We start from the raw sequence: 55,463 nt of genomic DNA on the forward strand, positions 1-55,463 counted from the left end.
GCATCATCGCCGCGGGCGGCAGCCCGTTCGCGGCCGTCGCGGCGGGCCTGCTCGCCAACGCGCGGCATCTGCCGTTCGGCTTCGCGATCGGCGACGTCCTCGGGAAGCGGTGGTCGTCGAGGATCGTCGGCAGCCATCTGATGATCGACGAATCGGTCGCGTTCGCGCTGGCCCAGCGTGACGAAGAGCGGCGCCGGGCGGCGTACTGGGTGTGCGGGATCGGGCTGTTCGTCTGCTGGAACGTCGGCGTCCTCGCCGGGGCGTACGCCGGGACGGCGATCAGCGACACGGACGCCTTCGGGCTCGACGCGGCCTTCCCGGCGGTCCTGCTCGCGCTGGTGCTGCCGTCGCTGAAGGACCGCGCGACCCGCCTGCCGGTGTTCCTCGGCGTGGCCGTCGCGCTGGCCACGACGCCGTTCCTGCCCGCCGGGCTGCCCGTGCTGCTCGCACTGGTCGGCGTGCTGGCCGGAGTGGCCGCGAAGGAACCCGTCGAACGTGAACCCGAGGGAGTGCACTGATGGACCCGATGGACCTGATCATCGCGGGCGGCGTGCTCGCCGCCGGGACCTTCGCCTTCCGGTTCGCCGGACCGGTGCTGAAGGCGCGGTTCACCGTGTCGCCCAAGGCCGAGAAGCTGATGGCGCGTTCGGCCGTCGTGCTGCTGGCCGCGCTGGTCGCGGTCGCCGCGCTCACCGAGGGACACGAGTTCGCCGGATTCGCCCGGCCCGCCGGTGTCCTCGTCGGCGGCGTGCTCGCCTGGCGCAAGGCGCCGTTCGCGCTGGTCGTCGTGGCGGCCGCCGCGACCGCCGCCCTGCTGCGGCTCGCCGGGGTCCCCTGACCTGGCCGTTCCCCGGGACGCCTAAGCTGTCGGGAAGGTCTTTCGGGAGGTCGGGTGGCGATCGCGACGGGAGCACGGCCGGTGGTCGGCGTGCTCGCACTGCAGGGTGACGTGCGGGAGCACGCCGAGATGGTGGAGCGCGCCGGTGCGCGGGCCCTGCCGGTCCGCCGCGCGAGCGAACTGTCCGAAGTGGACGGTCTGGTGCTGCCGGGCGGCGAGTCGACGACCATGTCGAGGCTGCTCGAGAGCTTCGAACTGCTCGAACCCCTGCAGGAACGCATCGCGGACGGACTGCCCGCGTTCGGCTCGTGCGCGGGCATGATCCTGCTGGCCCGCCAGGCCCTCGACGGGCGACCTGACCAGCGGCAACTCGGCGGACTCGACGTCGTCGTCCGGCGCAACGCGTTCGGGCGGCAGGTGGACTCGTTCGAAGCCGACCTCGACTTCACCGGTATCGAAGGCGGTCCGGTGCACGCTGTGTTCATCCGCGCCCCGTGGGTCGAAAAGGCGGGCGACGGGGTCGAGGTACTCGCCAGTGTCCCCGAAATGCCGGGGTCGGACGACGCGGCCGCTAGGATCGTCGCGGTCCGGCAGGGGGCGGTTCTCGCCACGTCGTTCCACCCCGAACTCACCGGGGACGAGCGCGTGCACAGGCTGTTCGTCGACCTCGTGCGGCAGGCTTAGTAAACCGACACTGTGCTCAGCGGCGGGCACAGGAGTAGATGGAGGAGAGATGAGCGGCCACTCCAAGTGGGCCACCACGAAGCACAAGAAGGCCAACCTGGACGCGAAGCGCGGCAAGCTCTTCGCCCGGTTGATCAAGAACATCGAGGTGGCGGGACGGACCGGCGGTGGCGACCCGGATGGCAACCCGACGCTCTACGACGCCATCCAGAAGGCCAAGAAGAACTCGGTCCCGCAGGACAACATCGAGCGCGCGCGCAAACGCGGCGCCGGTGAAGAAGCGGGTGGCGCCGACTGGCAGACCATCACCTACGAAGGCTACGGCCCGAACGGTGTGGCCGTGCTGATCGAATGCCTCACCGACAACAAGAACCGCGCCGCCATGGAGGTCCGGACCGCGCTCACCCGGAACAACGGCTCGCTCGCCGACCCGGGTTCGGTCTCCTACATGTTCAACCGCAAGGGCGTCGTGATCATGCCCAAGGGTGACGCCGCCGAGGACGACGTCCTCATGGCCGTGCTCGACGCGGGCGCCGAAGAGGTCAACGACCTCGACGAGAACTTCGAGATCGTCTCCGAGGCGACCGACCTCGTCCCGGTCCGGAAAGCCTTGCAGGAGGCCGGTTTCGAGTACGAGTCCGCGGATCTCACGTTCCTGCCGTCGGTCAGCGTCCCGCTGGACGTCGACGGTGCGAAGAAGGTCTTCAAACTCATCGACGCCCTCGAAGATTGCGACGACGTCCAGAACGTATACGCGAACTTCGACGTCTCCGACGAGGTCATGGCCGAGGTCGGCTGATCGTTTTTCCCGCCATGCCGCGGAAAAAACGTCCCGGGACTAGGTGCGGACGCGGACGTGGGGCAGAATGTCGCCCGTGACGACCTTCGAAGCCGACGCCCTCACCGCCGAAGAAACCGAACTCGTCCAGTGGATCGAGTCGCAGGCGCAGGCCAGAGGGAACGCGGTCATCGCGGTCGAAGGCGACGAGAACGACGCGAACTTCTGCTTCACCACGTGCGCGTGGGCGCTGCACGGCGTCGCGGAAGCGGTCGTGATCGGACTGCCCGAGCACATGGGGCCGGTCCTGCTCGACGCCTACGTCGACCGCGCGGCCGCCGGCGAGATCTTCGAGGTCGGCAAGCGGTACGACGATTTCTTCGAGGGCGCGCCGGTGGTCTTCGAGCGGGTCGCGAAGGGGCACTATCCCGAGTACTTCGGGAGCGCGTTCCTGATCTACCCGGACGGGGACTTCCCGGCGCTGCAGCTGATCGTCGCCACGCCGGACGGGCAGTTCCCCTGGCATCCGGACGCGCCGGAGGGGTTCGACCGGTACCAGCCGGTGCTGACCGAATCCGGTGACCCGGAGAGCTGGACGCCGGGCGTCGACGGTCCCTGAGGTTTCTCGCTCACTGGTGCTATGAAAGGCCCGTTACTTGCAAATTTTGCAAGTAACGGGCCTTTCATAGCATTCCCCGGCACGCGGGACAGGCGCATCTAGAGGACTAAACGCGCCAGGGCGCCAGGTCCTCCGCCGCCCCCGGCCACTCCGCGGCCAGAGCCGCCGCGGAACGGAACTCCACACAGTCGTCCGTATAGGGCGGCACCACCACCGTCCCGGCCAGGCTCCACTCGCCGGTGCTCACCGACGCCTGCCAGACCCCGGCGGGCACCGCGACCTGCGGACGCTGACCGGCCGCGACGTCCGGCCCGAGCACCGGCCGTGAGATCCGCCCGTCCGGGAACAGCAACAGCATCCGCATCGGGGCGCCCGCGTGGTGGGCGTAGATCTCCAGCCGGTCCAGCCGGTGCGGAGCCGAGGTCTCCGGCGAAACGAGCAGGTAGTAGATCGCGGAAGCGGTCTCGTCGCGCCAGCTCTGCGCAAAGCGGCCGCCTTCCACGGGAAGCGGCTGGAGACCCAGATGGGCGGCGAAGTCGTCGAAGCTCGGCATGTCCTCATCTTGCCCGGAGGCAGCTCCGGGTAGCCTCGGGACCTCGAACTGATGTTCGCCAGGGAAGCCGGAGCAGCGGAGGAAAAGCGTGCGGGTACTCGGGGTCGACCCCGGTCTGACCAGGTGCGGGCTCGGCGTGGTCGACGGCGGCACGGGCCGCACCGTCCGCGCCGTGGCCGTCGATGTCGTGCGGACCCCGCCCGACGCGGATCTCGCCGTGCGCCTGCTGGGGATCTCCGACGCCGCCGAGCAGTGGATGGATCGCTACAAGCCCGAGGCCGTCGCGGTGGAGCGTGTCTTCGCGCAGCACAACGTGCGCACCGCCATGGGTACCGCGCAGGCGGGCGGTGTCGTCGCGCTCGCCGCGGCCAGACGCGGGCTGCCGGTCGTGTTCCATACGCCGAGTGAGGTCAAGGCGGCCGTCACCGGCTCCGGCCGCGCGGACAAGGCCCAGGTCACCGGTATGGTCATGCGGCTGCTCGGCCTCGAGGTCAAACCGCATCCGGCGGACGCCGCGGACGCGCTCGCGCTCGCCATCTGCCACCTGTGGCGCGAACCGATGCGGGTCCGGCTCGCCGAAGCCGAGGCCAGGGCGGCCGAGATCGCCAAGAACCACAAGGCCAGGCTCGCCGCCGCGGCACAGCGCGCCAAAAAACACGAAGCCAAAACGCAGGGAGCGGCTCGATGATCTCCTCGGTACGCGGAGAAATCCTCTCCATCGGCCTAGACCACGTCGTGATCGAGGTCGGGGGAGTCGGCTTCGCCGTCCAGGCCACACCCGCCACTCTCGCGACGCTTCGCCGCGGCGAGCAGGCGATGCTGCACACCGCGCTCGTGGTCCGCGAGGATTCCTTGACGCTGTTCGGTTTCGCCGACGCCGACGCCCGCGGACTGTTCGGCCTCCTGCAGACGGTCTCCGGGATCGGCCCGCGGCTCGCACTGGCGACGCTGGCCGTCCTCGACCCCGACAAGCTGCGATCCGCGCTGGTCGAAGGCAACATCACCGTGCTCACCCAGGTGCCCGGCATCGGCCGCAAGGGCGCCGAGCGGCTGACGCTCGAACTGCGTGACAAGGTCACCGCGCTCGCGGGCCCGACCGACGGTTCGCCGGTGGTCACCGCGCCCGGCGTGCTGCGGGGCGAGGTCGTCGAGGCGCTCGCGGGTCTCGGCTTCCCGGCCAAGCAGGCCGAACAGGCGGTCGACAAGGTGCTCAGCGAGGGCGAGGGCCACACGACGTCCTCCGTGCTGCGCGCCGCGTTGGCCACCCTCGGACGTAAGCGGTAGCTCGCCACATGGACTATGAGGCCGTGACGGATTTCGAGGCCGACGACGAGACGCTTTCGGCGCTGCCACAGACTGGCGAAGGCGAGGTCGAGACCACTCTTCGCCCACGTAAACTCGACGAGTTCATCGGCCAGCCACGAGTCCGTGAGCAGCTCGAACTCGTCCTGGAGAGTGCACGCCGCAGGGGTGTCCCGCCGGACCATGTCTTGTTCTCCGGCCCGCCCGGACTAGGCAAGACGAGTATGGCGATGATCGTCGCCGCCGAACTCAACGCCGCCATCCGGATCACTTCGGGGCCCGCACTGGAACGCGCGGGCGACCTCGCCGCGATGCTGTCCAACCTGGCGCCCGGCGACGTCCTGTTCATCGACGAGATCCACCGGATCGCCCGGCCCGCCGAGGAAATGCTGTACCTCGCGATGGAGGACTTCCGCGTCGACGTCGTCGTCGGCAAGGGACCCGGAGCCACCAGCATCCCGCTGGAGATCGCGCCGTTCACGCTGGTCGGAGCCACGACGCGGTCCGGCTCGCTGACCGGTCCGCTGCGCGACCGGTTCGGTTTCACCGGCCAGATGGAGTTCTACACCGACAGCGAACTCGACCTCGTCGTGCGCAGGGCCGCCACGATTCTGGAGATCGAGATCGACCGCGACGGTTCCGCGGAGATCGCCCGCCGGTCCCGAGGCACACCCCGGATCGCGAACCGGCTGCTGCGCCGGGTACGCGACTACGCCGAGGTTCGCGCGGACGGGCACGCCACCCGCAAGGTCGTGCGCGCCGCGCTGGAGGTCTACGACGTCGACGAACTGGGCTTCGACCGGCTCGACCGCGCGGTGCTGACGGCGCTGGTCCGGTCCTTCGGCGGCGGCCCGGTCGGCGTGTCCACGCTGGCCGTCGCGGTGGGGGAAGAACCGACCACCGTCGAAGAGGTGTGTGAGCCTTACCTGGTCCGCGCCGGTATGCTCGCCCGCACTCCTCGCGGCCGGGTCGCCACAGCGGCCGCTTGGGAACACCTCGGCCTGCCGGCTCCGGCCGGTGCCACACGTGGTGAGCAGGGCGGCCCGAACCTGTTCGACCAGGAATGACCGGACCGCTCACACGGTCCGGGGCCCGTGGTGGCGACGGGTGGTGGTGGAGTTTCCGCTGGCACCTGGCACACTCGGGTAGAGCACACCCCGCCAAATCGGACAAAACAGCGCACCGCGCGGCGTCCGCTCGAAATGGAGAATCATGAACCAGTTATTGCTGCCGCTGCTCCTGATGCTCGTTGTGGCGATTCCGCTCGTCATGGGCACCCGTAAGCAGAAGAAGGCGGCGGCAGCGCAGCAGGAGCTGCTCTCGAGCCTCGCTCCCGGTGACCGGGTGATGACCACCTCCGGTCTCTACGCGTCTGTCGCCGACGCCTCCGCCGACACCACGATCGACCTCGAGATCGCTCCCGGTGTCGTGACCACCTGGCTGCGCCAGGCCGTCCGCGAGAAGGTCGAGCCGGTCGTCGAGACCGACGACGAGACGATCGACGACGAGGCCGTCGTCGAGGCGCCGGCCATCGAGTCGAAGGACGACGAGCGCGTCGAAGAGAAGTCGGGCGCGCAGATCGCTCCTCCGCTGGAGCACGGCAAGAAGTAGCGCCGGGCTATCCGGTGAACCCGCGACCGCGATCGACGTCGCCACGGCGCTGGTCGGCCTTCCGCGCACAGTCCGCGGACAGGGGCGCCGTGGCACCGCGATAGCGGGGCCTTCGGCCGGGGCGGGTTCGGGCTTTCGGTCACCTCCGGTCGGCGCGCTTCAGCTCCGCCGACAAGGGGCCAAGGCCATCCCCGACACCAGACTTTCGTAGGTGCGGGGGCAACGCCGGGCTCACGCAGCACCGAGTAGTGTCTCGGTGCTGCGTGCGTGTCCGTCGTCATAGTCGTGCCCGTTCACCGGGCATCGTCATCGAGGCAGGTTCGCGGTACCACCGGACTCCCGTCCGGTGAGTGAACAGCCAAGTCCATTGGGGAAAACCCAGTCCGTCCGAGGAGACCGAAGCACAGTGGCCGCACCGGCCGGGCATCTCCGCCCGGGACGCTATCTCGCCTTCTTCGCCCTGATCGTGGTGGCGCTGTACGCCCTGGTGTTCTTCACCGGTAGCGGCAAGCCGACGCCGAAACTCGGCATCGATCTGCAAGGCGGCACGAGGGTCACCCTGTCCGCCCGAAATCCCGACGGCGGCGACCCTCCGCGAGAGTCCCTCGAACAGGCCCGCTCGATCATCGAGCGCCGGGTCAACGGTATCGGCGTCGGTGGCACCGAGGTCGTCCTCGACGGCAGCAACGTCGTCATCACCGTCCCCGGCGAACAGGGCGACCAGGCCAAGACCCTGGGCAAGACCGCGAAGCTGGGCTTCCGGAAGGTCGTGACGTCGCAGCCGGTGACCCCGGTTCCGCAGCCGTCGGCCCCGCCCCAGTCTTCGGCCCCGCCCGCGTCTTCGGGCGCCCCGTCCGCGAGCGCTCCGCCGAGCAGCCCGGCCAACGGTGGCGGTGGTTCCGCCGGCGCGCCGCAGCAGCAGCCCGGCGACGCCGACGAGCAGACCAAGAAGGAGATCGAGGAGGCCCGGAACCTCCGGCAGAACCCCGATCTGCTTTCGACGGACCAGGCGAAGCAGGCCGCGGCCGCCGAGAAGGCCTTCGCGGCGCTCAACTGCGACCCCAAGGTGTCGGACCCGCTGGTCGGCAACGACCTCACCGACAAGCCGCTGGTCGCCTGTGGTGACAAGAACACCGCGAAGTACCTGCTGGAGCCGGAGTTCCTCCCCGGAACGGAGATCTCCGACGCTTCCTCGGGCTACGACACCCAGAACTCCCAGTGGGTCGTCAACCTCAACTTCAAGAGCGACGGTTCCCGGATCTGGGGCGACTTCACCTCGAAGAACACCCAGAAGCAGGCGGCGTTCGTCCTCGACACGCAGGTCGTCTCCGCGCCGACCATCCAGTCCGCGATCCTGGGCGGTCAGACCCAGATCACCGGCCGGTTCAGCCAGGTCGAGGCGAAGGACCTGGCGGACGTGCTGAAGTACGGCTCGCTGCCGCTGTCGTTCGAGTCCTCGGACGCGACGACGGTGTCCGCGACGCTGGGTCTCGCGTCGCTGCAGGCGGGCCTGATCGCGGGCGGTATCGGCCTGCTGATCGTCTTCATCTACTGCTTGTTCTACTACCGCTTGCTCGGTGTGCTGACGATCTTGTCCCTGGTCCTGGCGTTCTCGCTCGTCTACGCGGTGTTGGTGTTGCTGGGGCGGTGGATCGGGTACACCCTCGACCTCGCCGGCGTGGCCGGTTTGATCATCGCGATCGGTATCACCGCGGACTCCTTCGTCATTTACTTCGAACGATTGAAGGACGAGATCCGCGAGGGCAGGACGTTCCGGTCCGCGGTGCCGCGCGGCTGGTCCCGTGCCCAGCGCACGATTCTGGCGTCGGACGCGGTCAGCTTCCTCGCCGCGGCGATCCTGTACTGGCTCGCCGTCGGTGACGTGAAGGGCTTCGCGTTCACGCTCGGCATGTCGACGGTGCTCGACCTCGTCGTGGTCTACCTCGTGACGCACCCGCTGGTCGCGATGGTTTCCCGCTCGAAGTCGAAGTTCCTCTCCAACCCGAAGAACCTCGGCCTCGGTGCCGTCCAGCAGGTGGGCTCGGAGCGCAAGGCGGCCCGTCCGGCCGCCGGCCGCCCGAACGTCAAGGAGGCGTGACCGTGGTCGACGACAACACCACCACCGCGGGCAAGCGCGAAAGCATCTTCCGCCGCCTCTACGTGGGCACGGGCGCGTTCGACGTGGTCGGCAAGCGCAAGCGCTGGTACATCTTCTTCGGCGCGCTGGTGCTGCTCTGCATCGCGTCGATGGGGATCAAGGGGTTCAACTTCGGGATCGACTTCGAAGGCGGCACCCAGATCCAGATGCCGGCCAACGGCAAGAACGGGCAGATCAGCGAGCAGCAGGCGAAGGACGTCTTCGCCGAAGCTCTCGGCCGTCCGGCCGACGAGGCGCAGAAGGTCGGCAGCGGCGTCTCGTCGACCATCCAGCTCCGTTCGGACACCCTGGACGCGGCCGAGGTCTCCAAGATCAAGCAGGCGCTGTTCCAGGACCTCGGCCCGATCGGGACCAACGGTCAGCCGAGTGTCCAGGCGATCAGTGACAGCGCGGTGAGCGCGTCCTGGGGCGGGGAGATCTCGCGGCAGGCGTTGATCGCGCTGGGGGTGTTCCTCCTGGCGGTCACGCTGTTCCTGGCGTTGTACTTCGACACCAGGATGGCCGCCGCGGCCCTGATCTCGCTCCTGCACGACATCGTGGTGACGGCGGGTGTGTACTCGCTGATCGGCTTCGAAGTCACGCCGGCGACGGTGATCGGTCTGTTGACGATCCTCGGGTTCTCGCTCTACGACACGGTGGTGGTGTTCGACAAGGTCCGCGAGAACACGCGCGGCCTGCTCGGGCTCACCCGCCGTACCTTCGGCGAGGCGGCCAACCTGGCGCTGAACCAGACGCTGATGCGGTCGTTCAACACCGCGCTGATCGCGATGCTGCCGATCCTCGGCCTGCTCGTGGTCGGGTACATCCTGCTCGGCTCCGGCACGCTGCAGGACCTCGCGCTGGTGCAGCTCACCGGCACCATCGTCGGCGTGCTGTCGTCGGTCGCGCTGGCCACCCCGCTGCTGGTGGACTTCAAGATGCGCGATCCGAAGTTCCGCCAGCAGGCCGAGCGGGTCGCCGCGCGGCGCGCGAACCAGGCCCGCAAGGCCGCCCTGCGCGAGGACGACGAGTTCGACCCGAACGACGACGATGCGCTGGAGGCCGAACTCCGCAAGGAGAAGGCTTACGCCGCCGCGGCGAGCGTTCCGGCCCGGAACCAGAAGGCCCACAAGGGCCGTCCGTCGGGCAAGCGCAAGAGGTAACCGGTTTCAAGCGCTATGAAAGGCCCGTTACTTGCAAAATTTGCAAGTAACGGGCCTTTCATAGCGTTCGGTGACCCCACACGTACGACATGAGAGCAGGGAAGTACATGGAGCTGGACAAGGCACTCGACCTGATCGCCGACGTGCCGGACTTCCCGGAACCCGGTGTGTTGTTCCGGGACCTGAGTCCGATGTTCGCCGACGCCGCCGGGTTCAAGGCCGTCACCGACGCGCTCGCCGACACCGTCGATCCCGAGGCCGAGCTGCTGGCAGGCGTGGAAGCGCGCGGGTTCCTGCTGGCCGCGGCCGTCGGTTACGCCCGCGGTCTCGGCGTCGCGGTGATCCGCAAGCCCGGCAAGCTGCCCCGCGTCGCGGGCCGGGTCGATTACACGCTGGAGTACGGCACCGCGACGGTCGAACTTCCCGAAGGTGTCGTCGAGCCTGGTCAGCGTGTCGCGATCCTCGACGACGTGCTCGCCACCGGCGGCACGGTCGCGGCGACCTGCAAACTGCTGGAGGACGCGAAGGCGCAGGTCACCGGGGTTTCGGTGATCATGGAACTCGGCGCGCTCGGTGGTCGTTCCGTGCTTGAAGGGCATCGCGTGGAGGCCCTCCGGGTGTGTTGAGCGGGCGCACCCAGTGTGCCGCGAGGGGGAGCGGTTACCCTTGACGTCCGAAGGCCGCACGAAGCTGCAGGAGGTGCGGGTGAGCCAAGAGCTCGATGCCGCGGTGTCCTCGAAGGACGGCACCGAGCAGAACGGTGCGGCGCGACAGGGGGCAGCGCCGACGCCATCCGCGACGCGCCGCGTCCGAGCCCGCCTCGCCCGCCGGATCACCGCACAGCGCGCCGCACCGGTCAAACAGGTCCTCGAACCGCTCGCCGTCATCCACCGTGAGCTGCACCCGAACGCCGATCTCGCCTTGCTGCAGCGCGCCTACGACGTCGCCGAAGAACTCCACCGTGAGCAGCGGCGCAAGTCCGGCGACCCGTACATCACGCATCCGCTCGCCGTCGCGACCATCCTCGCCGAACTCGGCATGGACACCACGACGCTGGTCGCGGCGCTGCTGCACGACACCGTCGAGGACACCGGATACTCGCTGGAGAGCCTCAAGGCCGACTTCGGCGAGAAGGTCGGCGAGCTGGTCGACGGCGTCACCAAACTGGACAAGGTCAAGCTCGGCACGGCCGCCGAGGCCGAGACCATCCGCAAGATGGTCATCGCGATGGCGCGGGACCCGCGCGTGCTGGTGATCAAGCTGTCCGACCGCCTGCACAACATGCGCACGATGCGCTTCCTGCCGCCGGAGAAGCAGGCCCGCAAGGCCCGCGAGACCCTGGAGGTCCTGGCCCCGCTCGCGCACCGGCTCGGCATGGCGACGGTCAAATGGGAGCTGGAGGACCTGGCCTTCGCCATCCTGCAGCCGAAGAAGTACGACGAGATCGTCCGCCTGGTCGCCGATCGCGCGCCCTCGCGGGACACGTACCTGCGGTCCGTGATCACCGAGCTGACCGGCAACCTCGAAGGCTCGCGGATCACCGCCAAGGTCGAGGGCAGGCCGAAGCACTACTACTCGATCCACCAGAAGATGATCGTCCGCGGGCGCGACCTCGACGACATCCACGACCTGGTGGGCGTGCGGATCCTGGTCGAGGACGTCCGCGACTGCTACGCCGCGATGGGTGTCGTGCACGCGTTGTGGCAGCCGGTCCCCGGCCGGTTCAAGGACTACATCGCGCAGCCGCGTTTCGGCGTCTACCAGTCGTTGCACACCACGGTGATCGGCCCGGACGGCAAGCCGCTCGAAGTGCAGATCCGTACCTACGAGATGCACCGCACCGCCGAGTACGGCATCGCCGCGCACTGGCGGTACAAGGAGACCAAGGGCACCCACAGCAGCAACGGGGCCAACTCGGTGGACGTCGACGAGATGGCGTGGATGCGCCAGCTCCTCGACTGGCAGCGTGAGGCCGCCGACCCGGGCGACTTCCTCGAATCACTGCGCTACGAACTCGCTTCGCGCGAGATCTTCGTGTTCACGCCCAAGGGCGACGTGATCACGCTGCCGGTCGAGTCGACGCCGGTCGACTTCGCCTACGCCGTGCACACCGAGGTCGGCCACCGCTGCATCGGCGCCCGCGTCAACGGCAGGCTGGTCGCCCTCGAGCGCAAGCTCGAGAACGGTGAGGTCATCGAGATCTTCACCTCGAAGGCCGAGACGGCCGGGCCGAGCCGCGACTGGCTGCAGTTCGCCGGCTCGCCCAAGGCACGCGCGAAGATCCGGCAGTGGTTCGCCAAGGAACGCCGCGACGAGGCGATCGAAGGCGGCAAGGAGGCCATCACCAAGGAGGTCCGCAAGGTCGGCCTCCCGATCCAGCGGCTGGTCTCCGCCGAGTCGATGGGCGCCGTCGCCACCGAACTGCGGCACCCCGACATCAGCTCGCTGTACGCGGCTGTCGGCGAGGGCCACACCAGCGCGAAGCACGTCGTGCAACGGCTGGTCGCGCTCATCGGCGGTGTCGACGAGGCGGAAGAGGAGCTCGCCGAGCGCGCGACGCCGTCCACGGTCACCCGCCGACGTGGCTCGAACGACGTCGGTGTCGTGGTGAAGGGCGCCAGCGACGTCTGGGCCAAACTCGCCCGCTGCTGCACGCCGGTTCCTGGCGACGAGATCCTCGGTTTCGTCACCCGTGGCGGTGGTGTCAGCGTGCACCGGACCGACTGCACCAACGCCGACGACCTGCGGGCCCAGCCCGAGCGGCTGGTCGAGGTCGAATGGGCACCGTCGGCTTCGTCGGTGTTCCTCGTCGCGATCCAGGTCGAGGCGCTGGATCGGCACCGTCTGCTGTCGGACGTCACCAAGGTGCTCGCGGACGAGAAGGTCAACATCCTGTCCGCGTCGGTGACCACGTCGCGTGACAGGGTCGCGGTCAGCCGGTTCTCCTTCGAAATGGGCGACCCGAAGCACCTCGGCCATGTGCTGAAGGTGGTCCGAGGTGTCGAGGGCGTCTACGACGTCTACCGAGTGACCTCGGCTTCCTAACCGGTTCCGCGGGGGCTTGCCCACATCCGGGTGGTTCCGGGGGAGGCGCGCACTTAGGGTGCGGAACATGACTGACGGGTTCGAATTCACTCGCGACGGCGAGGTCGCGCGGCTGACGTTCACCAGGCCGGAGAAGATGAACGCGATCACCTACGGGATGTGGTCGGCGATCCCGGACGTGGTGGCGCGGGTGGAGGCGGACCCGGCGATCAAGGTACTCGTGCTGACCGGCGCGGGCGCGCATTTCTCGGCGGGCGCCGACATCAGCGAGTTCCGGGACCTGCGGTCCACCGCCGACGCGGCCGAGACCTACGACAAGGCCGTCGATGAGGCCGTGGCGGCGCTGACGGCGTCACGGAAGCCGACGGTGGCGATGATCCAGGGGAACTGCATCGGCGGCGGTTGCCAGATCTCGGTCGCCTGCGACTTCCGCTTCGCCGCGGAGGGTTCTCGCTTCGGGATCACCCCGGCGAAGCTCGGCATCGTCTACCACTTCGACTCGACCCGGCGTTTGGTCTCGCTGGTCGGCCCGGCGCACGCCAAGTACTTCCTGCTCTCGGGCGAACTCGTCGATGCACGGCGGGCCCGGGAGATCGGGCTGCTCAACGATGTCTTCCCGGTTGACGAGCTGGAGTCCTCGACGGCGAAGTTCGTCGAGACGCTCGCTTCGCGATCGCAGGCGTCGGTGCGCGGGATGAACCGGATCATCGAGAAGATCGTGGCCGGTCAAGAAGAATCCGACGCCGAGGTCGACGAGATCCGGCTCGGCGCCCTGCACGGTGAGGACTATGCCGAAGGTGTGGCCGCGTTCCTCGCGCGTCGGCCGCCGAAGTTCACCTACCGCTGAGGTCGAATGCCCCGCATTTAGTCCTCTGAATGCGTCCTTCGGACTTCCGGCATGTCGATGATCACCGGCTTCGGCAGGGGCGCGGTCATCACGGTGACGTTGACGCGCGCGTCCGCGGGGACGGCCGCGATCAGCTGGGTGTCGGCCATGCTCAGGAAGAAGTACGAGTGCCCGTCCGGAGCACCCGGCAGCGGCATCCAGTCGCGGATCGGACCGGTCTCCTCCAGCCGGGGTTCGGCGGGCAGGTCGAGCGTTCCGGTACTGGGCGGGAAGTCGAGCGGATCCGGCTCGGGAGTCGGCGGAGTGCGCCGCAACCATGAGCGCCGCAGCCTGAGCCCGCCGAGCAAGCCCAGCAGTACGCCGCCGATCCCGGTCGCCAGCGACGCCACGAGGCTCCCCGACGTCGCCGACGCGGCCGGGGTGACGGCCTGCGCCGGCCGGGGCGGGGGAGCGGCCGGCGCGGCGGGCAGCGGGCCGTCGATCGCGCCGCGGGCGTCGGAGGGGAGTTGCAGGACCTGCCCCGGCTGGATCGAGGCCGGATTGGTGAACGCGGTGCCGTCCGGCCGGATCCTGCCCGCGTTGAGCCGGAAGATCTCCTGGTAGCGGGCACCCGCGCCGAGGGTCTGCTCCGCGATCCGGAACAGCGTGTTCTCGTCCGGGCTCGCCGAGAACGGGACCACGAAGTACTTCACGACCGCGCCGGACGGCTGTTCCTGCGCGTGGGCGAGACCGCCCATGGAACCGCTGAACAGCACGGCGAGGACTAAACTGGTGCGAACCCGGTGAGCGGCCAAGGGTCCTCCCTTTCCGGACGGCTACTCACTACACGTGCCGACGCGGGGGAAGGTTCGAGCTGGCGACAGGTAAGTCAAACGTGCGGTCCCGGACGACCGGCTAGATTTCGTCCCAGGGGTTGCGCTCGTAGGCCTCGGTCAGGATCCGGCCGGTCTCCGGCGCGAACGGCAGGACGACGTCGTCCACCGACGCCACCGGCCAGCCGACCGACTCCGAGTTGGTCAGGAACATCGCGTCGAACCCCGGCAGATCGGCGGGACGGACCTCGCGGACCTCCTGCGGGATCCCGGTGAGCGTCAAGCCGCGCCGCACCAGCTGCTGGGTGATCCCGTCGAGCACCGGCGCCTGCGGCCAGACCACCGTGCCGCCGTCGAGGAAACCGACGTTCCAGATCGACGCCTCGCTGACCCTGCCCCGCTGGTCGACGAACAACGCGTCGTCGTAGCCGGCCATCATCGCCTCACGCGTGTGGTGGACCAGGCCGAACGTGCCGACGTGCTTGACCTCGGGCAGCACTCGTTCGTAGCGCACGGATCGCAGGCGCAACGGCGTCAGCTCGTGCTCTTTCGGTGGCCCGGTCCGGACGAGGACGTCCGGGGCCGCGGGGGCGCCGGGATCGGACCAGTCCATCGCGCGGGAGAAGATCAGCACCCGCACGGACAGCGCGTCCTCGCCCTGGACGGCCTGCCGGACGTATCGGCGCACCGCGTCGGTGTCGAGTTCGGCGGCGAACATGCGCCGGGTGCTCGTCGCGAGCCGGTGCAAGTGGGCGTCGAGGCCGCGGACCTTGCCGTCGCGGACCTGCATCGCGGTGAAATGACCGTAACCGAACGCGCCCGCCAGATCTTCCGACCTGGCGGGCGCTCCGTTGAGCTCCAGCTTCACGTCAGGGGCTGACCGTGACGCCGGTGAACTTGACCTCGGTGTTGGGCGGGCCGGTGCCGTCGCCGTTGCCGGCCTGGGCGTTGGCGCCCGCCTTGGCGACCTTGTCGAGCACCTTCAGGCCGTCGTCGGTGATGCTGCCGAAGACCGAGTACTCCGCGGGCAGTTCGGCTTCGCCGTAGACCATGAAGAACTGGCTGCCGCCGGAGTTCGGCTGCTGCGTCTTCGCCATCGCGAGGATGCCGCGGCCGTACTTGATCTCGGGGAACGCCTCGTCCGGCATCGTGTAGCCCGGGCCGCCCATGCCGCTGGCCTCGGGGTCACCGCACTGCAGCATCTGCAGGCCGGTGGTGCCGAGCCGGTGGCACTTGGTGTCGTTGAAGTAGCCCTGCTGCGAGAGGCTGATGAAGCTCTGCACGGCACACGGGGCGAGCGCCCGGTCCAGGCTCAGCGGGATGTCGCCCGCGGTGCTCTTCAGCACGACGTTGACGGTCCCGGTCGAAGAGACGCCCTTGCCTTCCGGCTTGTTCACCTTCTTCGAGGCCTGCTTGGTGGCGTCGTCCTTGAAGTCGCAGGCCACCGGGTTCGCCAGCGGCGTCGCCCGCTTGGGCAGCGGCGCGCGTTCCGTGGGGATGGTGACCTCGGGGGTCGGAGGAGCCGAGCTCGGGGAAGCGTCGGAGGCGGCGTCGTCACCACTGTTACTGCTGACGATCCACCAAACCGCGCCCGCCACGATCGCGACGACGCCGACGACCGCCACCGAGCCGACGATCTTGCGTCGCTTGGCCTTTTCGGCCCGATGCACGATCTGTCGCTCGAGCTTGCGCTTCGCGGCTTCGCGGCGCTGCTGGTTGGTCGGCACCCGCCCTCCCGGTTTCCACTCGATGTCACACGTCTGAGGTAGCGGAAGTCTATGGGCACAGCGTGTGAGACCCCCGTACAGGGGCCGCTAGGCTTGCTTGATCGTGATCAGGGCCATCCTGTCACCTGTTCGGCGGAAGATCTGAGGAGGCGTTTCGTGCTGGTTGTCGGTTTTCCGGCAGGCCCCCTCGAAGCCAACTGCTATCTGCTGGCCGCGGACGGCGGCGGGGAGTGCGTGATCGTCGATCCCGGCGAGGACGCCGTCGAGCCGATCGAGGCCGCGCTCGCCGAACACGGCTTGACGCCGGTCGCGATGCTCGCCACCCACGGCCACCCGGACCACGTCGCCTCGGCGGCCGTGATCGGCGCGCGCCACGGGATACCTCTTCATCTGGACGAGGCGGACCGGCCACTCCTGGTCCCGGACGCCGGGGAATGGAAGGACGGGATCGTGCCACTCGTCGATGGCCCGCTCAGGCTGGCCGGGCTGGAGATCTCGGTGTCCCGCACACCGGGGCACACCGCCGGTTCGGTGATCTTCGGGCTGACCTCCGCCGAGGGCGGCCGGATCGTGCTCACCGGGGACAGCCTGTTCGCCGGTTCGATCGGCCGGTCCTCCGGCGACGGCGGCGAACTCGTGCGCTCCCTCGGCGCCAAGGTGATGACGCTGCCCGACGACACCGTCGTCCTGCCGGGACACGGCCCGGCCACCACGATCGGCCGGGAACGCGCGGGCAACCCGTTCCTGGCGGGGACGGGCGTGTGATGGCCGAGCCGACCGGTACGCCGGAAACCCCCGAGCGGCTGCCGCTGTTCCACGACGATCCCAAGCTCCGCCGCAGGCGTGGCTGCTCCGGTATCGCGGGCGTCGTGATCTTCGCGGCCGCGTTCGGCGGGATCGCCGGGCTGATCGGTGGTGAGATCGCCGGGCTCGTCGTCGCCGCGGTGATCGCGCTGCCGCTGCTCTACGTCATGTTCTACAACCTGCGGCGCCGCGTCTGGCTCGAAGGCGAGACGCTCATCGTGCGGACCTGGGGCTTCCGGCGGATCGACCTGACCGCGGCCGAGCGCATCGACCTGGTGATCAGTGACGTGCGCGGCACGCGGACGGTCAGCCTGCTGGTCAACGCGGGCAAACGCCGCAAGGTGGCGAAGGTCGACCTGGCCGTCTACTCGGGCGCGGGTGGCCGGGAACTCGGCATCCTGCAACTGCGCAAGCTGGCCAACGCGCTGCTGAACAACACCGAGGCGAACGGCCTGGTGTTCTCGGAACTGCTGGTGGCACAGCTGAAGTCGGAGGCGCGCGGGGACGCGGCGGCGGAACGGCCGCTGTACCGGCTGGCTTCGGCGGCGCCCGCCGGGAAGTACATCCAGCGGTTCACGATGGAAGCGGTCAGCCGGTTCGTGGCGACACTGGACTAGTTTCCAGTTTCTCCAGCCGCGCCTTGATCTCTTCGAGCTGGTAGACGATCTCCGGCAACTCGCCCGCGGCGAAGGTCGCCAGCCGTTCGGAGTGCTTGAGCGTCGCCCGGACGTCGTCGAGCGCGGCGGCGATCTTCGGGACCGCTTCGACGGCCTCCAGTGTCGAGACGAGGACGCGCCGCGCGACGGCGGTCAGCTGTCTCGGGACGGCGAACACGGCATCGAACATGGCCCCTCCGATCACGCGGCGAACCTCGGGTGCGGCCAATTCGTACCCGACTCCGGCCCGTGATCGCGTGCGGGGCACGCCCTTTGGGAAGCCTGTGACTACAGGGACTCTTGAGGCTCCCGCGAGGCGATCAGCGCGGCCAGCACCGTCGTGACCGGCACCGCCGCGACGATGCCGACGCTCCCGGCCAGCGTCCGCACGATCTCTTGCGCGATGTCTTCCGCGCCGAGGATCGAACCGAGGCCGACACCCGAAAGCGACGTGTAGAGCAACACCGGCAACGCCGCGCCCGCGTACGCCATCACGAGGGTGTTGACCGCCGAACCGACGTGGTCGCGCCCGATCCGCAGGCCCGCGCCGTAGAGCTCACGCCAGCCGAGCGACGGGTTCGCCCGCCGGAGCTCCCACACGGCGCTCGTCTGCGTCACCGTGACGTCGTCCAGCACACCGAGCGCGCCGATCACGACACCGGCCAGCAACAGCCCTCGCGCGTCGATCCCGTGCCCGAGGGAGCCGATCAGCTGCGAGGTGCTGTCGTCCAGCCCGGTCAGCGACGCCGCGGCCGAGAAGATCGCCGAAAGGACGCCGATCAGGACCAGGCTCACCAGGGTGCCCAGTACCGCCACCGAGGTTCTCGCGGACAACCCGTGGGTCAGGTACAGCGCGATGAACATGATCGCGCCCGCGCCCGCGATCGCCACCAGCAGCGGGCTCTCCCCGGCGAGGATCGACGGCAGCACGAACAGCGCGAGGATCAGGAAGCTCAGCCCGAGCGCGATCAGCGCGGCGAGACCCTGCCAGCGGCCCAGCACGATCACCGCGAGCGCGAACAGCCCGGCGAGCAGCAGCAACGGCATCCCGCGCTGGAAGTCGACGATCTGGAACGACGCGGGGTCCGCGACGTCTCCGCCGTTGTAGGACAGCACCACCTTGTCGCCCGCGGCGAACCGCGGCGTGCTCGGCTCGATCGGAAGGGTCAGCTTCAGCGGCTTTCCGACGGCAGGACCGTCGGTCATCGTCAGTGCGCTGGTGAGACACGGTTTCGCGTCCGGCGGCGGCTCGCCGACCTGGACCTGGCCTTCGGCGAGACACGGCCCGGTGATCGTCGTGGAGATCGTGGCGTTCACCGGAGTTCCCTGGGGGAACACGCTTTTGGCCGGATCCTTGCCCCACGGGTAGAGCAGGACCATCCCGGCGACGGTCGCGACGGCGAGCGGGATCAGCAGCCACATCAACAGCTTCCGGACGCGGTGCGACGCGGGCGCCGCCGGTCCGTGGCCGTGCGAATGCCCGTGACCGGCCGGTTTCGGCTCGGGCTTCGGTTCGGGCTTGGGCTCGGCGGCGCGACGTCTGCCCGGCTCTGCCGGACGCGGCCGTTTGATCGGAGGACGCGCGCCTTCCGGCGGGGTCCGGCGCGGCGTACGGGACGTTCCGGGCGAGCGATCGGACGGAGTGTCCGTAACCCGGCGAATCGGGCCGGTGTCGTCGTCGGAGATGTCGCGGCGGTTCACCCGCACATCCTCCACAGCCCCGATCGCCGCCCGCATTCGGCCTAGCCGAAGGACTGCCTCAGATGGACGCGGCGATAGGCGGACGGCGGTGTGTCGAAGTGATCGAGGAAGGCCTGGCGAAGGGTCTCGGTCGAGCCGAAACCGCATCGCCGCGCGATCGAGGTCAGCGGGAGTTCGGTGCCGCACAACAGTTTCGCCGCGTTCTCGGTCCTCGCCGCCCGGACGTACCTGCTGGGCGTGGTGCTCAGGTGCGCGTCGAACAGCCTGGTCAGCTGCCGGGTGCTGATGCCTGCCCGTTCGGCGAGCACGGTGGTGCCGAGATCGCCGGCGAGATGTTCGGCGACGTACGCGGTGATGTCGCGGACCAGCCGGTTCTCCGGCGGCGGACCGGACAGGAACATGCTCACCTGCGCCTGGTTGCCCGGCCGCTGCAGGTAGGTGACCAGCATGCGCGCGGTCTCCCTGGCGAGGCTCGGGCCGTGATCCTCCTCGACGAACGCGAGGGTGAGGTCGATACCGCTGGTGACGCCCGCCGCCGTGTAGACGTTGCCGTCGCGCACGTACAGCGGCACCGGGTCCACGTTCACCTGCGGGTAGTTCGTCGCGAGCCGGTTCGCGAACCGCCAGTGCGTGGTCGCGCGGCGCCCGTTGAGCAGCCCGCACGCGGCGAGCACGGTGGCGCCGGTGCACACCGAGGCGACGCGACGGCTGTGCTGTGCGAGCCTGCGGATGTGGGAGACGATCCTCGGGTCCGCGGCGGCGGTCTCGTGCCCGGTGCCGCCCGCGACGATCAGCGTGTCCAGTTCACCGGTCACCTGGTCGAGCCGATGCTGCGCCTGCAAGGTCAACCCGGACTCGCAACGGATGCCGCGGCCGTCGACGCTGGCGAGCATGATCTCGTACCCGGGTTTCCCGCCGAGTTTGGACGCGACGTCCAGCACGTCCGCCGGACCGGCGATGTCGAGCATCTCGGCATTGCTGTAGCCGACGATCAACACTCGTCTGGGTGAACCCGGCATGATCGAACGCTAGCAGTACCGCCCGGCCGTCGGACGTAGTTCGCAGGAATCCGGACATCCGGCTCACCGCGGCCGCACCCCTGCGACACCGTTGTCCCATGACAGAGGACAAGAAGACCATCGCGTTCGTGGTGTACCCGGGGATGACCCCGCTCGACATGGTCGGGCCGCTGACCGTGCTGGACGGCATGGCGAGCACGGCTCAGGAGTACCGCACGGTCGTGGTCGGCGCGACGAAGGAGCCGATCACCACCGACAACCCGCTGAGGATCGCGGCGAGTCACACCTTCGACGAGGTCCCGTCACCGTACGCGCTGCTCGTGCCCGGCGGCGCCGAACCGACGCTGAAGGCGCTCGCCGACGAGCAGCTGATCGAGTACCTGCGGCAAGCCGGGGCGAACGCGGAACTCGTGACGTCGGTGTGCACGGGATCGCTCCTGCTGGGGCAGGCCGGTCTGCTGAAGGGCCGCCGGGCCACGACGCACTGGATGTTCCGCGAACTGCTGCGCGCGTTCGGGGCGGAGCCCGTCGCCGAGCGCTGGGTCGAGGACGGGAACGTGATCACCGCCGCCGGGGTGTCGGCGGGGATCGACCTCGCGCTGCACCTGGTCGAGCGGCTCGTCGGCGCCGAGATCGCGCGGACGATCCAGTTCGTCATCGAGTACGACCCGAAGCCGCCGCAGGGTCCGCTCGACTGGTCGAAGCGGCCGTACGGGGACCTCAAGCCGCTGCTGGACCACTCGGTGAACGAGGCGCTCGCCGACGAGCCCGCGTTGCGGGATCGGCTGCTCGCTCACACCGGCGGGTAAGGGGGACGGCCATCCGGGTGAGAAGCGGTAACCCTGGGGCGGTGCCGGGTTAGATTCTGCTCATCCGTCCAGGTGAAAGGTGGTTCGTGGAGTTCAAGGTGCTCGGCCCGCTCCGGGCCTCGGTCCCGTTGCCGTCGGCGGCGCAGCCCCGCCGGGTGCTCGCGGTGCTTTTGGCCAGGCCGGACGAGTTCGTCCACCGGGACACCCTCGTGGACGAACTCTGGCCCGAGGGACCGCCGTCGAGCGCCGCCGCGGTCGTGCAGATGGCGGTTTCCAAGCTCCGCAAGGCGTTGTCGCCCGGCTTGCCGGTGGACGACGCCCGGCAGCGGCTGTGGTCCGGCAGGGGCGGCTACCGGCTCGCGGTGTCGGAAGGGGAGCTGGACGCCACCGCTTTCTCCGCGCTGACCGCGGCCGCCGCGACGGCGACCGGCGCCGAGCGCAGGGCACTGCTCGAACGGGCGCTGGGGTTGTGGCGTGGCGGGGCGTTCGCCGACGTCCCGGCGGGACCGCTCGTGGAGGCGCACGTCCTGTGGCTCGAGGACCAGCGGTTTTCGGCACTGGGCAAGCTCGTCGAGCTGGAGCTCGCGGCCGGTGACCACAAGGCGGTCGCCGACCGGCTCGGCCCCGAACTGGCCGCCCGGCCGGGCGACGAACGCCTCGCCGGGTGGCTGGCCGAGGCGCTCCACGGGCTCGGGCGGCGGGACTCCGCGCTGGCCGTCCTCGATCGATGCCGTCACGCGCTGTGGGAACACGCCGGGATCTCACCGGGGGAGGACCTGCTCGAGGTCCACCGCCGCATCTCCGGAACCGGTTGGTCGGCGGGTGGCTCGCCGTGCCGCCTTCCGCCCGCGACGCCGGATTTCACCGGCAGGGCCGGGGAACTGACGGAGGTGGGACGTGCGCTGAGAGGTCCCGCGCCCGTCGTGCTGCACGGCGCGGCGGGAGCGGGCAAGAGCGCGCTGGCCGTCCAGGCCGCTTGGCGGGTACGCAAGCGGTTCCCGGACGGTCAGCTCGTCGCCGACCTGCGTGAACCCGGCGACGTACTCACCGGATTTCTCCGCGCCCTCGGCTTCGCGGAATCGGAACTTCCCGCCGACCGGGACGGGCTGATCTCGTTGTGGCGGAGCCATACCGCGGACAAGCGGCTGCTGGTGATCCTGGACGACTGCCGGTCCGAGGCCGAGGCGCGGCCGTTGCTGCCGAACGGCCCCGGCTGCGCGACGATCGTCACGACGCGGCGACGGCTGGCCGGGCTCGCCGGCGCCAAACCGGTCGAGGTCGGCCCGCTGTCCGCCTCGGATTCGCTGACGCTGCTCGGCGAGATCGCCGGGGAGGACCGGCTGTCCGCCGAAACCGACGCCGTCCGCCGGGTGCTGGCCTGCTGCGACGGGCTCGCGCTGGCTGTCCGGGCGGCCGGTGTGAAGCTGCTGCAACGGCCGAGACTGAGCATCGCGGAGTTCGCGACGCGCCTGGAGAACGAGCGACTGCGGCTCAACGAACTGGCCGCCGGTGACCTCGCCGTCCGCCCGGTTCTCGCCGATGCCCTCGCCGAGCTTTCGCCGCGGCAGCGAAATTCGTTGCGGCTCCTCGGTTTCCCGGGTGCCGCCGACATCGCCGACTGGTTCGCGACGGCCCTGCTGGGCTGTTCGCCCGGCGAGGCGGCCGAACTGCTCGACGAACTGGTGGACGATCACCTGCTCCACGTCGAGCAGGATCGGTCCGGCTTCCTCCGGTACCGGTTGCCCGGACTGGTCCGTCTCGCGCTCCGCGAACCCCCGGCGCCCGGAGCCCTCAAACGCGCGCTGACGGTCACGGCGGCTTTGGCCGAACACGCTTCCGCCGCGCTCGACGCCGAGTACCCGCCCGCTCGCCGCGCGGATGTCCCGGCGGCGGTTTCGGACCGCGTCGCCGCCGATCCGATCGGCTGGCGCGCGACGGAAACCGCCAACCTCGCACTCGCCGTCCGAACCGCGAAAAACCACGGCTGGACCGAGTTGGCCGCGCGGCTGGCCGAGGCCTACAGCGACCTCGTCGGCCCCAGGAACGGTGGTTCGCCCGCGCTTGTCGGGTTCGGCATCGTGCGCGATCGCGTCGATCTCCCGGCGGAGGCGGAGAAACTGCTGAAGCTCGGCCACTCCCATGCCGATTCGGGGGATCTGGCGCGGGCGAGGACGTGTTTCGCGTTGGCGGAGGGCCGATTCCGCTCCTCGGGTGATCAACGGGGGACCGGTGCCGCGCTCGTCGCGCTCGCCGACGTCGACGCGGACTCCGGCCGGACCCGATCGGCGGTCGAAGCGCTGCGGGAGGCGCTGGACCTGTTGCGGGACTGCGGTGACCTCGCCGGGCAGGCGATGGCGTCGGCCCAGTTCGGCTCGCTGTGGGACGACCTCGGCGACTTCCGGCGGGCGACGGAATGCTTCGACGCGAGCCTGCTGCTTTCACTCCACTGCGAGGACGGGCAGCAGCACGACAGATCCGCCAAGCGGTATGCCGACGTCCTGCGACGGCACGGCCGCGTGGACGAGGCCGGCGAACTGCTGACGAGCGCTCTGATCGGCACCCGGAGTTCGCGTGAGCGGCATTGGGAGGCGCACGTCCTTCGCAGCTTCGGCGATCTCCACGCGAGAGCGGGAGACCCGGAGGAGAGCGAACGATGCCTATCGCGGTCACTGGAGCTGTTCGAGCATGTCGGGCACCGGCACGCCGCCGCGTACACGCATCGGAGTTTCGGCGAATCCCTGCGCCTTGCGGGCGAGCACGTCCGGGCCGCGGAGCACCTGGGACTCGCGATGACCACGTTCCGCGAACTCGGTGACCGCCGGGGTGGCGGATACACCTTGCTCAGTTTCGGGCGTCTCCGCGCGGACGAAGGTGTCGCGACCGAAGCGGCCGAGGGGCTCCGCACGGCGGCGGGGCTGTTCCGGGAGCTGGGATTCCCGGTGTGGGAATTGCGTGCGCTCAAGGATCTTTCCGCCGTCGACAGTGACGGACGGCAGCGGGATCGTGCTCGTGAAGCTTTGACGAAGATCGGATTCGGAGCGGGCCGGGGCTAGTCCCGCGCGGGATCGCGGGCGGTGGCGTTTGGCGAACTTATGGGGACGGCGTGTTGACTCCTGCTCGGTTGAGAGACTTCGCGCCGTCCCGGAATCGTGGAACTGGGGGTGACGGCGCGTGCTCGTGGCCGGGTGACGCCTTCCGAGGGCAGGAGGCGTCACCCGGTTCGACTAGGCCGTGTCCTGCAAGTCTTGTTCGCGGTCTTCGCGCCCAGGCGGCCCCTGACGGCACGGGCGGATGCGGCCGAGTACGACCCGGTACGAGGCCGATCCGCCCGCACCGCCAGGAACCACCTGGATCACGAAGCCCATCGAACAGACTTACAGGACACGGCCTAGGCGACGACGTGCAGGATCGCCTCCGCGTCGTCGAGGATCGCTTGGTCGAGCGGATAGTAGCCCTGCCGCGGAACGGGATCGGTCCGGACGCGGGCGGAGGGGATCTCGGAGGCGGGGAGCAGACTCCAAGCCGTGGTGACGTGCTTCTGCAGGAACCCTTCGTAGGTATCGGCCTCGGGCTCCTGAAGCGCGATGGCGTCGCTCCGGCCGAGGCTCGTCGCGACGAAGGTGTAGCGATCGCCGAGCAGCGGCGCCACCAGCGCGCCCGCGGGGAACCAGTGGGTCTCCGTCCCGGCCACCCGCATCGTGCTCGGCTGGCGTCGCAGGTGGAGATTGTGGGCGAAGACCAGCGTCCGGCCGCGATCGGCTTCGGCGGCCCGGATGTCCAGCAGATTTCGTGCCATGATGGCGTCCCTGACGGCGCTCAGGGGTGCGTAGCGTTCTTGCGGCTCAAGAGGTTCGGCGCATTGCCGGTGGTAGCGCAGCAGATCGATGCCCGCCATGAGGTGGATCTCCGCCCTCGCCCACGCTTCCGTGACCGGCTTGCGGGATCGGAGCGCGGCGTGCAAGTCGGCCGCGATCGCGCGGAGCCGGTAGGCGTCGGCCGTGGCACCGACCGAGGAAGCCGCGTCCAGGACCGCCTCCGTCCGGCCCCAACGCTCGTCATCGCCCGCCGGGCCCGCGATGTCCACGTCGAGGCCCAAGAAGTCGCGGGCGTACTCGAGATAGCGCCGAGGGCTGGGCGCGGAGGTGTTCTCGGTCTGGGTGTCGAAGCCGTGGAACGAAAGTCGCTCTTCGGGCGGGTGGTTCTCGTTGTACTCGCGCATCCACGCGATCAGCCGTCGGTTCGCGTCCAGGCCGCCGAAGGTGTGCGTGAAGCCTTCGCTCATCGCGCTGTCGAGGGTGCCGGTGCCGTCCCGGACGAAGTCGTTCGCGACGAGCGCGGCCACACGATCGGTTTCGAGGGCGATCGAGCGGAAGCCGCGATCGACCAGCTGGGCGAACAGCTCGTTGCGGACCTCCGCGAACACCGGGGTCGCGTGCGTCGGCTCGCCCAGGCCGAGCAGGTCGCACGAGGGGGTCACGAAGTCTCGGATGTCTTGACTCATGAGGTTCAAGCGTATCGTTGATACAACGGTTGAAGCTTTGAACGAGGTGGGCTGGGGCAGGGGCACGAAAGCTTCAAAGCGGTGTCAGGGATGGTCTGGGCCTCGTGAGTGGCGGTTCGGGTTCTGGTGGCCCTGTATTTGCCTGCCTACGCGTGACCAGGGCGAAGGTGAAGTGGCAGCGGCGGCGCGGTCGAGCGTGGAGGAATCGAGACGTCGAGCGTCACGGACCGCCGATCGGAGTGGTGCCCCTCGCCCGGCTCCGCAACATTTCCACTTCCGAATAACTCGACCCCATTCCTTTCTTGCGCTATAAACTTAAAGAACCCTTCGCGCGCGAAGCTGCTTCGCTCGCGAAGCAGCACTTCGCAGGAATGCGCGAGCGCAAGTTATCAGCAGTTGAGGTGAATTACCGCGTGGCAATCACTGCGCGGCCGGAGTTCGGCCCTACTTTGGCCCGCATGGTTGAGAAGGATTCGACGGCGCGGACCCGGGAACTGGGCCACCGCATGAAGGCGTTCCGGCAGCGCAGGCACTTCAGCGGAGCCGACGTCAGCCGCCGTAACGGCTGGTTGCAGAGCAAGGTCACGAGGTGGGAACAGGGGCTGCGCGAGCTGTCCGTGGTGGACGCGGCGCTGTATCTCGCGACCTGCGGCGAGGCGGAGCCCGAGCGTGACCTGCTGCTGGAACTGACGCAGCCGGGCAGTGACCTGTACTGGGTGCGACCGTACTTCGACGAACTCGTCGATCCGATGAAATCCCTGGCTATCCAAGAGAATCTCGCGCATACGGTGGTGCGCTACGAGTCGTTGACGCTCCCCGGGCTGCTGCAGACCGAACAGTACGCCCGCACCTCCTACGAACTGATCGGCAACCGCGGCCAGGCCCAGCTGGAGCAGGCCGTGAACGCCCGGATGGAGCGGCAGAAGCTGCTGCGGCGGGACCGTCCGCCCCAGTGCCGGTTCTACGTCCACGAGCGTGCGCTGCGGTCGGTCATCGGCGGGCCGCGGATCATGCACGAGCAACTGCTCCACCTCGTCCTGTCGGCGAACCTGCCCTATTGCTCCATTCGTATCGTCCCTGAAAGCAACGAAGTGAGCAGAACAATCGAGAGCTCCTTCACCATCATGGAATTCACGGAACATCCGGCGGTGGTGTACACGGATTCCTACGCGGCCGGAGTGTTCATCGACGACCGGGTGGCGGTCGAGGCGTACTATTCGCTTGTCGCGCGACTGGAAAGCGATACCCTGACCGCGGAGAGGTCGCGCCAAATGCTCGCCGAGTGGGCGGACCGGTACGACCGGATGGACGAATGACCCGATCGGGGTTTCCCGCCGCCTCTTCGCGGGGTAATCCTTCCTGGTAGCCGAAGAGGAGGAGTTCGTGGTGACGAAGACGCAGGACGGCGCCCCGGTGGCCGAGGCGGAGATCGAGCGGAAGTACGACCTGGCGGCCGACAGGCCCATCCCGCCGCTGGTCCCGGCCGGTCCCGTGACGAACCAGGCCGATCCGAGGATCGACGTCCTCGATGCCACGTACTTCGACACCGCCGACTTCCGGCTCGCGCAGGCGGGCATCACGCTGCGGCGGAGGCTCGGCGGGAGCGACGAGGGCTGGCACCTCAAGCTCCCGGTCAGCGAGGACAGGCGCGAGGAACTCCGCCTCCCGCTGTCGGGCAAGCCGGACAAGGTGCCCGGCGCGCTGGCGAGACTGGTCCGCGCGCGCACTCTCGGCGCCAAACTCGTCCAGGCCGCGCACCTGCGCACCGAGCGGACTTCGTACGCCCTCCTCGACGCGGAAGGCCGTGAGGTCGCGACGCTGACCGACGACGTCGTCACCGGCGAGGCGGGCGGGGAGAAGGCGCACCTCGACCGCTGGCGGGAGATCGAGATCGAACTTTCGCCCGGCACCGATCCCGACGTGCTCGACAGCCTGGACCGGGCCGTCGTGAACGCGGGCGCGAAGCGGTCGAGGTGGCCGTCGAAGCTCCGGCGGCTGACGGACGAGCTCGTTCCGTCGGCCGCGGGCGCGTCCGGTTCGGTACTGGCGGACTACTTCGCGGAGCAGCTGGACGCGCTGCGCCGCAACGACATCGGGGTTCGCCGGGACGTCGAGGACTCGGTGCACCAGATGCGGGTCGCCGCCAGGCGGCTGCGGAGTGCGCTGAAGACGTTCCGGCGTTCGCTCGACGCCGACGTCGCGAACGGGCTGGCCACCGAGCTGCGGTGGCTCGGTGGCGAACTCGGGCCGGCGAGGGACAACGAGGTGATGGCGGAGCGGCTGCACGAGGAGGTCAAGGCGCTTCCGTCCGAGTTGGTACTCGGCAACGTCGGGCAGCTGATGACGCGGCACTTCTCGCGCGAGGCCGAAGAGTCCAAGGCCCGGGCCATCCGGGCGCTCGACAGCAGGCGGTACACAGATCTGTTGCGGGCGCTGGAAAAGCTCGTCGCCAAGCCCAAGAAGATCAAGGACGGTAAGAAAGAGCTGCGCAAGGCGGTCGCACGTTCGGACCGGAAGCTGCGCGACGCGGTCGCGGTCGCGGCGGCCTTGCCGCCCGGTCTGGAGCAGGACGCCGCGTTGCACGAGGTGCGCAAGAAGGCCAAGCGCGCCCGGTACGCCGCGGAGACGGTCCAGCCGGTGACAGGGAAGAAGCTTCGAAAATGGCGAAAGAACGTCAAGGCGGTGCAGACCACTCTCGGTGTCTATCACGACGTCGTGGTCACCCGGGAGGTCTTGCGGCTTCTCGGCCTCCGCGCCTACGCCGAGAGTGAAAACGCTTTCACTTATGGCCTCCTGCATGGTCGTTCGGTCGCCACGGCCGAGGCCGCGCACCGGCGTTTCGCCGGAGAATGGCAAACGGTGCGTAAAGGTTCCCGCCCGAATTGGCTTCGATGAGGTACCGGGGTTGACCTCTCGCCGCCGCTGAGTACCGTCAGTGGGAACTTGGTGGTCTGGAGAGAGGCGCCCCCATGTTGCCTGGCCAGCGCGTACCCGGCGAACCGCAGCCCCTGGCCGTGACCACCACTCGCCGCAAAGACGGCGTCGTCATCCTCACCGCCGTGGGGGAGATCGACGCGGCCACCGTCGGCCGGTTCCGCGTCGAACTCAGCGGTGCTTGCGTCACGGAAAAGCACGTGATCCTCGACCTTTCCGGCGTCGGTTTCCTCAGTTGCGCCGGATTGCACGCGCTGGAAGAGGCCAATGCCGCGTCACGGCGGCTCTCGGTGATCGTGAAGACAGCCTTGGTGTCGCGGATTCTGGACGTCAGCGGGGTCGGAGCCGACCTCGACGTCCGGTGGGACGTCGAGGACGTCCACATCTAGCCGTCGAGTTCGACCTCGTCGGCGGCGACGTCCGGCAGCAGGCCACGCCAGCGCGGATTGCGCAGGCAGCCCCCGTCGGTCCAGCCGCCGAAGACGACCTCGCCGACGATGGTCGGCCGCGACCAATGCGCGTCCCGCGCCTGTTTGTCCGGTACGGAGCGGAACGGGGATGTCTTGCGCTCCAAGCGGAACAGCCGCCGTGACAGCTCCTCCAACTCGTCGCCCGCGAAGCCGACGCCGACGTTTCCGATGTACCGCAAGCCATCCTCGTGCGGGACGCCGAGCAGCAGCGAACTGAACGTGCCCGCCCGGCTGCCGCCACCCGGCCGCCAGCCGCCCAGCACCACCTGCTGGACCCTGGCGCCGGTGATGGAAAGCCATTCCCCGGTACGCCTTCCCGGGTGGTACGCGGAGTCGGCGCGTTTCGCGAGGACGCCGGCGAGCCCGTGTTCGCGGGCCGCCCGTGCGACCGCGCCACCGTCGCCGCGGTAATACCGGGGGACCTGCCAATGCGGTCCGGCGAGACCTAGTCCTTCGAGGAGTTCTCGACGTTCGACATAGGGCGACTCGACGCAGGAGCGGCCGTCCAGATGCAGCAGGTCGTTCACCAGGTAGAACGCCGGAAACCGGGGGACGAGCCGTTTCGCGGAACTCTTCGTGGCCCGCGCGCGGTGGCCGAGCCCGTCCGGACTCGGCTTCCCACCGTCGAAGACGACGATTTCCCCGTCGAGAAAAGCATCGGCGGCACCGAGTTGCTCGCCCAGCCCGCGGAATTCGGGGTACAGCCCGGTGACGTCGTCGCCCGAATCGTCGTAGGCGGTGATCCGGCCGCCGGACACCCGGATCAGGGTGCGGCGCCCCGACCAGTCGAATTCGTAGGCCCATTCCGCGTCTTCGCCGGTCGAGGGAAGGCGCCCCGGTCTGGTCAGCATCGGAGCGAGGAACGGAGGCAGTTCCGTGCGGCCGGGATCGGCCGGATCGAGTCGTTTGAGCAGCCAGCCGCGGTCGTTCCCGTCCTTCTTCACGTTCAGGAACAGATATTTCCCGCGCGCCCGTTTCCCGTGGAAGACGATCTCGACCTTGTGGTCGTTGAAGTGCAGCGTTTCGTACCGGCCGGTGTCCCAGATCGTCATGGTGCCGCCGCCGTATTCACCGGCCGGAATCTCGCCTTCGAAGGTGAGATAGTCCATCGGGTGGTCCTCGGTGTGCACGGCGAGGCGTTCGAGATCCGGTGACATCGGCAGGCCTTTCGGCACCGCCCAGGAGACCAGCACCCCGTCCCGTTCCAGCCGGACGTCCCAGTGCAGGCTGCTCGCGTGGTGTTCCTGGATGACGAAGAGATCGTTCGCCCCCGCCGGGGTTCCGCCGTCCCCATCGCGTTCCGGAATGGGTTCGGGAGTCCGTCCCGGTTTGCGCTTACGGCGGTATTCGCCGAGTTTCTCCGCCATGGTCGGCCAGCGCACCCCTCTCCGGATCCGTTCACGCAAGCCTAGCGCCGTTCACGGTCCGGACGGGTGACGAAGGCCCCTTTTCCTCCGATGAAAACAGGAAAAGGGGCATTCGATTCACCGCGGTTCAGTCGGTCTCGGCCAGCGCCTCCGCGAACTGGGCCGCGTAGAGCCGCGAGTACGCACCACCGGTGAGCAGCAGCGTTTCGTGATCGCCCTGCTCGACGATCGAGCCGTTCTCCATCACGAGGATGACGTCCGCGTCGCGGATGGTGGAAAGCCGGTGCGCGATGACGAAACTCGTCCGCCCCTCGCGCAGCGAATTCATCGCACGCTGGATCAGCACCTCGGTCCGGGTGTCGACCGAACTGGTGGCCTCGTCGAGGATGAGGATCGCGGGTTTCGCCAGGAACGCCCGCGCGACGGTGATCAGCTGTTTCTCACCGGCGCTGACCGTGCCGCCCTCGTCGTCGATCACCGTTTCGTAGCCCTCCGGGAGGGTACGGACGAACCGGTCGACGTGGGTCGCCTTGGCCGCCGCGACGATCTCCTCCTGTGTGGCGCCCGCGGAACCGTAGGCGATGTTCTCCGCGATCGTGCCGCCGAACAGCCACGCGTCCTGCAACACCATGCCGGTCTTGGACCGCAGGTCCTCGCGGTCCATCTCGGCGATGTCGACACCGTCGAGGGTGATCCGGCCGCCGTCGAGTTCGTAGAACCGCATGAGCAGGTTGACCAGGGTGGTCTTCCCCGCGCCGGTCGGGCCGACGATGGCGACGGTGTGCCCCGGCTCGACGGTGAGCGACAGGTCTTCGATGAGCGGGGTGTCCGGGGTGTACCGGAACGAAACGTGCTCGAACTCGACCTGGCCGCGCACCTCGCCCACCCGCGCGGGTTCGGCGGGCTCGGGCTCCTGCTCGTCCGCGTCGAGCAACGCGAAGACCCGCTCCGCGGACGCGATCCCGGACTGCAGCAGGTTCGCCATGCTGGCGATCTGCGTGACCGGCTGGCTGAACTGCCGCGAGTACTGGATGAACGCCTGGACGTCGCCGAGCGACAGCGTCCCGGAAGCCACCCGCAGCGCGCCGATCACGGCCACCAGCACGTAGCTCAGGTTGCCGATGAACATCATCGCGGGCTGGATGGTGCCCGAGATGAACTGCGCCCGGAAGCTCGCGCCGTAGAGCGTGTCGTTGTGCTCGCGGAAGACCTTCTCGGCCTCCTCGCGGCGGCCGAACACCTTGACCAGCGAGTGCCCGGTGTACATCTCCTCGATATGCGCGTTGAGCCGCCCGGTGGTGGACCACTGCTTGATGAACTGCGGCTGCGCCTTCTTGCCGATCTTCGCCGCGACGAGCACCGAAGCGGGCACCGAGAGCAGCGCGACCAGCGCCAGCAGTGGCGAGATGACGAACATCATCGCGAGCACGCCGACCACCATCAGCAGCGAAGACACGATCTGCGCGAGCGTCTGCTGCAGCGATTGCGCGAGGTTGTCGATGTCGTTGGTGGCCCGGCTCAGCACCTCACCGCGCGGCTGGCGGTCGAAGTAGCTCAGCGGGAGCTTGGCGAACTTCTCCTCGATCTTCTCCCGCAGTTCGAACACCGCGCGCTGGACCAGGTTCGTGGTCAGCCTCGCCTGCAGCAGCGCGAAGAACGACGCCACGATGTAGAGCAGCAGCACCCACATCAGGACCTGGCCGACGGCGTCGATGTCGATGCGCTGGCCAGGGACGAAGTCGATCGCCGAGAACATGTCGGCGAGGGTGTTGTCGCCCTTCGCCCGCAGTCCGGCGATGACCTCCGCCTTGCTCACTCCCGCGGGCATGTCCTTCGCGACCACACCGGCGAAGATGAGGTCCGTCGCCATGCCGAGGATCTTCGGGCCGATGACGCTCAGCGCGACGCTGGCGACACCGAACGCCAAGATGCCGTACAACACGGCGCGTTGTGGCTGCAGCAGCCGCAGCAGCCGTTTCAGCGATCCCTTGAAGTCCAGTGCCTTCTCGACGGACGGTCCGCCCATGAAGGCGGCGGGACCGCGGCCGAAGCCGCCACCGCCGGGCCCGGGGCCTCGTGCCGCGCTCGCGCGCTCGCCCGCGGGTTTCGCCGGGGCGCTCGATTCTGTGGTGGATTCGGGCGCGCTCATCAGGCGGCCTCCTGCTCGGTCAGCTGGGACAGCACGATCTCCCGGTAGGTTTCGTTGCTCTCCATGAGTTCGGTATGGGTGCCGTTGCCGACGACGCGGCCCTCGTCGATGACGACGATGCGGTCGGCGTGGCGGATCGTGCTGACCCGCTGCGCGACGATGACCACGGTCGCCTCGGCGGTCTCGGCCACCAGCGCCCGCCGCAGCGCGGCGTCGGTCGCGTAGTCGAGCGCGGAGAAGGAGTCGTCGAACAGGTAGATCTCGGGGCGCCGCACCAGCATCCGCGCGATCGCGAGCCGCTGCCGCTGGCCGCCCGAGACGTTGGTCCCGCCCTGGGCGATGGGGGAGTCCAGTCCCTCGGGCATCCGCTCGACGAAGTCCTTGCCCTGGGCCACTTCCAGCGCGTGCCACAGTTCCTCGTCGGTGGCGTCGGACTTGCCGTACCGGAGGTTGCTCGCGACCGTCCCGGCGAACAGGTACGGCTTCTGCGGCACCAGTCCGACGGCGTCGGACAGCACGGTCGGATCCAGTTCCCGGACGTCCACGCCGTCGACGAGCACCGAGCCGTCGGTGGCGTCCATCAGCCGGGGGATCAGGTTGAGCAGCGTGGTCTTGCCGCTGCCCGTGCTGCCGATGATCGCGGTCGTCTCACCGGGCCTGGCCAGCAGCGAGATCTCCTGCAGCACCGGCTTTTCCGCACCGGGGTAGCGGAACTCCACATCGGACAGTTCCAGCCGCCCGTGCACCTCACCGGGGCTGACCGGGTTCGCCGGCAGGACGACGCTGGTGTGGGTGTCGAGCACCTCGGTGATGCGCTCGGCGCTGACTTCGGCGCGCGGCACCATCATGAACATGAAGGTGGCCATCATGACCGCCATCAGGATCTGCATGAGGTAGGACAGGAACGCGGTCAGCGCGCCGATCTGCATGCTGCCGTCGTCGATGCGCAACCCGCCGAACCACAGCACGGCGACGCTGGAGGCGTTCATCACGAGCATGACGATGGGGAACATCAGCGCCATGAGCCTGCCGACGATCAGGGAGACGTCGAGCAGTTCGGTGTTCGCCTTGGTGAACCGCCGCCGCTCGTGGGTGTCCTTGACGAAGGCCCGGATCACGCGGATGCCCATGATCTGCTCGCGCAGGATCTGGTTGATCTTGTCGATCCGCTCCTGCATCAGCCGGAACGCGGGCCGCATCCTCGCGATGATGATCCCGACCGAGACGCCGAGGATCGGCACGACGACCACCAGCAGCCACGAGAGCGTGACGTCCTGGTTGAGCGCCATGATGATGCCGCCGAAGCACATGATCGGCGCGGACACCATCAGCGTGAACGCCATCAACGTCAGCATCTGCACCTGCTGGACGTCGTTGGTGGTGCGGGTGATCAGCGACGGCGTCCCGAACTGGCCGACCTCGCGGGCGGAGAAGTCCTGGACCCGGTGGAAGATCGCGCCGCGGACGTCGCGGCCGACGGCCATGGCGGTGCGGGCGCCGTAGTAGACGGCGCCGATGGAGCAGGCGATCTGCACCAGCGACACCAGCAGCATCACGCCGCCGACGCCGAGGATGTAGTCGATGTCGCCCTTGACCACGCCGTCGTCGATGATGTCGGCGTTCAGCGTGGGCAGGTAGAGCCCGGCGAGGGTCTGGACGAACTGCAGCAGCACGATCAGCCACAGGTCTCGCCGGTAGGGGCGCAGGTGAGTGCGCAACAACTTCGTCAGCACAACGGTTTCTCCCCAGTGGTGGGTAGGGTGTTACTGCTTCTTCGGTTTCTTCACCGGTTCGGGGCCGGTGAGTGACGGGACACCCGCGGCCGCCTCGCGCAGAAGGACGTCGAGCGTTTCCAGGAACGGTCCGGACCCCTCGTTGACCAGCCAGCTGAAGAACGCCGTCTTCACCGCGGACTCCACGATCGCCGCCATGAGCCGCGAGTTCAACGCGTTTTCCGCGCTCGCGCCCGCACGTTCGAGGATGGCGTCGGCCAGCACCTGTTCGACCTTGGCGTGCGCCTTGAGGAACTCGCCCTGCATCGACGGGTGCAGGAGCAGCGACCGTGCCAGCTCCACCGAACCGCGATCCGGTTCTCCCAGCCTGCTGTAGGTCTCCAGCGTCGCGGCGCCGACCGCTTCCCACAAGGACTCTCCCGAAGGCCGCTCGCGCAGCGCCTCCCGCAGGAGTTCCTGCCGTTCGACGATGAACGAGCAGATCGCCTCTTCCTTGCTGGAGAAGTAGTTGTTGAACGTGCGCGGTGACACCCCCACGGCGCCGGCGATGTCCTCGACGCGGACCTGCTCGACGCCCTTCTCCATGGCGAGCTTGAGCGCTGCCTCGCTCATCGCGCGCCGGGCGGCGCGCTTCTTGCGTTCGCGCAGTCCGAGAGGGGCGGCCGAGTCGGTGGTCACGACGGCAAGGGTAGGCAAAAGTTGCGGGGCACGCAAATTTATGCGCACTCCGCACTTTTCGGACACCACCCTGGGTGAGGGGCCGCGAAATTGAGCCGAATGGCCTAGTGCGCACCGCTCACCAGCCGCAACGCTTTCGTTACCACGTCACTGCCAGCGGTTGAACGGAAACCGGTTGTGGACACCGATTGTTCCGTCTGCTTGCATGTCGGACGTTGTCACTGGGGAGTTGCAGACGAGTCCGGGTACGCGAAGAGAAAGAAGTGGAAGCACATGGTGACGCGGGCTCGAGGCTTGCTTGACCGCTCACGGGTTCTTCTGGACCGCTCCCGGGTCGCCGCGGCTCAGTTCCTCGCCGCGCCGCCCCGGCACGCCCACTCCGGGGCGCCCGCCGCCGAACCGGTGGTGGAACAGCGGCCGGCCGTGGAAGCGCCGGACGCCGGCGCGCTCGCCGGTGTCTGCTCCAACGTCGCGTTGCGCGACCTCAATCTGCTCGACCAGTTGCTCGCGCAGCTGGAGACGATGGAGGCGGGGGAGGAGAACTCCGACCGCCTCGCCGAGCTCTACCGGCTCGACCACCTGGCGACCCGCCTGCGGCGCAACGCCGAGAACCTGCGCGTGCTCGCCGGCCGGGACGCCGACGACACGGCGGCGGGGATCTCGTCCGTGCTCGACGTGATGCGGGCCGCGATGTCGTCGATCGACCACTACTCGCGGATCACCATCGGCCGCGTCGTTTCGCTCGGCGTGGTCGGCTTCGCCGCCGAAGACGTCAGCCGGATCCTCGCGGAACTGTTCGACAACGCGGCGAACCAGTCGTCGCCGAGTTCGCCGGTCAGCGTCAGCGCGCACCTCACCGAACAGGGGAGCGTGCTGATCCGCATCGAGGACGAAGGCATCGGCATGCCGCCGGAACGCCTCGCGGTGCTGAACGAACGCCTCGCCGCCGGTGCCGTGCTCGACGACGATTCGGTGCGGCACATGGGACTCGCGGTCGTCGGCAGGCTCGCCGACCGGCACGAGATCACCGTCAAGCTCGACCGCCGCACCCCGCACGGCACGGTCGCCACCGTGCTGCTGCCGGTGCCGGTGGTCTCGGAACTGGCCGAGAAGCAGTGGTCCGGTTCGCAGACGGTGGTCCTGCCGCAGACGAGGATCACCAACGGAACACACGTGGGAAGCCCCACCGCGACGACGTCCACGCTGCCGAGGCGGCGCCCGGCCGCGCCGACGACGTCGGAACCGGAGCGCAAGCCCAGCCCGCGTCCGCGCGCGGCCGTCCCGCCGCCCACCGACGGCGGGACCACGGCGAGCGGCCTGCCGCGCCGGGTTTCCCGCAGTATCAGGACTTTGCCCGACGAACCGGCCCCGCCGACCACCCCGCCCGCCGACGCGGCGGACGGGCACTCGGCGCTGCTGGCCGACCTCGATGCCTTCTCCGACGGCGAGCGCGCCGCCCTCGACGACCGGCACGAGCGCGAGACCGGAGGAAACACCCAGTGACCGCCCAGGACGCGACCACGGATTTCACGTGGCTGCTCGACGACTTCGTGCGCAAGGTGCATGGCGCGAGTCACGCGCTGATCATGTCCGTCGACGGTTTCCCTTTGACCGCTTCGGAATCGGTGTCCAGTGACGACGCGGAACAGCTCGCCGCCATCGCGAGCGGCCTGCTCAGCCTCGCGGGCAACAGCGCCGCGTTGTTCGGCAAGGGCAACTGCGAGCAGATCATCATCCGGCTCACCCGCGGGTACTTCCTGTTCATGGGGATCGGCGCCGAGGCGGGGCTCGCCGTGCTCACCGAACCCGACTGCGACATGAAGGTCGTCGCCTACGAGATGACCCAGTTCATCACCAACGCCGGCCACGCCCTCACTCCCGAGGTGCGAGCGGGACTCCGGCAGGTCCTGACCGCCCGACGGCCGCAGGCCTGAGAATCCGGAGAAGGAAGGGATGACCGTGTCCAGCGACCAAGCTCCGGACCGGCCGGTCAAGATGCGCAGCCGCAGAATCCGGCCGTACGCGCTGACCGGCGGCCGCACCAAGAGCAGCCATCTGCTGCTGGTGGAGACCCTGATCTCGGTCCCGCGCTACGACCCGGCGCTGTCCGAAGCGCTGATGCCCGAATCGCGCTCGCTGTACGAGCGCGCCCGCGAACGCTCGTCGATCGCCGAGCTTTCGGTGGGCCTGGACCTGCCACTGGGCGTGGTCCGCGTGCTCATCGGCGACCTCGCCACCCAGGGCGCCGTCTTCGTGCACCCGACGGCCCACGCCTACAACCACGATACGAACGTGCTCGAGAGGATCCTCGATGGACTCAAGCGCCTCCCGGTCTGACGCCGACCTCTTGGCGATCTCCGCCAAGATCGTCGTCGCCGGTGGATTCGGCGTGGGCAAGACGACGTTCGTCGGCGCCGTCTCCGAGGTCCCGCCCCTGAGCAACGAGGCTTGGATGACCGAGGCGGGCGCCGGGGTCGACGAGCTCGTGCCGCCCGGAACCAAATCCACCACCACGGTCGCGATGGACTTCGGCCGGATCACCCTCCGCGAAGACCTGCTCCTGTACCTGTTCGGCACCCCCGGCCAGGCCCGGTTCTGGTTCCTCTGGGACGACCTCTCGCGCGGCGCGCTCGGCGCCGTCGTGCTGGTCGACACCAGCCGGATCGACCAGTCGTTCGCGGCGATCAACTACTTCGAGAACGACTCCGACCTGCCGTTCATCGTCGCGGTCAACCAGTTCGAGGGGATGCCGGTGCACGACCTCGAAGAGGTTCGCGACGCCCTCGCGCTGTCCCCGGACATCCCGCTGGTCACCTGCGACGCCCGCGATCCGAAGTCCACGGTCGCGACCCTGCAGGAACTCGTGACGCACACGTTGTCCCTCGCGGTGGTCTCCGGGCCGGGCCGCGAGTTCGCACTCAGCTGACGGTTCTGGGAGGAATGTCGAGGATGCGCAAGGTTCTGATCGTCGGTGCCGGGCAGTCGGGGTTGCAACTCGCCTTGAGCCTGCTGGACCACGACTACGACGTCACGGTGATGTCGGCGAGGACGCCGGACGAGATCCGGTCCGGCAAGGTGATGTCGACCCAGTGCATGTTCCACTCCGCCCTGCAGCACGAGCGGGACCACAAGCTGAACCTGTGGGAGGACGAGACCGTCCGGGTCGAAGGACTCGGCGTGTCCATCGCCGGACCGGATTCCAGCCGGGTGCTGGACTGGTTCGCCCCGTTGGAGCACTACGCGCAGTCGGTGGACCAGCGGGTGAAGATGGCCGCCTGGCTGGAGCTGGTGGAGGACCGCGGCGGCAAGGTCGTCATCCACGGCGTCACCACCTCGGACCTGGCGCCGCTGGCGAAGCTGTACGACCTCGTGGTCATCGCGGCGGGCAAGGGTGAGCTGGTCCAGCTGTTCGACCGGATCCCGGAGCGGTCGCCGTACACGGAGCCCCAGCGCGCTCTTTCGCTGGCCTACGTGCACGGTCTGGAGCCCCGGCCGGAGCATCCGGACAAGGCGGCGGTGCGCTTCAACATCATCCCGGGCGTCGGCGAGCTGTTCATGATCCCCGCGTACACGCTGAGCGGGAACTGCGACATCCTGTTCTTCGAGGGCGTCCCCGGCGGCCCGCTCGACTGCTGGGGCGACCGGCCGTCGCCACAGCAGCATCTCGACCGGATCCTTTCGCTGATGAAGCAGTTCCTCCCGTGGGAGTACGAGCGCTCGCGCAACGCCGTGCTGACCGACGAGAAGTCGACGCTGGCAGGCGGGTACACCCCGGTCGTGCGGAACGCGGTCGGCAAGCTGCCCTCGGGCACCGTGGTGCTCGGCATGGCCGACGTCGTGGTGGCCAACGACCCGATCACCGGTCAGGGCTCCAACAACGCGAGCCACTGCGCGGCGTCCTATCTGGACTCGATCCTCGATCGCGGGGACAAGCCGTTCGACGAGGAGTGGATGACCGCGTCGTTCGAGAAGTACTGGGAGTACGCCCAGCACGTGACGACCTGGACCAACGCGATGCTCCAGCCGCCGCCCCCGCACGTGCTCCAGATCATCGGCGCGGCGGGGGAGAACCCCGCCGTGGCGAAGCGATTCGCGGACGGGTTCTCCGATCCGACCGACTTCCAGCACTGGTTCTTCGATCCGGCGAAGGCGGAGAAGTACCTGGCCGAAGCGTGATTCCGGGACCGCGGTAGTCCCGCGATCGGGTTGGCGGGACTGTCGCGGTGCGCCGTTTCGGGCTACCGTTGTTACCGAGCGTGAGTACGGTCGGTGACGGCGGTGGAGGTGCGGCGCGATGCGTTCGATGTGGAAGGGCTCGGTGTCCTTCGGGCTGGTGAGCATCCCGATCCAGCTCTATGCGGCCACCGAGAACAAGAACGTCTCGCTGCGCCAGGTGCACGAGGCCGACGGCGGCCGCATCCAGTACAAGCGGTTCTGCACGATCGACGGCGAGGAAGTGCCCTACGCCGAGATCGCCAAGGGCTACGAACTGCCCGACGGCGAGATGGTTGTGCTCACCGACGAGGACATGTCCGAGCTGCCGCTGGCGTCGTCGCGAGCGATCGACGTGCTCGAGTTCGTGCCGCTGGAGTCCATCGACCCGATCCACTTCGACAAGACCTACTACCTCGAACCGCAGAAGAACGCCGTCAAGCCGTACGTGGTCCTGCGTGACGCGCTGGAGAAGGCGAGCCATGTGGCGATCGCGAAGGTCGCCATCCGGCAGCGGGAGACGCTCGCGATCCTGCGGGTGCACAGCGACGTCCTGATGATGACGACGATGCTGTGGCCCGACGAGGTCCGTGTTCCGGACTTCGGCTTCCTGCACGACGATCCTCCGCAGGTGAGGCCCCAGGAACTGACGATGGCGGGTTCCCTGATCGACTCGCTTTCGGAGCCGGTGTTCGAGCACGAGAAGTACAACGACTCCTACCGCGAGGCGCTGGAGGCCATGATCGAGGCCAAGGCCGCCGGGAACGAGACGGCGAAACCGAAGGCCGTCGGGGCGAAGGCCGACGTCGTCGACCTCATGGAGGCCCTGCAGGCCAGCGTGAGCGAGGCGAAGAAGAGCCGGAAGCCGACGGCGGCCAAGAAGGCCACCGCGGCCAAGAAACCCGCCTCCGCCAAGCGAACCCCGAAGAGCGCCTGACTCTCCTTTGTGGACTGTTGTGCCCGGTGTCACCCGGCCGGGTCCGGCGACACGCCGTCGTCATGCCAGGATTTGTCGCCTCTCGGTGGTAGTAAGGCAACCGAGGAGAACTTTTCCGAGAGGCGGCATGAGCATGGAGTGCGCGTTCTGCGCCGGCGGACTCGACCACTGCCACGGAACCCTCGTGGTCCACCTGGACGGTGGTTTCACCGAATGCAGCGAAGACGGCTGCGTCGACCTCGACTTCGCCCGGTACACGCTGACGATCGACTGTTTCGACGTCGACGGGGGCTGCACCTGCGCCGTGGTGGAGGCCTGGCAGCTGCTGCGGGCTTCTTGACCGGCGGTCAATACACCAGTTCGGCCCGATTCGGAAGATCGGGACCGATTGCCACTCGAAGGTGTATGCATTCGTGTACATCGTGGCCGGAAATGTGTTAACTATGACGGGGTCCTCCGGCTCTCCCTCCCCCTCGGAGCCGGGGGGCCCCTTCATGTCGTAGTGCTTCGCCCTTGCGGGCCGGGAACGAAACAGACCGGGCACCCGGCGTGAGGGGAACGCCGGGTGCCCAGTCTGTCTCAACGCTGGTACCGGGGGCTCGGTATCAGCTGTGGTCCGGTGCTCAGAACCAGTGGGCGCGACCGCCGATGGCCTTCCCGGTGTTCCCGAGAACGGCCAGGATGATGCCGATGACCGCGAGCGCGATCCCGATCGAGTACAGAACGGGGATGCTGGCGATGACACCGATGACAATCAGGATGACGCCGAGAATGATCACGGGGGCACCTTCTCCTTCGTAGTCGCCCGGCCAAGGTGATGCCGGGGTGTGGCTACATAAGGGATTCCCGGTTCACGCCACGGGAAACAGGTCCATCCGGCCGTAGTTTTCACGCATTCGGCCTAGTGCTCCGGTGCGGTGCGTCAGGTGTCACAGAAGGGGTTGACGGCGAAGGGTGTTTCGCGATCGGTGCCGGACCTCGTGAGTGGTAGGTGCGGTTCTGGTGGACCGTTTGCCTGCCTGCCGGCTGGGTGAGTGGGGAGGATTTGGGACGTTGAACGTCCTAAATCTTCCCCGCTCGGCTGTCGGTCGTGGGGTGGCAAGGTCTTGATCGACGGAGGATTGGGGACGTTGAGCGTCCCCAATCCTCCGTCGATCAAGCTCCGAGACCGGTCCGACCCCTGCGACGATGGAGGATTCGGGACGTTGAACGTCCCGAATCCTCCACGCTCGACCGTGTCGTCGCGGACACTCCACCTTCGCCCTGGTCGTGAGTGGTAGGGACGGTTAGAACCGTCCCTACCACTCACGAGCCGGGACGGACTCAGTAGCGGTAGTGGTCCAGCTTGTACGGACCCTCGACGTCCACGCCGATGTACTCGGCCTGGCGCTTGGTCAGCTTCGTCAGCCGGACGCCCAGCGCGTCGAGGTGCAGGCGTGCCACCTTCTCGTCGAGGTGCTTCGGCAGCACGTGGACGTCGGTGGCGTACTGGCCCTGCTTCGTGAACAGCTCGATCTGCGCGATCGTCTGGTTGGTGAAGGAGTTCGACATCACGAAGCTCGGGTGGCCGGTGGCGTTCCCGAGGTTCATCAGCCTGCCTTCGGACAGCACGAGGATGGAGTGCTGCTCGCGGTCGGCCGTCGCGGGGAAGACCCACTCGTGCACCTGCGGCTTGATCTCGATCTTCTCGATGCCCGGGATCTTCGCGAGCCCGGCCATGTCGATCTCGTTGTCGAAGTGGCCGACGTTCGCGACGATCGCGTTGTGCTTCATCTTGGCCATCTGGTCGGCCATGATGATGTCGAAGTTGCCGGTGGTGGTGATGAAGATGTCGCCGCGCTCGATGACGTCGTCGAGCTCCACGACGTCGAGGCCCTCCATCGCCGCCTGCAGCGCGCAGATCGGGTCGATCTCGGTGACGACCACGCGGGCGCCCTGGCCCCGCAGCGATTCCACCGCGCCCTTGCCGACGTCGCCGTAGCCGCAGATGACGGCGACCTTGCCCGCGATCATCACGTCGGTGCCGCGGTTGAGACCGTCGATGAGCGAGTGACGGATGCCGTACTTGTTGTCGAACTTCGACTTCGTCACCGAGTCGTTGACGTTCATCGCCGGGAACAGCAGCTCGCCGTCCTTGGCGAGCTTGTAGAGCCGCTTGACACCGTTGGTGGTCTCCTCGGTGACGCCGCGGACCTCCTTGGCGATGCGGGTGAACCGGCCGGCGTCGCGCGCGATGCTGTCGGTCAGCGTGCGCAGGACGAGGGTGTACTCCTCGGGGTCTTCCTCGGTCGCCTGCGGGACGGCGCCGGCGGCCTCGAACTCGACACCCTTGTGGATCAGCAGGGTCGCGTCGCCACCGTCGTCGAGGATCATGTTCGGGAGACGGCCGTCGCCGAAGTCGAAGAGCTGGTCGGTGCACCACCAGTACTCGGCCAGGGTCTCGCCCTTCCACGCGAACACCGCGGAGCCCGCAGGCGCGTCGACGGTGCCGTTCGGGCCGACGACGACGGCCGCGGCCGCCTCGTCCTGCGTGGAGAAGATGTTGCAGGAGACCCAGCGCACTTCGGCGCCGAGTGCGACGAGCGTCTCGATCAGCACGGCGGTCTGAACGGTCATGTGCAGCGAACCCGCGACCCGCGCGCCCTTGAGGGGCTGCGAGTCGGCGTATTCACGGCGCAGCGCCATCAAGCCGGGCATCTCGACCTCGGCGAGGCGCAGCTGCTTGCGGCCGGCCTCGGCGAGGGAGAGGTCGGCGACGGCGAATTCGATCCCGTTGACCTTGGACAGGGTGGGGCTCACTGGTTCTCCATTCATGAGGAAGGCAAGGTGGAGCGGTCCTTCTCGCCGGTGGCGGGAAGAACGGGGTCAATGCGGGGGTTGTTCAGCGCACGGCCTCGACGACGACGGCCGGAAAAGGGTTTCGACGCAAGAAAGGCACCTCCGCAGTGGGAGGCGCCCTTACGTCTGTCGCAGCGGGCCGAGCGTGGCGGAAGGATTCCGTCGCAGCGCCTCTCGGCCCGAAACCAGGATGGCAAAGCGCCGCGAGCGCTGTCAAGGCGACGCGGATCGCGCCACCGTCGGGGGGAATTCGGCCCGGACACCCAGCAGGCGGACCGGTCTGCCGAGGTCGAACATGCCGAGCACGGCCAGCGCCGCCCTCTCGATCTCGGCGGGGTCCGCGGTCGGGGCGGGGAGGGTCACGCTGTGGGTGTGGGTCAGGAACGGCGCGAACCGGACCTTCACCGCGACCCGCGCGGCGGGCCTGCCTTCCTCGGCGACGTCCTGGGAAACACGTTTCGCCAGCGCGACGACCTCGGCGGCCATGTCCCCAGGATCGGTCAGGTTCTGCTGGAAGGTCGTCTCGCGACTGCGGGACCGCGCCACGTAAGGCGTCGCGGTGACCTCTGCGTCGCCGATTCCCCCGGCGAGGATCCGGTACCACGGGCCGAGCTTCGGGCCGAACCGCGCGGCGAGCCCCGCCGGGTCGGCGCCCGCCAGTTCCAGCACGGTGTGATAGCCGGCCTCGGCGAGCTTCTTCGTGGTCTTGGCGCCGATGCCCCACAGCGCGTCCGTCGGCTTCTCGGCCATGACGTCCCACCAGTTCTCCTGGACGAGCCGGAAGATCCCGGCCGGTTTGGCGAATCCGGTGGCGAGTTTGGCGCGCAGCTTGTTGTCTCCGATGCCGACCGAGCACGACAGCCCGGTCTCCTCGGTCACCGCTCGCCGGATGTCGGCGGCGAGTGTTTCGGGGTCGTCGGTGGTGACGCCGAGGAACGCCTCGTCCCAGCCGAGTACCTCGACGACCACCGGGAACTCCCGCAGCGTCGCCATCACCCGATCGGAGACTTCCTGGTACGCGGGCGCGTCCGTGGCCAGGAAGACCGCGTCGGGGCAGCGTTTCGCGGCCGTCCGCAACGGCATCCCGGACTGGACACCGAATTCCCGCGCTTCGTACGAAGCTGTCGCCACCACGGCCCGTTCGGCCGGATCGCCCGTGCCGCCGACGACCACGGGTTTGCCGCGCAGCTCAGGCCGCCGGGCGACCTCGACCGCCGCGATGAACTGGTCGAGGTCGACGTGGAGTACCCACTCCCGGGCGGCCATGAGGCGACTCTAAGCCCGTTCGGCGATCTCGTCGCGCATCCGCTGCTCGTTCTCCTGCAGTTCCGGCGTGAAGTTCTCGCCGAAGTCCTCGGCTTCGAGGATCTTGCGGACCTCGAGGATGGTGTCGCCGTGCGGGGGAGTGGGACACCGCTTCGCCCACTCGATCGCTTCGGCGCGCGAAGGGACGTCAAGGATCCAGAAGCCGCCGACGAGTTCCTTGGCTTCGGTGAACGGGCCGTCGGTGACCGTGGATCCGGCGGCGTTGACCGTGACCCGCGCGCCCTTCGAACTCTCCTGCAGTCCCTCGCCGCCCACCAGCACCCCGGCGTCGAGCATGTCCTGGTTGAACTTCGCCATGGCGGTCAGGGCCTCCATCGGCGGCATCTTCCCGGCTTCGGAATCCTCGTCCGCCTTGATGATGATCATGAACCGCATGGTCTTCCTCCCAGTGAACCGGACGTATCGCCCGGACTCTACCGGCGTGCGGGAGGAAGATCAGCCGCGCCCGAACCGGGACAGGTGCGCGATCACCGCCGCGGTCACGGTGATCATCCCGAGCAGCAGCACGGCGGGGCTGTTCACCACCATGCCCAGCAGCATCAACAAGCCCGCGGTGATGTCCAGACTCAGGAGGACCGACAGCCGGAGCAGCGGCGGCCGTGCGGGCTTGCCGGAGCGGAGCCGGGCGGCCAGCGCCGGCTCGGTCAGCTCGAACCAGCGCTCGATTTTCTCCAGCTCTTGCCGATCGTGATGGCTCAGCATCTCGGTTCTCCTTCGGCGCGCCCCGGCCGGTCGACTACCACGGAATACCCAGGACCGGGACCGGATAAGCATCGAATTTCACCGACTTTTGTATAACGACCTATACGTGTCGGCGAACGGAACATTCTTTGTAGACCGAATGGTTGCGCCATTCGTGGTCACCGCGCGCGGAAAGATCGTCAAGGAGAGGAGAGATCGGTAGTTTCTGCGATTGCGGCCAAGGCGGCCGCGGCTGCTCCACCTGGGAGGACGCGAGCGATGACCATACCCACCGAACCGATCGGCAGCATTCCCCGTCCGGGCTATCTCGTCGAAGCGCTCGGCGAGCACGCGGCCGGGCGGCTCGACGCCGACGGTCTCGGCGAGTTGCAGGAAAAAGCCCTCGTGGACACCATCAAGCGGCTGGAGGAGACGGGCTCGCCGGTCATCACCGACGGCGAACAGAGCAAGCCGAGCTTCGCCACGTATCCCTTGGCGGGCCTCACTTCGCTGGCGCCGGACGGGGTCGTCATCCCCTTCGCGGACGGGCACACCCGGCAGCTTCCGAGGCTCACCGCCGGTCCGTTCCGCTATCAGACCTACGCCGACTCCTATCTGCGCGAGGCCAAGAAGCACGCCACCAAACCGGTGAAGCAGGCGGTGATCGCCGCTTCGGCGATCGGGCTCGTCTATCCCGGTGAGGAATTGGCGGGATATGCGAAAGAACAGTTCATCGCCGACTTGGTGAACGAAGCGGAAGCCGATATCCGCCGCAGCCTCGACGCGGGTGCGGACAGCGTTCAGATCGACTTCACCGAGGGCAGGTTGTCGCTGAAGCTCGACCCGTCCGGCGGGCTGCTGAAATCCTTTGTGGATCTGAACAACGCCGTGCTGGAACGATTCTCCGACGAGGAGCGGAAGAAGATCGGCGTGCACACCTGCCCCGGTGGCGACCAGGACTCGGTGCACAGCCTCGACGTCGACTACGCCGGCTTGCTGCCGACGTTGTTCCAGCTGAAGGTGGGCAACGTCTACGTGCAGCTGGCCAGCGAGGCGGATCCGGAGCGGGCGTTGCAGGTGATCGCCGACCACGCACAGCCGGACCAGCGGATCTTCGTCGGCGTGACCGACCCGATCGACCCGCGCGTCGAAACCGCCGAGGAGGTCCGGGACCGCGTGCTTCAGGCGGCGCGGTTCATCTCGCCGGACCGGCTGGGCACCTGTGACGACTGCGGGTTCTCGCCGTTCGCCGACGACACCTCGACGTCGCGGGAGACCGCGTTCGCCAAGATCGCCGCCCGCGTCGAAGGCACCCGCCTCGCCGCCGATTCCCTGCTCTGACGCCCTGTGATGGGCACCTTCGCTCAGTTCTGGACGGCGACCCGGATGCCGAGCCCGACGAGCAAGGTGCCCATCACCGCGTCCATCCCGCGCCGCACCCGGCCGGAGGCGAAGAACTTCCGCAGGGAACCGACCAGCGTCGCCAGGACGAAGGTCCACACGACGGCGACCGTGGTGGCCAGCGCCGCCAGTTGCAGGGTCTCCGCGGTCGTGGCCGAATGCGGGAGGAACTGGGGCAGCAGCGCGAGGAAGAAGACCGCCACCTTCGGGTTGAGCAGGTTGGTGAGCAGTCCGTGCCGGAACGCCTCCTTGGGCGCGACCACGGGTGCCACCTTGTCCTTGAGTTCGCTGTAGTCGCCGCGGCGCACCGCCAGCCACGCCTTGACGCCGAGGAAGATCAGGTACGCGGCGCCGATCAGCTTCACCGCGGTGAAGGCGATCGCCGACGCGGTGAGGATCGCCGCGACACCGAGGGCGATCGCGACCACCCAGACGAAGACGCCGAGCGCGATGCCGAGTCCCGCGGCGATCCCGGCCTTGCGTCCGCCGAGGATCGCGCTCCGGGTCACCACCAGGAAGTCCGGGCCGGGTGCCATCGCGCCGAGCAGGCAGACCAAGACGAACGAGAGTGCGGTGGCCCCGGAGATCATCCTGCGATGCTATCCGGCTGGTCGATGTCCCTGGCCATGACGGCGCCGGGGACGTCGACGCCGTCGGGCGTCGTCACCGTCACCCGTTCGACCTCCTTGAAGCCGAACGACAGGTACAGCGGGACGCCGGGCATGGTCGCGGTCAGCGTCAGCGAGGTGAATCCTTCGGCTTTCGCCGCTAGACGGCACGACTCGAGGATCGCGCGTCCGAGCCCGCGCCGGGTCCAGTCGCCGCGGACGAACATGGCGCGCACCCGCGCGGGTTCGGTGGCCGGGTCGAGCGGGCGATCGTCGTCCGACGCGTCGCCTGAGCCGGCATGCATCTTGTTGCGCCTGCTCCAGCCCCCGCAGGCGACGATCTCGCCGTCCGCCTCGTGCACGAAATAGGTGCCGTCCTCGATCAACCACAGATCCAGTTGAGCCATGTGCTTCGCCGCGCTCGCTGTCTGCCGTGCGTCGTAGAACCGGGGGAACAACTCCAGCGCCGAGGCCCGCATCAGCGCCGCGATGGCGGGCGCGTCCGCGAGCGTGGCCGTCCGTTGTGGCGGCGTGTACGTCGTCATATCGCGGAAGATAGCCAACGACGGCGATCACGCCTACCGGATAATCGCGTGGTGATCACCGACGACGGCCGTGAACTGTGGACCTCGGCGACCGGCCGGGGCGAACCGATCCTGTGCTGCCACGGCGGCCCGGGCCTGTGGGACATGTTCGGCACGCTCGATCCCGGTCCGCGGTTCGGGCTGATCCGGTGGGACCAGCGCGGCGCCGGGCGCTCGGACCCCCGAGGCCCGTACACCCTCGACCGGATGGTGGCCGACGTCGACGCCGTCCGCGAGTGGCACGGGCTCGACCGGGTCGTGGTGCTCGGGCATTCGTGGGGCGCGCATCTCGGCCTGCTCTACGCCCTCGCGCGTCCGGAGCGGGTGAGCGCGCTCGTCTACGTGTCGGGCGTCGGCCCCGGCCACGACTGGCATGCCGAGTTCAAGCGCGCTGGGGGAGAGGCACGCCCGGTGGGCCGGGCTTCGCGCGGCGGGCCACGATCAAGGCCGCGAACTCGCGGTGCTGCAGTGGACGGCCGACTTCGTGGCGGACGGCGAGCGGCACGCCGAGGCGATGGCGACACCCTGGTTCCCGGTCAACTACGAGGCGAACGCCGCGTTGAGCGAGGAGATGCGGACGGTGCCGGACGCCTTCCACGCCGCCCTGACCGACTTCCTTGGCTAGCCGCTCGTGAGTGGTAAAGACGGTTCTAACCGTCTTTACCACTCACGAGCCGGATGCGGTCAGGCCTGGGTGATCGGCTGCTGCAGTTCGGTGACCCACTTGTCCCCGTCGGCCGGACACTCGAGGTAGTACTCCCGGGCCGGGCCGCTCGCGCGGTACCCGTGCGCGTCGACCCACTTCGCCAGGGCCTGGTAGCTGGAGAGCACGGTCTCCATCGAGCCCCGGTGCAGGATCGTCGCGGCGGACGGCACTTCGGCGAGGCTCACCGTCGAAAACCCTTCGGTGCCGTCGGTTTCGGCCGAGATCGGGACGGCGGCGTGGATCAGCACGCGTTCGCCGTCGGCGTCGTCCTCGTAGTAGGCGATGAGCGGTCCCGACGGCGTGATGGGGCCGAGCGCCCCGAAGAGGTCCTTGTACAGCCCCTGCACGACCGGCCCGATCTCTTCGTTCACGTAACCGCTCGCCGTGCCGGTCAGCTCGGCGACGCGGACCGCGGGCAGGCTTTTGACCACGACGTCCTCGGAAGGCATGGTTCCCTCGCTTTCGATCGAACGGAGTCTCGCTTCGACGGCCTTGAGCCGCGCCTCGTCGGCGGCGATGGCCGCCTCGAGTTCGGCCCGCCGCAGCCGCAGCATCCCGCGCAGCTCGTCCGCGCCGATCTCGGCGTCGAGGATCTCCTGCACCTGGGTGAGGGTGAAGCCGAGATCCTTGAGCGCGATCACCCGGTTGAGTCGGGCCAGCTGGTCGCCGGAGTAGGACCGGTAACCGCTGAACGGGTCGACATGGGCGGGCCGCAGCAGCCCGATGGCGTCGTAGTGACGCAGCATCCGGACCGACACCCGGCCGTGTTTGGCGAAATCTCCGATACTGAACATGGCGGCTCCCAGCGGACAGCCTGACACGGTGTCACAGTCAAGCGGTCACCGCACGAGACGGAAGAACGACCGCACCTCCTCGGTGAAGACGTCCGGCTGCTCGAAGGCCGCGAAGTGGCCGCCTCGCTCCAGTTCGTTCCAGTACCGGATGTCGGTGAACCGGCGCTCGGCCCAGCGGCGGGACGGGCGCGGGGTCTCGCGCGGGAAGATCGAACAGCCGGTGGGCACGGCGATCGTGTCCACAGTGGAATCGGAGAACCAGCTCGACACCTCGGCGAAGCTTTCCCAGTACAGCCGGGCGGACGAGGCGCCGGTGCCGGTCAGCCAGTAGAGCGTGATGTCGTCGAGCATCGCGTCCCGGCTCAGGGCGTTCTCCGGATGGCCGTCGCAATCCGTCCACGCCTGGAACTTCTCGACGATCCACGCGCACAGCGCCACCGGCGAGTCGGCCAGCGCGTAGCCGATCGTCTGCGGTCTCGTCGCCTGCTGGATCGCGTAGCCCGAACCGTCCGCCTTGGCGCGTTCGAGGTCGTCGAGCGACTTGCGTTCGGATGCGGTGAGGTCGTCGAACGTCGCCGGATCCGGTGCCGCCAGCGGCGGGTTGAGGTGGATCCCGGCCAGGCGTTCGGGCGCCGTCCGCCCCATGAGCGTGGTGATGCTGGTGCCCCAATCGCCGCCTTGGGCGCCGAAGCGTTCGTACCCGAGGCCGTCCATGAGGTGGATCCAGGCGTCGGCGATGCGCTGGATCGACCAGCCCGCTCGCGCGGGCTTGTCGCTGAAGCCGTACCCGGGCAGGGACGGGACGACGACGTGGAACGCGTCCGCCGCGTCGCCGCCGTGGGCGACCGGATCGGTGAGCGGGCCGATCACCTCGAGGAATTCGAAGACCGAACCCGGCCAGCCATGGCTGAGGATCAGCGGCAGTGCGCCGGGATGCGGGGACCGGGCGTGCAGGTAATGGATGCCGAGCCCGTCGATCTCGGTCTTGAATTGGGGAATCGCGTTGAGCCGGGACTCGGCGGCCCGCCAGTCGTAGGTCTCCGCCCAGTACGAGCACAGTTTGCGCAGGTAGCCGGCCGGGACGCCTTGCGACCAGTCGCCGACGGTCTCGTCTTCGGGCCAGCGGGTGCGGCGGAGCCGGTCTCGGAGGTCTTCGAGTTCGGACTCCGGCACCTGGGCCTGGAAGGGCGTGGTGTCCATGACGGCCGACGGTAGCGAGGGGGTCCGACGAAAAAGCGCGTGCGCCCGGCCGCCGCGTCCCCCTACCGTCTTGAGAGTGACTCACACGTAGCCTCCGCTGAACCTCGAGGTGCGGACGCCGCGGCTGACCTTGGCCGGGGCGACGGACGAGTTGCTGGAGTGGCTGGCGCCGGGTCGGCGCGGCCGCGGGATCGGGGCGGAGATGCGAGCGGCGGTCCTGCAGCTGGCCTTCGCGGGGCTGGGCGCACGGGAAGCGACGAGCGACGCGTTCACCGACAACAACGCCTCCAACCGGGTTTCCCGCGCGCTGGGCTACGAGCCGAACGGCACGAGCTGGGACACCCGCCGCGGCGAGGTCGCGCAGATCCAGTGCTGGCGGCTGACCCGGGACGTCTGGGAACGAGCCCGGCGCGACGACATCGAACTGGCCGGTGTTCGGGAGTGTCTTCCCGCGCTCGGTCTCGCCTGACCACGCCTGCACATGTGTCCACTGTGGACCTACGGCTCGGCTGAAACCTGATCGCCAGGTGTGAAGAGGTGGCAGTCCTCGCGTCGCCTGCCCGATTGCCGTAGCGCCAGTCCGCTCGACGGGACGTTGCGAAGGGCGCTTTCGCGACGCTGTCGTCTGGCGGATCCGTGCTGGGGCGAGGGGGTCGTGAGTGGCGATTCGGGTTAAAACCGAGGGTGTTTTGGTTACCTCCCGGCTTCTGGCTGCGGTCGTTCACGGGGCCGGGCCGTGAAGGGCCCCTTGCCTACCTTGACAGTAGTGATGGAGGCCTTCACTACCTTCGTGATCGCCACGGCCGCCACTTTCGCCCCACCCGCACCAAACAGCCGCGGCGGCCGCGCGTGAAGGCCCCCTTCCTTGCGCTAGACGCAAGGATGGGGGCCTTCACGTACTTCAAGCGACCAGGGCGCCGGTTCCGTGTGGGTCGGGTTGGTCGTGAGTGGCGATTCCGCTCCAACCCGAATCGCCACTCACGACCAACCGGACCGACCTCTCACCGCCGCCCCCTCGACGCTCGCGCCCCGCCCACCCTCCTCCTTCGCCGGTATACAGCCCGTTGACCGATGGCAGGTCAGCGGGCTATTCTCGATATGCGAAAGAAAGTTTCCGCAGAGCGAAATTGCTGAGGTTTCGATGGTTGATCTTGCCGGTTCGCGTCATGCCCTGCCCTATGTGCTGAACCTGTCGCTGGTCTTCACCGAGTTGCCGTTGCTCGACCGTGCGGAGGCGGCACGGGCGGCGGGCTTCACCGCTGTCGAGTACTGGTGGCCGTTCGAGACGCCGGTGCCGGACGCCGTCGAGGCCGACGCGTTCGTGGCGTCGGTCGAGCGGGCCGGTGTCGCGGTGACCGGGCTGAACTTCTTCCCCGGCGACATGGCCGGCGGTGATCGCGGTCTGGTCACCTGGCCCGGGCGCGAGGACGAGTTCGCCGCCGGTATCGCCTCCGCGATCGAGCTCGGCGAGCGGCTCGGCTGCCGCCGGTTCAACGCGCTCTACGGCAACCGGATCGACGGCGCCGACCCGGCGGGGCAGGACAAGCTGGGGCTGTCGAATCTGGCGCTCGCGTCGGACGCGGCCGCGCGGATCGACGCGGAGATCGTCCTGGAACCGTTGTCGGGGGCGGAGAAGTATCCGCTCAAGACCGCGGACGACGTGCTCAAGGTGCTCGACGAACTCGGGCGGGACAACGTGAAGCTGCTGGCCGACCTGTACCACCTGGCGGTCAACGGTGACGACCTCGACACGGTCACGACCGTCCACACCGGACGGATCGGCCATGTGCAGATCGCCGATGCCCCAGGGCGCCACCAGCCGGGGACCGGAACGCTGGACATCGAGGGATACCTGGAAAAGCTGCAGACGGCGGGCTACCGCGGGCAGGTCGGCGTGGAGTACAAACCCGACGGGCCGAGCGCGGAGTCGCTGTCGTGGCTGCCTTTCGAACGAAGGGGACTGGCATGACCAAGCTGGGATTCATCGGCCTGGGGATCATGGGCGGGCCGATGGCGGGACATCTCGTCGCCGCGGGCCACGAGGTGAGCGGCTTCGACACGAACGCGGACGCGCTCGCGAGGCTGGAAGCCGCGGGCGGCCGGGCGGCGAACGGGGTCACGGACGCCGTCGCGGGCGCGGAAGTCGTGATCACCATGCTGCCCAACCATCCGCAGGTGGAGGCCGTCGTGCTGGCGGCGGGCGGGGTGCTGGAGTCGGCGAAACCGGGGACCCTGCTGATCGACATGAGCACGATCCGGCCGGAGACCTCCATCGAGGTGGCCGAGCGGGCCGCCGAACGGGAGATCCGCGTGCTGGACGCGCCCGTTTCGGGTGGCCAGGCCGGCGCCGAGCAGGCCTCACTGTCCATTATGGCCGGTGGTGACGACGCCGATTTCGCGGCCGCGCTCCCGATCCTGGAGGCCGTCGGCAAGACGATCGTCCACGTGGGGCCGCACGGTGCGGGCCAGGTCGTCAAGGCCGCGAACCAGCTGGTGGTCGGCGGGACCTACGGACTGATCGCCGAGGCGATCGTGCTGCTCGAAGCGTCCGGCGTGGACGCCGGTGTCGGACTGGACGTCCTCGCGGGCGGCCTGGCGGGCAGCCGGATCCTCGAACTCAAGCGGAAGTCCATGGTGGCGCGCGAATTCGCGCCGGGTTTCCGGATCGACCTGCACCACAAGGACATGGGCATCGCGCTCGCCGCCGCCAGGCAGGCCGACGTCGCGCTGCCGATCACCGGGCTGGTCGCCCAGCTCGTCGCCGCCGGACGGGCGATGGGACACGGCTCGCTCGATCACTCCGCCCTGCTGAAGGTCGTCGAAGCGCTGTCCGGCGCGGAAAGCAAGGAGTGAGGAATGCCCAGAATCCCCGCCATGCAGGCCGTCGTCGACGTCCTGCTCAGTGAAGGCGTCGACACCGCTTTCGGCTGTCCCGGTGCCGCGATCCTCCCGCTGTACCACGCGATGCAGGGCAGCGGCATCGAGCACTTGATCGTGCGCCACGAAGAAGGCGCGACCCATATGGCCGACGGGTGGGCCAGGACCACCGGCAACGTCGGCGTCGCGATCGGCACCTCCGGGCCCGCCGGGACGAACATGATCACCGGGCTCTACACCGCGCAGGCCGATTCGATCCCGATCATCTGCATCACCGGGCAGGCCGACTCGCGGAAGCTGCACACCGAGGCGTTCCAGGCCGTCGACATCGTCGAGATCGCCAAGCCGGTGACGAAATGGGCGGTGCAGGTCAAGGAAGCCGCGCAACTGCCCTGGGTGTTCCGGGAAGCGTTCCGGATCGCGCGGTCCGGCCGCCCGGGCCCGGTGCTCATCGACCTGCCGATCGACGTCCAGCGGCAGGAGATCGAGTGGGACTCCAGCATCGACTCGCCGCTGCCGGTCATCGTCGCGACGCCGTCGCCCGCCCGGGTCGAGCGTGCGCTCGACCTGCTGCTTGCCGCCGAACGGCCGCTGATCCTCGCGGGCGGCGGCGTGGTCCTCGGCGGCGCGAGCGACCGGCTGCGGACTGCGGCCGAACTGCTCGGCGTCCCGGTCGGCGTCACGCTGATGGGCAAGGGGACCTTCCCCGAGGATCACGAACTGTTCGCCGGCATGGCCGGGATCCAGACGTCGCAGCGGTGGGCGAACGCGGCCTTCCTCGAAGCGGATCTGGTGCTGGCGCTCGGCGCGCGGTTCGGCGACCGGCACACCGGTGACCTCGACGTCTACCGCGGCAGCCGGAAGTTCATCCACGTCGACATCGAGCCGACGCAGCTGGGCAAGGTGTTCGGGCCCGACCTCGGGATCGTGTCGGACACGGGCGCCTTCCTGGACGCGCTGATCGAGGCGGCGTCGAAGCGTTCTCCGGCACGGGACAGCGCTTGGCCGCGGCGGATCGGTGAGCTGAAGGAGAGCCTGCCCCGGCGGGAGGACTTCGAGGACACGCCGATCAAGGCGCCGCGGGTGTTCAAGGAGATCAACGAGTTCTACGGCGAGGACGCGTACTTCGTCACCGCGATCGGGCTCTACCAGATCTGGTCCGGGCAGTTCCAGCGCGCGCACAAGCCGCGCCACTACCAGGTGTGCGGCCAGGCGGGCCCGCTCGGCTGGGAGATCCCGGCCGCGATCGGCGTCAAGAAGGCGAAGCCGGAGGCCGAAGTCGTCGGCGTCGTCGGGGACTACTCGTTCCAGTTCCTGGTGGAGGAGCTGGCGGTGGCCGCGCAGTACGACGTCGGATTCGTGCTGATCATGCTCAACAACGAGTACCTGGGGCTCATCCGGCAGGCCGAGACCGGCTACGAGATGAACTTCGAGGTCGACATCCACTACGACAAGAACGGCACGGACAACGTGAAGGTCATGGAGGCCTACGGCTGCGCCGGGACCCGCGTGACCGAGCCTGGCGAGATCCGGGCGTCGCTGGAATGGGCGCGCAAGGAGGCCGAGCGGACGTCACGGCCGGTGCTGGTGGAGATCATGATCGAACGCGAAGGGAACGCCGCGATGGGCAAGGCGCTCGACAGCGTCGTCGAGTTCGAGCCCATCGCGGGCTGATGACGGGGTCCCGGTCGTTGCCCCTGTGGCGGCCGGGACCCCCTCAGGCGTCAGGCCTTGGACTGGTCGTTGCTCAGCCACTTCTCCGGACGGACCCGCACCAGCACGGAGTTGTCGCTGAGCGAGCCGTCGACGTACGCCGTTCCCTCGGCCTCCGGCAGGTAGCGGTGCGCGATCTTCAACGCCTGCTCGCGGGTGGGCGGCACGTCGTTGGCGATGACCGGACCCTCGGCCGTGACGTACTTGTAGGGGAAGGTCTCGGTCTGCGCGACCAGGCTGAGCCTGCCCGCCTTCTTGATCGCCTTGTCCTTGACCGAACCGCCGTCCATCCAGATCAGGAGTTCGCCGCCGGGCTCGTAGTCATACCAGACCGGTACGGCCAGCGGGGCCCGTCCTTCCCGCTCGACGGCCAAGACCCCGATGTGAACCTCGCTCAGGAAGGTTTCCCGTTCTTCGGCGGTCATGACGAAAGACGACATTCGTGTCTCGCTTCTCTCGGTTGATGAGCTACGAGAAGCGGTAACGCGGGGCGGCTTCAGGACATTCCGGACGTTCCAACCTCGTGAGTGGTACGGACGGTTCTAACCGTCCGTACCACTCACGAGTCGTTACGGCGTGGGGGAGGCGGAGCTGGTCGGCGTCGCCTCACCGGTGTTCCCGGCCGGAGTCGAGGACGGCGGCGGGGTCG

At 68.6% G+C, this 55,463-nt stretch carries 57 protein-coding genes (2 of these 57 only partly in view); 34 read left to right on the top strand and 23 right to left on the bottom strand.

The window, feature by feature from the left end:
- The 5 genes from ACLJPX_RS16455 to ACLJPX_RS16475 form a co-directional block, all read left to right on the top strand.
- On the top strand, positions 1-518 hold the 3' portion of the coding sequence (locus ACLJPX_RS16455) for an AzlC family ABC transporter permease (RefSeq protein ID WP_410600851.1). Its footprint begins 196 nt before the window's first position; 518 of the gene's 714 nt are visible here — the last part of the coding sequence; the start codon falls outside the window, past its left edge; its stop codon occupies positions 516-518.
- The gene (locus tag ACLJPX_RS16460) at positions 518-838 is read left to right on the top strand and encodes an AzlD domain-containing protein (protein ID WP_101607356.1); all 321 of its coding nucleotides are present in this window, start codon (positions 518-520) and stop codon (positions 836-838) included. Before ACLJPX_RS16455 ends, ACLJPX_RS16460 begins: the two co-directional genes overlap by 1 nt.
- Before the next feature lie 54 nt (positions 839-892).
- Complete coding sequence (pdxT, locus tag ACLJPX_RS16465; RefSeq protein ID WP_101607357.1) at positions 893-1,522, top strand: pyridoxal 5'-phosphate synthase glutaminase subunit PdxT; 630 nt, start codon at positions 893-895, stop codon at positions 1,520-1,522.
- Between the two features lie 49 nt (positions 1,523-1,571).
- Positions 1,572-2,321: a YebC/PmpR family DNA-binding transcriptional regulator gene (locus ACLJPX_RS16470; RefSeq protein ID WP_101607358.1), complete on the top strand. Its 750-nt coding sequence runs from the start codon at positions 1,572-1,574 to the stop codon at positions 2,319-2,321.
- A gap of 67 nt (positions 2,322-2,388) precedes the next feature.
- A complete protein-coding gene (locus tag ACLJPX_RS16475; RefSeq protein ID WP_101607359.1) occupies positions 2,389-2,919 on the top strand; it encodes a DUF4262 domain-containing protein in 531 nt (176 codons plus the stop codon).
- Between the two features lie 106 nt (positions 2,920-3,025).
- Here the strand turns inward: ACLJPX_RS16475 and ACLJPX_RS16480 are convergent, their stop codons facing one another.
- The gene (locus ACLJPX_RS16480) at positions 3,026-3,472 is read right to left on the bottom strand and encodes a cupin domain-containing protein (RefSeq protein WP_410600852.1); all 447 of its coding nucleotides are present in this window, start codon (positions 3,470-3,472) and stop codon (positions 3,026-3,028) included.
- An 88-nt stretch (positions 3,473-3,560) separates the two neighbouring features.
- Here ACLJPX_RS16480 and ruvC point away from each other — a divergent pair, with 88 nt between their 5' ends.
- The 9 genes from ruvC to ACLJPX_RS16525 all read left to right on the top strand — a co-directional run bounded on the left by ruvC (position 3,561) and on the right by ACLJPX_RS16525 (position 13,577).
- The gene (gene ruvC / locus ACLJPX_RS16485) at positions 3,561-4,160 is read left to right on the top strand and encodes a crossover junction endodeoxyribonuclease RuvC (RefSeq protein ID WP_101607361.1); all 600 of its coding nucleotides are present in this window, start codon (positions 3,561-3,563) and stop codon (positions 4,158-4,160) included.
- Complete coding sequence (gene ruvA, locus ACLJPX_RS16490) at positions 4,157-4,756, top strand: Holliday junction branch migration protein RuvA (protein ID WP_101607362.1); 600 nt, start codon at positions 4,157-4,159, stop codon at positions 4,754-4,756. The genes ruvC and ruvA overlap by 4 nt, the downstream gene beginning before the upstream one ends.
- A gap of 8 nt (positions 4,757-4,764) precedes the next feature.
- A complete protein-coding gene (gene ruvB / locus ACLJPX_RS16495) occupies positions 4,765-5,841 on the top strand; it encodes a Holliday junction branch migration DNA helicase RuvB (protein ID WP_101607363.1) in 1,077 nt (358 codons plus the stop codon).
- Between the two features lie 145 nt (positions 5,842-5,986).
- Entirely contained in the window at positions 5,987-6,385 is a 399-nt protein-coding gene (gene yajC, locus ACLJPX_RS16500) for a preprotein translocase subunit YajC (protein ID WP_410600853.1), read from the top strand.
- A gap of 406 nt (positions 6,386-6,791) precedes the next feature.
- Positions 6,792-8,483, top strand: coding sequence for a protein translocase subunit SecD (secD, locus tag ACLJPX_RS16505; protein ID WP_410600854.1), 1,692 nt, complete (start codon positions 6,792-6,794; stop codon positions 8,481-8,483).
- Positions 8,480-9,685 (top strand): protein translocase subunit SecF, encoded by a 1,206-nt coding sequence (gene secF, locus ACLJPX_RS16510; RefSeq protein ID WP_410600855.1) that lies wholly within the window; start codon positions 8,480-8,482, stop codon positions 9,683-9,685. Before secD ends, secF begins: the two co-directional genes overlap by 4 nt.
- A 107-nt stretch (positions 9,686-9,792) precedes the next feature.
- A complete protein-coding gene (locus ACLJPX_RS16515; RefSeq protein WP_410601323.1) occupies positions 9,793-10,311 on the top strand; it encodes an adenine phosphoribosyltransferase in 519 nt (172 codons plus the stop codon).
- Positions 10,312-10,390: 79 nt separating this feature from the next.
- Complete coding sequence (locus tag ACLJPX_RS16520) at positions 10,391-12,730, top strand: RelA/SpoT family protein (RefSeq protein WP_410600856.1); 2,340 nt, start codon at positions 10,391-10,393, stop codon at positions 12,728-12,730.
- A gap of 67 nt (positions 12,731-12,797) precedes the next feature.
- On the top strand, positions 12,798-13,577 hold the full coding sequence (locus ACLJPX_RS16525) for an enoyl-CoA hydratase/isomerase family protein (protein WP_168214302.1): 780 nt from the start codon (positions 12,798-12,800) through the stop codon (positions 13,575-13,577).
- Positions 13,578-13,594: 17 nt separating this feature from the next.
- On the opposite strand, the gene ACLJPX_RS16530 is transcribed toward ACLJPX_RS16525, so the two are convergent.
- The 3 genes from ACLJPX_RS16530 to ACLJPX_RS16540 all read right to left on the bottom strand — a co-directional run bounded on the left by ACLJPX_RS16530 (position 13,595) and on the right by ACLJPX_RS16540 (position 16,116).
- The gene (locus ACLJPX_RS16530) at positions 13,595-14,332 is read right to left on the bottom strand and encodes a LysM peptidoglycan-binding domain-containing protein (protein WP_410600857.1); all 738 of its coding nucleotides are present in this window, start codon (positions 14,330-14,332) and stop codon (positions 13,595-13,597) included.
- Between the two features lie 139 nt (positions 14,333-14,471).
- Entirely contained in the window at positions 14,472-15,257 is a 786-nt protein-coding gene (locus ACLJPX_RS16535; protein WP_410600858.1) for an aminotransferase class IV family protein, read from the bottom strand.
- A 1-nt stretch (position 15,258) separates the two neighbouring features.
- The gene (locus tag ACLJPX_RS16540) at positions 15,259-16,116 is read right to left on the bottom strand and encodes a peptidylprolyl isomerase (protein ID WP_410600859.1); all 858 of its coding nucleotides are present in this window, start codon (positions 16,114-16,116) and stop codon (positions 15,259-15,261) included.
- 156 nt (positions 16,117-16,272) lie between these two features.
- On the opposite strand from ACLJPX_RS16540, the gene ACLJPX_RS16545 reads away from it, so the two are divergent.
- Both ACLJPX_RS16545 and ACLJPX_RS16550 read left to right on the top strand, forming a co-directional pair.
- Complete coding sequence (locus ACLJPX_RS16545; protein WP_410600860.1) at positions 16,273-16,881, top strand: MBL fold metallo-hydrolase; 609 nt, start codon at positions 16,273-16,275, stop codon at positions 16,879-16,881.
- Complete coding sequence (locus tag ACLJPX_RS16550) at positions 16,881-17,537, top strand: hypothetical protein (protein WP_101607372.1); 657 nt, start codon at positions 16,881-16,883, stop codon at positions 17,535-17,537. The genes ACLJPX_RS16545 and ACLJPX_RS16550 overlap by 1 nt, the downstream gene beginning before the upstream one ends.
- On the opposite strand, the gene ACLJPX_RS16555 is transcribed toward ACLJPX_RS16550, so the two are convergent.
- The 3 genes from ACLJPX_RS16555 to ACLJPX_RS16565 form a co-directional block, all read right to left on the bottom strand.
- Positions 17,509-17,766, bottom strand: a complete 258-nt coding sequence (locus ACLJPX_RS16555) for a hypothetical protein (RefSeq protein WP_410600861.1) — start codon at positions 17,764-17,766, stop codon at positions 17,509-17,511. The two genes, ACLJPX_RS16550 and ACLJPX_RS16555, sit on opposite strands and share 29 nt — an antisense overlap.
- A gap of 98 nt (positions 17,767-17,864) precedes the next feature.
- Positions 17,865-19,277: a YibE/F family protein gene (locus ACLJPX_RS16560; RefSeq protein WP_410600862.1), complete on the bottom strand. Its 1,413-nt coding sequence runs from the start codon at positions 19,275-19,277 to the stop codon at positions 17,865-17,867.
- 41 nt (positions 19,278-19,318) lie between these two features.
- Positions 19,319-20,296: a GlxA family transcriptional regulator gene (locus ACLJPX_RS16565; protein WP_410600863.1), complete on the bottom strand. Its 978-nt coding sequence runs from the start codon at positions 20,294-20,296 to the stop codon at positions 19,319-19,321.
- Between the two features lie 98 nt (positions 20,297-20,394).
- Here ACLJPX_RS16565 and ACLJPX_RS16570 point away from each other — a divergent pair, with 98 nt between their 5' ends.
- A complete protein-coding gene (locus tag ACLJPX_RS16570; protein ID WP_410600864.1) occupies positions 20,395-21,105 on the top strand; it encodes a DJ-1/PfpI family protein in 711 nt (236 codons plus the stop codon).
- 86 nt (positions 21,106-21,191) lie between these two features.
- Positions 21,192-24,158 (top strand): BTAD domain-containing putative transcriptional regulator, encoded by a 2,967-nt coding sequence (locus ACLJPX_RS16575; RefSeq protein WP_410600865.1) that lies wholly within the window; start codon positions 21,192-21,194, stop codon positions 24,156-24,158.
- A 335-nt stretch (positions 24,159-24,493) separates the two neighbouring features.
- On the opposite strand, the gene ACLJPX_RS16580 is transcribed toward ACLJPX_RS16575, so the two are convergent.
- Positions 24,494-25,606, bottom strand: coding sequence for an erythromycin esterase family protein (locus ACLJPX_RS16580; protein WP_410600866.1), 1,113 nt, complete (start codon positions 25,604-25,606; stop codon positions 24,494-24,496).
- Between the two features lie 302 nt (positions 25,607-25,908).
- Between ACLJPX_RS16580 and ACLJPX_RS16585 the strand changes: the two genes are divergently transcribed.
- The 3 genes from ACLJPX_RS16585 to ACLJPX_RS16595 all read left to right on the top strand — a co-directional run bounded on the left by ACLJPX_RS16585 (position 25,909) and on the right by ACLJPX_RS16595 (position 28,929).
- Positions 25,909-26,922, top strand: coding sequence for a helix-turn-helix domain-containing protein (locus ACLJPX_RS16585; protein WP_410600867.1), 1,014 nt, complete (start codon positions 25,909-25,911; stop codon positions 26,920-26,922).
- 67 nt (positions 26,923-26,989) lie between these two features.
- The gene (locus ACLJPX_RS16590) at positions 26,990-28,501 is read left to right on the top strand and encodes a CHAD domain-containing protein (RefSeq protein ID WP_410600868.1); all 1,512 of its coding nucleotides are present in this window, start codon (positions 26,990-26,992) and stop codon (positions 28,499-28,501) included.
- Positions 28,502-28,575: 74 nt separating this feature from the next.
- A complete protein-coding gene (locus ACLJPX_RS16595) occupies positions 28,576-28,929 on the top strand; it encodes an STAS domain-containing protein (RefSeq protein WP_101607380.1) in 354 nt (117 codons plus the stop codon).
- Here the strand turns inward: ACLJPX_RS16595 and ACLJPX_RS16600 are convergent.
- From ACLJPX_RS16600 to ACLJPX_RS16615, 4 genes are all read right to left on the bottom strand, one after another.
- A complete protein-coding gene (locus ACLJPX_RS16600; protein WP_410601324.1) occupies positions 28,926-30,392 on the bottom strand; it encodes a DNA polymerase ligase N-terminal domain-containing protein in 1,467 nt (488 codons plus the stop codon). The two genes, ACLJPX_RS16595 and ACLJPX_RS16600, sit on opposite strands and share 4 nt — an antisense overlap.
- A 112-nt stretch (positions 30,393-30,504) precedes the next feature.
- On the bottom strand, positions 30,505-32,526 hold the full coding sequence (locus tag ACLJPX_RS16605; RefSeq protein ID WP_410600869.1) for an ABC transporter ATP-binding protein: 2,022 nt from the start codon (positions 32,524-32,526) through the stop codon (positions 30,505-30,507).
- Positions 32,526-34,259, bottom strand: coding sequence for an ABC transporter ATP-binding protein (locus ACLJPX_RS16610; protein ID WP_410600870.1), 1,734 nt, complete (start codon positions 34,257-34,259; stop codon positions 32,526-32,528). The genes ACLJPX_RS16605 and ACLJPX_RS16610 overlap by 1 nt, the downstream gene beginning before the upstream one ends.
- Positions 34,260-34,289: 30 nt before the next feature.
- Positions 34,290-34,937, bottom strand: coding sequence for a TetR/AcrR family transcriptional regulator (locus ACLJPX_RS16615; protein WP_410600871.1), 648 nt, complete (start codon positions 34,935-34,937; stop codon positions 34,290-34,292).
- Positions 34,938-35,210: 273 nt separating this feature from the next.
- On the opposite strand from ACLJPX_RS16615, the gene ACLJPX_RS16620 reads away from it, so the two are divergent.
- The 7 genes from ACLJPX_RS16620 (at position 35,211) to ACLJPX_RS16650 (ending at position 40,426) form a co-directional block, all read left to right on the top strand.
- A complete protein-coding gene (locus tag ACLJPX_RS16620; RefSeq protein ID WP_410600872.1) occupies positions 35,211-36,440 on the top strand; it encodes a sensor histidine kinase in 1,230 nt (409 codons plus the stop codon).
- Positions 36,437-36,871 (top strand): roadblock/LC7 domain-containing protein, encoded by a 435-nt coding sequence (locus tag ACLJPX_RS16625; RefSeq protein ID WP_005159022.1) that lies wholly within the window; start codon positions 36,437-36,439, stop codon positions 36,869-36,871. The genes ACLJPX_RS16620 and ACLJPX_RS16625 overlap by 4 nt, the downstream gene beginning before the upstream one ends.
- A 19-nt stretch (positions 36,872-36,890) precedes the next feature.
- A complete protein-coding gene (locus ACLJPX_RS16630; RefSeq protein ID WP_101607385.1) occupies positions 36,891-37,274 on the top strand; it encodes a DUF742 domain-containing protein in 384 nt (127 codons plus the stop codon).
- Positions 37,249-37,863, top strand: a complete 615-nt coding sequence (locus tag ACLJPX_RS16635; RefSeq protein ID WP_101607386.1) for a GTP-binding protein — start codon at positions 37,249-37,251, stop codon at positions 37,861-37,863. Before ACLJPX_RS16630 ends, ACLJPX_RS16635 begins: the two co-directional genes overlap by 26 nt.
- A gap of 23 nt (positions 37,864-37,886) precedes the next feature.
- On the top strand, positions 37,887-39,113 hold the full coding sequence (locus ACLJPX_RS16640) for a styrene monooxygenase/indole monooxygenase family protein (RefSeq protein ID WP_101613150.1): 1,227 nt from the start codon (positions 37,887-37,889) through the stop codon (positions 39,111-39,113).
- 118 nt (positions 39,114-39,231) lie between these two features.
- Entirely contained in the window at positions 39,232-40,086 is an 855-nt protein-coding gene (locus ACLJPX_RS16645; RefSeq protein ID WP_410600873.1) for a Ku protein, read from the top strand.
- 127 nt (positions 40,087-40,213) lie between these two features.
- Positions 40,214-40,426: a hypothetical protein gene (locus ACLJPX_RS16650; RefSeq protein WP_410600874.1), complete on the top strand. Its 213-nt coding sequence runs from the start codon at positions 40,214-40,216 to the stop codon at positions 40,424-40,426.
- Between the two features lie 283 nt (positions 40,427-40,709).
- Here the strand turns inward: ACLJPX_RS16650 and ACLJPX_RS16655 are convergent, their stop codons facing one another.
- The 5 genes from ACLJPX_RS16655 to ACLJPX_RS16675 form a co-directional block, all read right to left on the bottom strand.
- Positions 40,710-40,865, bottom strand: a complete 156-nt coding sequence (locus ACLJPX_RS16655; protein ID WP_167480014.1) for a DUF6131 family protein — start codon at positions 40,863-40,865, stop codon at positions 40,710-40,712.
- A gap of 544 nt (positions 40,866-41,409) precedes the next feature.
- Positions 41,410-42,885 (bottom strand): adenosylhomocysteinase, encoded by a 1,476-nt coding sequence (ahcY, locus tag ACLJPX_RS16660; RefSeq protein WP_410600875.1) that lies wholly within the window; start codon positions 42,883-42,885, stop codon positions 41,410-41,412.
- A 252-nt stretch (positions 42,886-43,137) separates the two neighbouring features.
- Positions 43,138-44,190 (bottom strand): DNA polymerase IV, encoded by a 1,053-nt coding sequence (locus ACLJPX_RS16665; protein ID WP_410600876.1) that lies wholly within the window; start codon positions 44,188-44,190, stop codon positions 43,138-43,140.
- Between the two features lie 9 nt (positions 44,191-44,199).
- Positions 44,200-44,625: a YciI family protein gene (locus ACLJPX_RS16670; RefSeq protein ID WP_410600877.1), complete on the bottom strand. Its 426-nt coding sequence runs from the start codon at positions 44,623-44,625 to the stop codon at positions 44,200-44,202.
- Positions 44,626-44,685: 60 nt separating this feature from the next.
- Positions 44,686-44,952 carry a DUF3040 domain-containing protein gene (locus tag ACLJPX_RS16675; protein ID WP_410600878.1) on the bottom strand — a complete coding sequence of 89 codons (267 nt, stop codon included), beginning with the start codon at positions 44,950-44,952 and terminating at the stop codon, positions 44,686-44,688.
- Between the two features lie 258 nt (positions 44,953-45,210).
- On the opposite strand from ACLJPX_RS16675, the gene ACLJPX_RS16680 reads away from it, so the two are divergent.
- Positions 45,211-46,272, top strand: a complete 1,062-nt coding sequence (locus ACLJPX_RS16680; RefSeq protein ID WP_410600879.1) for a cobalamin-independent methionine synthase II family protein — start codon at positions 45,211-45,213, stop codon at positions 46,270-46,272.
- Positions 46,273-46,295: 23 nt separating this feature from the next.
- Here the strand turns inward: ACLJPX_RS16680 and ACLJPX_RS16685 are convergent, their stop codons facing one another.
- Together ACLJPX_RS16685 and ACLJPX_RS16690 are read right to left on the bottom strand one after the other, a co-directional pair.
- A complete protein-coding gene (locus ACLJPX_RS16685; protein ID WP_410600880.1) occupies positions 46,296-46,922 on the bottom strand; it encodes a LysE family translocator in 627 nt (208 codons plus the stop codon).
- Positions 46,919-47,485, bottom strand: a complete 567-nt coding sequence (locus ACLJPX_RS16690) for a GNAT family N-acetyltransferase (RefSeq protein WP_410600881.1) — start codon at positions 47,483-47,485, stop codon at positions 46,919-46,921. The genes ACLJPX_RS16685 and ACLJPX_RS16690 overlap by 4 nt, the downstream gene beginning before the upstream one ends.
- A gap of 144 nt (positions 47,486-47,629) precedes the next feature.
- Here ACLJPX_RS16690 and ACLJPX_RS16695 point away from each other — a divergent pair, with 144 nt between their 5' ends.
- Positions 47,630-48,166: an alpha/beta fold hydrolase gene (locus ACLJPX_RS16695; RefSeq protein WP_410601325.1), complete on the top strand. Its 537-nt coding sequence runs from the start codon at positions 47,630-47,632 to the stop codon at positions 48,164-48,166.
- A 42-nt stretch (positions 48,167-48,208) separates the two neighbouring features.
- Here ACLJPX_RS16695 and ACLJPX_RS16700 read toward each other — a convergent pair whose 3' ends face one another.
- Positions 48,209-49,024, bottom strand: a complete 816-nt coding sequence (locus ACLJPX_RS16700) for a MerR family transcriptional regulator (protein ID WP_410600882.1) — start codon at positions 49,022-49,024, stop codon at positions 48,209-48,211.
- Positions 49,025-49,069: 45 nt separating this feature from the next.
- Complete coding sequence (locus tag ACLJPX_RS16705; protein ID WP_410600883.1) at positions 49,070-50,224, bottom strand: epoxide hydrolase family protein; 1,155 nt, start codon at positions 50,222-50,224, stop codon at positions 49,070-49,072.
- A gap of 109 nt (positions 50,225-50,333) precedes the next feature.
- Here ACLJPX_RS16705 and ACLJPX_RS16710 point away from each other — a divergent pair, with 109 nt between their 5' ends.
- The 4 genes from ACLJPX_RS16710 to gcl all read left to right on the top strand — a co-directional run bounded on the left by ACLJPX_RS16710 (position 50,334) and on the right by gcl (position 54,775).
- Entirely contained in the window at positions 50,334-50,693 is a 360-nt protein-coding gene (locus tag ACLJPX_RS16710; RefSeq protein ID WP_410600884.1) for a GNAT family N-acetyltransferase, read from the top strand.
- Between the two features lie 672 nt (positions 50,694-51,365).
- On the top strand, positions 51,366-52,193 hold the full coding sequence (locus tag ACLJPX_RS16715; protein ID WP_410600885.1) for a hydroxypyruvate isomerase family protein: 828 nt from the start codon (positions 51,366-51,368) through the stop codon (positions 52,191-52,193).
- Positions 52,190-53,077 (top strand): 2-hydroxy-3-oxopropionate reductase, encoded by an 888-nt coding sequence (locus tag ACLJPX_RS16720; protein ID WP_410600886.1) that lies wholly within the window; start codon positions 52,190-52,192, stop codon positions 53,075-53,077. Before ACLJPX_RS16715 ends, ACLJPX_RS16720 begins: the two co-directional genes overlap by 4 nt.
- A 3-nt stretch (positions 53,078-53,080) precedes the next feature.
- Entirely contained in the window at positions 53,081-54,775 is a 1,695-nt protein-coding gene (gcl, locus tag ACLJPX_RS16725) for a glyoxylate carboligase (protein WP_410600887.1), read from the top strand.
- Between the two features lie 50 nt (positions 54,776-54,825).
- Here the strand turns inward: gcl and ACLJPX_RS16730 are convergent, their stop codons facing one another.
- Together ACLJPX_RS16730 and ACLJPX_RS16735 are read right to left on the bottom strand one after the other, a co-directional pair.
- Positions 54,826-55,254 carry a pyridoxamine 5'-phosphate oxidase gene (locus ACLJPX_RS16730; RefSeq protein ID WP_101607401.1) on the bottom strand — a complete coding sequence of 143 codons (429 nt, stop codon included), beginning with the start codon at positions 55,252-55,254 and terminating at the stop codon, positions 54,826-54,828.
- A gap of 129 nt (positions 55,255-55,383) precedes the next feature.
- Positions 55,384-55,463: the final stretch of a lytic transglycosylase domain-containing protein gene (locus ACLJPX_RS16735; RefSeq protein ID WP_102906629.1), read on the bottom strand. 1,114 nt of this gene lie beyond the right edge of the window; only the last 80 of its 1,194 coding nucleotides appear in the window; the start codon falls outside the window, past its right edge — the gene reads right to left on this strand; its stop codon occupies positions 55,384-55,386.

The sequence above is a fragment of the Amycolatopsis sp. lyj-90 genome (assembly GCF_046549035.1).
Taxonomy (GTDB): domain Bacteria; phylum Actinomycetota; class Actinomycetes; order Mycobacteriales; family Pseudonocardiaceae; genus Amycolatopsis.

What these genes read in the sequence shown, in the direction of transcription:
- ACLJPX_RS16460 (WP_101607356.1), top strand. Translation starts at nt 518, where the DNA reads ATGGACCCGATGGACCTGATCATCGCGGGCGGCGTGCTCGCCGCCGGG.
- ACLJPX_RS16470 (WP_101607358.1), top strand. Translation starts at nt 1,572, where the DNA reads ATGAGCGGCCACTCCAAGTGGGCCACCACGAAGCACAAGAAGGCCAAC.
- ACLJPX_RS16475 (WP_101607359.1), top strand. Translation starts at nt 2,389, where the DNA reads ATGTCGCCCGTGACGACCTTCGAAGCCGACGCCCTCACCGCCGAAGAA.
- ACLJPX_RS16480 (WP_410600852.1), bottom strand. Translation starts at nt 3,472, where the DNA reads ATGCCGAGCTTCGACGACTTCGCCGCCCATCTGGGTCTCCAGCCGCTT.
- ruvA (WP_101607362.1), top strand. Translation starts at nt 4,157, where the DNA reads ATGATCTCCTCGGTACGCGGAGAAATCCTCTCCATCGGCCTAGACCAC.
- ruvB (WP_101607363.1), top strand. Translation starts at nt 4,765, where the DNA reads ATGGACTATGAGGCCGTGACGGATTTCGAGGCCGACGACGAGACGCTT.
- yajC (WP_410600853.1), top strand. Translation starts at nt 5,987, where the DNA reads ATGAACCAGTTATTGCTGCCGCTGCTCCTGATGCTCGTTGTGGCGATT.
- ACLJPX_RS16515 (WP_410601323.1), top strand. Translation starts at nt 9,793, where the DNA reads ATGGAGCTGGACAAGGCACTCGACCTGATCGCCGACGTGCCGGACTTC.
- ACLJPX_RS16525 (WP_168214302.1), top strand. Translation starts at nt 12,798, where the DNA reads ATGACTGACGGGTTCGAATTCACTCGCGACGGCGAGGTCGCGCGGCTG.
- ACLJPX_RS16550 (WP_101607372.1), top strand. Translation starts at nt 16,881, where the DNA reads ATGGCCGAGCCGACCGGTACGCCGGAAACCCCCGAGCGGCTGCCGCTG.
- ACLJPX_RS16555 (WP_410600861.1), bottom strand. Translation starts at nt 17,766, where the DNA reads ATGTTCGATGCCGTGTTCGCCGTCCCGAGACAGCTGACCGCCGTCGCG.
- ACLJPX_RS16565 (WP_410600863.1), bottom strand. Translation starts at nt 20,296, where the DNA reads ATGCCGGGTTCACCCAGACGAGTGTTGATCGTCGGCTACAGCAATGCC.
- ACLJPX_RS16570 (WP_410600864.1), top strand. Translation starts at nt 20,395, where the DNA reads ATGACAGAGGACAAGAAGACCATCGCGTTCGTGGTGTACCCGGGGATG.
- ACLJPX_RS16580 (WP_410600866.1), bottom strand. Translation starts at nt 25,606, where the DNA reads ATGAGTCAAGACATCCGAGACTTCGTGACCCCCTCGTGCGACCTGCTC.
- ACLJPX_RS16595 (WP_101607380.1), top strand. Translation starts at nt 28,576, where the DNA reads ATGTTGCCTGGCCAGCGCGTACCCGGCGAACCGCAGCCCCTGGCCGTG.
- ACLJPX_RS16605 (WP_410600869.1), bottom strand. Translation starts at nt 32,526, where the DNA reads ATGAGCGCGCCCGAATCCACCACAGAATCGAGCGCCCCGGCGAAACCC.
- ACLJPX_RS16620 (WP_410600872.1), top strand. Translation starts at nt 35,211, where the DNA reads ATGGTGACGCGGGCTCGAGGCTTGCTTGACCGCTCACGGGTTCTTCTG.
- ACLJPX_RS16630 (WP_101607385.1), top strand. Translation starts at nt 36,891, where the DNA reads ATGACCGTGTCCAGCGACCAAGCTCCGGACCGGCCGGTCAAGATGCGC.
- ACLJPX_RS16635 (WP_101607386.1), top strand. Translation starts at nt 37,249, where the DNA reads ATGGACTCAAGCGCCTCCCGGTCTGACGCCGACCTCTTGGCGATCTCC.
- ACLJPX_RS16640 (WP_101613150.1), top strand. Translation starts at nt 37,887, where the DNA reads ATGCGCAAGGTTCTGATCGTCGGTGCCGGGCAGTCGGGGTTGCAACTC.
- ACLJPX_RS16645 (WP_410600873.1), top strand. Translation starts at nt 39,232, where the DNA reads ATGCGTTCGATGTGGAAGGGCTCGGTGTCCTTCGGGCTGGTGAGCATC.
- ACLJPX_RS16650 (WP_410600874.1), top strand. Translation starts at nt 40,214, where the DNA reads ATGAGCATGGAGTGCGCGTTCTGCGCCGGCGGACTCGACCACTGCCAC.
- ACLJPX_RS16665 (WP_410600876.1), bottom strand. Translation starts at nt 44,190, where the DNA reads ATGGCCGCCCGGGAGTGGGTACTCCACGTCGACCTCGACCAGTTCATC.
- ACLJPX_RS16670 (WP_410600877.1), bottom strand. Translation starts at nt 44,625, where the DNA reads ATGCGGTTCATGATCATCATCAAGGCGGACGAGGATTCCGAAGCCGGG.
- ACLJPX_RS16675 (WP_410600878.1), bottom strand. Translation starts at nt 44,952, where the DNA reads ATGCTGAGCCATCACGATCGGCAAGAGCTGGAGAAAATCGAGCGCTGG.
- ACLJPX_RS16680 (WP_410600879.1), top strand. Translation starts at nt 45,211, where the DNA reads ATGACCATACCCACCGAACCGATCGGCAGCATTCCCCGTCCGGGCTAT.
- ACLJPX_RS16685 (WP_410600880.1), bottom strand. Translation starts at nt 46,922, where the DNA reads ATGATCTCCGGGGCCACCGCACTCTCGTTCGTCTTGGTCTGCCTGCTC.
- ACLJPX_RS16690 (WP_410600881.1), bottom strand. Translation starts at nt 47,485, where the DNA reads ATGACGACGTACACGCCGCCACAACGGACGGCCACGCTCGCGGACGCG.
- ACLJPX_RS16695 (WP_410601325.1), top strand. Translation starts at nt 47,630, where the DNA reads ATGTTCGGCACGCTCGATCCCGGTCCGCGGTTCGGGCTGATCCGGTGG.
- ACLJPX_RS16700 (WP_410600882.1), bottom strand. Translation starts at nt 49,024, where the DNA reads ATGTTCAGTATCGGAGATTTCGCCAAACACGGCCGGGTGTCGGTCCGG.
- ACLJPX_RS16705 (WP_410600883.1), bottom strand. Translation starts at nt 50,224, where the DNA reads ATGGACACCACGCCCTTCCAGGCCCAGGTGCCGGAGTCCGAACTCGAA.
- ACLJPX_RS16715 (WP_410600885.1), top strand. Translation starts at nt 51,366, where the DNA reads ATGGTTGATCTTGCCGGTTCGCGTCATGCCCTGCCCTATGTGCTGAAC.
- ACLJPX_RS16720 (WP_410600886.1), top strand. Translation starts at nt 52,190, where the DNA reads ATGACCAAGCTGGGATTCATCGGCCTGGGGATCATGGGCGGGCCGATG.
- gcl (WP_410600887.1), top strand. Translation starts at nt 53,081, where the DNA reads ATGCCCAGAATCCCCGCCATGCAGGCCGTCGTCGACGTCCTGCTCAGT.
- ACLJPX_RS16730 (WP_101607401.1), bottom strand. Translation starts at nt 55,254, where the DNA reads ATGTCGTCTTTCGTCATGACCGCCGAAGAACGGGAAACCTTCCTGAGC.